The organism is Pontibacter sp. H249 (assembly GCF_037892465.1).
Taxonomy (GTDB): Bacteria; Bacteroidota; Bacteroidia; order Cytophagales; family Hymenobacteraceae; genus Pontibacter.
The window spans coordinates 1-56,339 of the sequence record NZ_JBBKTR010000023.1 but is presented as its reverse complement, the minus strand read 5'-3'; the positions used below and the strand labels follow the sequence as shown (position 1 = coordinate 56,339).

Annotated in this window: 40 protein-coding genes; 23 read left to right on the top strand and 17 right to left on the bottom strand. The window is 46.3% G+C overall.

Going from position 1 to position 56,339, the window contains the following annotated elements:
* Positions 1 to 148: 148 nt before the first annotated feature.
* The 3 genes from WG943_RS20370 (at position 149) to WG943_RS20360 (ending at position 3,993) form a co-directional block, all read left to right on the top strand.
* On the top strand, positions 149 to 1,246 hold the full coding sequence (locus WG943_RS20370; RefSeq protein WP_340411803.1) for a helix-turn-helix domain-containing protein: 1,098 nt from the start codon (positions 149 to 151) through the stop codon (positions 1,244 to 1,246).
* Between the two features lie 113 nt (positions 1,247 to 1,359).
* On the top strand, positions 1,360 to 2,232 hold the full coding sequence (locus tag WG943_RS20365; protein ID WP_340411802.1) for a carboxypeptidase-like regulatory domain-containing protein: 873 nt from the start codon (positions 1,360 to 1,362) through the stop codon (positions 2,230 to 2,232).
* Positions 2,233 to 2,256: 24 nt separating this feature from the next.
* Positions 2,257 to 3,993 (top strand): erythromycin esterase family protein, encoded by a 1,737-nt coding sequence (locus tag WG943_RS20360; protein ID WP_340411801.1) that lies wholly within the window; start codon positions 2,257 to 2,259, stop codon positions 3,991 to 3,993.
* A gap of 19 nt (positions 3,994 to 4,012) precedes the next feature.
* Here WG943_RS20360 and WG943_RS20355 read toward each other — a convergent pair whose 3' ends face one another.
* Positions 4,013 to 4,921: a DUF72 domain-containing protein gene (locus tag WG943_RS20355; protein ID WP_340411800.1), complete on the bottom strand. Its 909-nt coding sequence runs from the start codon at positions 4,919 to 4,921 to the stop codon at positions 4,013 to 4,015.
* Positions 4,922 to 5,297: 376 nt separating this feature from the next.
* Between WG943_RS20355 and WG943_RS20350 the strand changes: the two genes are divergently transcribed.
* On the top strand, positions 5,298 to 5,909 hold the full coding sequence (locus WG943_RS20350) for a septal ring lytic transglycosylase RlpA family protein (protein WP_340411799.1): 612 nt from the start codon (positions 5,298 to 5,300) through the stop codon (positions 5,907 to 5,909).
* Positions 5,910 to 6,058: 149 nt separating this feature from the next.
* On the opposite strand, the gene WG943_RS20345 is transcribed toward WG943_RS20350, so the two are convergent.
* From WG943_RS20345 to WG943_RS20325, 5 genes are all read right to left on the bottom strand, one after another.
* Positions 6,059 to 6,760, bottom strand: a complete 702-nt coding sequence (locus WG943_RS20345) for a hypothetical protein (RefSeq protein WP_340411797.1) — start codon at positions 6,758 to 6,760, stop codon at positions 6,059 to 6,061.
* A 37-nt stretch (positions 6,761 to 6,797) separates the two neighbouring features.
* Entirely contained in the window at positions 6,798 to 7,640 is an 843-nt protein-coding gene (locus WG943_RS20340; protein WP_340411795.1) for a DUF4097 family beta strand repeat-containing protein, read from the bottom strand.
* A 39-nt stretch (positions 7,641 to 7,679) separates the two neighbouring features.
* Positions 7,680 to 8,465 (bottom strand): HEAT repeat domain-containing protein, encoded by a 786-nt coding sequence (locus tag WG943_RS20335; protein WP_340411793.1) that lies wholly within the window; start codon positions 8,463 to 8,465, stop codon positions 7,680 to 7,682.
* Complete coding sequence (locus tag WG943_RS20330; protein ID WP_340411791.1) at positions 8,452 to 8,964, bottom strand: RNA polymerase sigma factor; 513 nt, start codon at positions 8,962 to 8,964, stop codon at positions 8,452 to 8,454. Before WG943_RS20330 ends, WG943_RS20335 begins: the two co-directional genes overlap by 14 nt.
* Before the next feature lie 119 nt (positions 8,965 to 9,083).
* Positions 9,084 to 10,172 carry a redoxin domain-containing protein gene (locus WG943_RS20325; RefSeq protein WP_340411789.1) on the bottom strand — a complete coding sequence of 363 codons (1,089 nt, stop codon included), beginning with the start codon at positions 10,170 to 10,172 and terminating at the stop codon, positions 9,084 to 9,086.
* A 315-nt stretch (positions 10,173 to 10,487) separates the two neighbouring features.
* Here WG943_RS20325 and WG943_RS20320 point away from each other — a divergent pair, with 315 nt between their 5' ends.
* The 10 genes from WG943_RS20320 (at position 10,488) to WG943_RS20275 (ending at position 23,172) form a co-directional block, all read left to right on the top strand.
* Positions 10,488 to 12,134 carry a TldD/PmbA family protein gene (locus tag WG943_RS20320; RefSeq protein WP_340411787.1) on the top strand — a complete coding sequence of 549 codons (1,647 nt, stop codon included), beginning with the start codon at positions 10,488 to 10,490 and terminating at the stop codon, positions 12,132 to 12,134.
* Positions 12,135 to 12,164: 30 nt separating this feature from the next.
* A complete protein-coding gene (locus WG943_RS20315) occupies positions 12,165 to 13,481 on the top strand; it encodes a TldD/PmbA family protein (RefSeq protein WP_340411785.1) in 1,317 nt (438 codons plus the stop codon).
* A 125-nt stretch (positions 13,482 to 13,606) separates the two neighbouring features.
* Complete coding sequence (locus WG943_RS20310) at positions 13,607 to 14,224, top strand: DUF4159 domain-containing protein (protein ID WP_340411784.1); 618 nt, start codon at positions 13,607 to 13,609, stop codon at positions 14,222 to 14,224.
* A gap of 87 nt (positions 14,225 to 14,311) precedes the next feature.
* On the top strand, positions 14,312 to 15,307 hold the full coding sequence (locus WG943_RS20305) for an AAA family ATPase (RefSeq protein WP_340411783.1): 996 nt from the start codon (positions 14,312 to 14,314) through the stop codon (positions 15,305 to 15,307).
* 130 nt (positions 15,308 to 15,437) lie between these two features.
* Entirely contained in the window at positions 15,438 to 15,977 is a 540-nt protein-coding gene (locus WG943_RS20300; protein WP_340411781.1) for a hypothetical protein, read from the top strand.
* Between the two features lie 124 nt (positions 15,978 to 16,101).
* Positions 16,102 to 16,392: a hypothetical protein gene (locus WG943_RS20295; RefSeq protein WP_340411780.1), complete on the top strand. Its 291-nt coding sequence runs from the start codon at positions 16,102 to 16,104 to the stop codon at positions 16,390 to 16,392.
* Positions 16,389 to 17,282: a DUF58 domain-containing protein gene (locus WG943_RS20290; protein ID WP_340411779.1), complete on the top strand. Its 894-nt coding sequence runs from the start codon at positions 16,389 to 16,391 to the stop codon at positions 17,280 to 17,282. The genes WG943_RS20295 and WG943_RS20290 overlap by 4 nt, the downstream gene beginning before the upstream one ends.
* 161 nt (positions 17,283 to 17,443) lie before the next feature.
* On the top strand, positions 17,444 to 18,937 hold the full coding sequence (locus tag WG943_RS20285) for a BatA domain-containing protein (protein WP_340411777.1): 1,494 nt from the start codon (positions 17,444 to 17,446) through the stop codon (positions 18,935 to 18,937).
* Positions 18,938 to 21,094: a DUF4175 family protein gene (locus tag WG943_RS20280; protein ID WP_340411776.1), complete on the top strand. Its 2,157-nt coding sequence runs from the start codon at positions 18,938 to 18,940 to the stop codon at positions 21,092 to 21,094.
* A 293-nt stretch (positions 21,095 to 21,387) separates the two neighbouring features.
* Complete coding sequence (locus tag WG943_RS20275; RefSeq protein WP_340411775.1) at positions 21,388 to 23,172, top strand: hypothetical protein; 1,785 nt, start codon at positions 21,388 to 21,390, stop codon at positions 23,170 to 23,172.
* 71 nt (positions 23,173 to 23,243) lie between these two features.
* On the opposite strand, the gene WG943_RS20270 is transcribed toward WG943_RS20275, so the two are convergent.
* Positions 23,244 to 24,065: an alpha/beta fold hydrolase gene (locus WG943_RS20270; protein ID WP_340411774.1), complete on the bottom strand. Its 822-nt coding sequence runs from the start codon at positions 24,063 to 24,065 to the stop codon at positions 23,244 to 23,246.
* Positions 24,066 to 24,157: 92 nt separating this feature from the next.
* Entirely contained in the window at positions 24,158 to 26,290 is a 2,133-nt protein-coding gene (locus WG943_RS20265) for a sensor histidine kinase (protein WP_340411772.1), read from the bottom strand.
* A gap of 144 nt (positions 26,291 to 26,434) precedes the next feature.
* Here WG943_RS20265 and WG943_RS20260 point away from each other — a divergent pair, with 144 nt between their 5' ends.
* The 6 genes from WG943_RS20260 (at position 26,435) to WG943_RS20235 (ending at position 33,470) form a co-directional block, all read left to right on the top strand.
* Positions 26,435 to 27,202 (top strand): LytR/AlgR family response regulator transcription factor, encoded by a 768-nt coding sequence (locus tag WG943_RS20260; RefSeq protein WP_340411770.1) that lies wholly within the window; start codon positions 26,435 to 26,437, stop codon positions 27,200 to 27,202.
* Between the two features lie 29 nt (positions 27,203 to 27,231).
* On the top strand, positions 27,232 to 27,423 hold the full coding sequence (locus WG943_RS20255) for a hypothetical protein (RefSeq protein WP_340411769.1): 192 nt from the start codon (positions 27,232 to 27,234) through the stop codon (positions 27,421 to 27,423).
* A 126-nt stretch (positions 27,424 to 27,549) separates the two neighbouring features.
* The gene (locus WG943_RS20250; protein WP_340411767.1) at positions 27,550 to 29,097 is read left to right on the top strand and encodes a sodium:solute symporter family transporter; all 1,548 of its coding nucleotides are present in this window, start codon (positions 27,550 to 27,552) and stop codon (positions 29,095 to 29,097) included.
* On the top strand, positions 29,087 to 30,088 hold the full coding sequence (locus WG943_RS20245; RefSeq protein ID WP_340411765.1) for an alpha/beta fold hydrolase: 1,002 nt from the start codon (positions 29,087 to 29,089) through the stop codon (positions 30,086 to 30,088). Before WG943_RS20250 ends, WG943_RS20245 begins: the two co-directional genes overlap by 11 nt.
* 41 nt (positions 30,089 to 30,129) lie before the next feature.
* Positions 30,130 to 32,625, top strand: coding sequence for a TonB-dependent receptor (locus WG943_RS20240; protein ID WP_340411764.1), 2,496 nt, complete (start codon positions 30,130 to 30,132; stop codon positions 32,623 to 32,625).
* A 77-nt stretch (positions 32,626 to 32,702) separates the two neighbouring features.
* On the top strand, positions 32,703 to 33,470 hold the full coding sequence (locus WG943_RS20235; protein WP_340411762.1) for a 3-hydroxybutyrate dehydrogenase: 768 nt from the start codon (positions 32,703 to 32,705) through the stop codon (positions 33,468 to 33,470).
* An 85-nt stretch (positions 33,471 to 33,555) separates the two neighbouring features.
* Here WG943_RS20235 and WG943_RS20230 read toward each other — a convergent pair whose 3' ends face one another.
* The 9 genes from WG943_RS20230 to WG943_RS20190 all read right to left on the bottom strand — a co-directional run bounded on the left by WG943_RS20230 (position 33,556) and on the right by WG943_RS20190 (position 51,700).
* A complete protein-coding gene (locus tag WG943_RS20230) occupies positions 33,556 to 35,550 on the bottom strand; it encodes an OmpA family protein (RefSeq protein WP_340411761.1) in 1,995 nt (664 codons plus the stop codon).
* Between the two features lie 13 nt (positions 35,551 to 35,563).
* Positions 35,564 to 36,526: a PorP/SprF family type IX secretion system membrane protein gene (locus tag WG943_RS20225; protein WP_340411760.1), complete on the bottom strand. Its 963-nt coding sequence runs from the start codon at positions 36,524 to 36,526 to the stop codon at positions 35,564 to 35,566.
* 5 nt (positions 36,527 to 36,531) lie between these two features.
* The gene (locus WG943_RS20220) at positions 36,532 to 41,457 is read right to left on the bottom strand and encodes an ice-binding family protein (RefSeq protein ID WP_340411759.1); all 4,926 of its coding nucleotides are present in this window, start codon (positions 41,455 to 41,457) and stop codon (positions 36,532 to 36,534) included.
* Between the two features lie 572 nt (positions 41,458 to 42,029).
* On the bottom strand, positions 42,030 to 42,992 hold the full coding sequence (locus WG943_RS20215) for a PorP/SprF family type IX secretion system membrane protein (protein ID WP_340411758.1): 963 nt from the start codon (positions 42,990 to 42,992) through the stop codon (positions 42,030 to 42,032).
* A gap of 3 nt (positions 42,993 to 42,995) precedes the next feature.
* Positions 42,996 to 46,676 (bottom strand): Ig-like domain-containing protein, encoded by a 3,681-nt coding sequence (locus WG943_RS20210; protein WP_340411757.1) that lies wholly within the window; start codon positions 46,674 to 46,676, stop codon positions 42,996 to 42,998.
* Between the two features lie 359 nt (positions 46,677 to 47,035).
* A complete protein-coding gene (locus WG943_RS20205) occupies positions 47,036 to 49,882 on the bottom strand; it encodes an endonuclease (RefSeq protein ID WP_340411756.1) in 2,847 nt (948 codons plus the stop codon).
* A gap of 144 nt (positions 49,883 to 50,026) precedes the next feature.
* Positions 50,027 to 50,443, bottom strand: coding sequence for a hypothetical protein (locus WG943_RS20200; RefSeq protein WP_340411755.1), 417 nt, complete (start codon positions 50,441 to 50,443; stop codon positions 50,027 to 50,029).
* 57 nt (positions 50,444 to 50,500) lie between these two features.
* On the bottom strand, positions 50,501 to 50,920 hold the full coding sequence (locus WG943_RS20195) for an STAS/SEC14 domain-containing protein (protein WP_340411754.1): 420 nt from the start codon (positions 50,918 to 50,920) through the stop codon (positions 50,501 to 50,503).
* A 360-nt stretch (positions 50,921 to 51,280) separates the two neighbouring features.
* Positions 51,281 to 51,700, bottom strand: a complete 420-nt coding sequence (locus tag WG943_RS20190) for a hypothetical protein (RefSeq protein ID WP_340411753.1) — start codon at positions 51,698 to 51,700, stop codon at positions 51,281 to 51,283.
* Positions 51,701 to 52,163: 463 nt separating this feature from the next.
* On the opposite strand from WG943_RS20190, the gene WG943_RS20185 reads away from it, so the two are divergent.
* From WG943_RS20185 to WG943_RS20175, 3 genes are all read left to right on the top strand, one after another.
* A complete protein-coding gene (locus tag WG943_RS20185) occupies positions 52,164 to 54,770 on the top strand; it encodes a thiol protease/hemagglutinin PrtT (RefSeq protein WP_340411751.1) in 2,607 nt (868 codons plus the stop codon).
* A 44-nt stretch (positions 54,771 to 54,814) separates the two neighbouring features.
* Complete coding sequence (locus tag WG943_RS20180) at positions 54,815 to 55,282, top strand: hypothetical protein (protein WP_340411750.1); 468 nt, start codon at positions 54,815 to 54,817, stop codon at positions 55,280 to 55,282.
* A gap of 258 nt (positions 55,283 to 55,540) precedes the next feature.
* Positions 55,541 to 56,257, top strand: coding sequence for a hypothetical protein (locus WG943_RS20175; RefSeq protein WP_340411749.1), 717 nt, complete (start codon positions 55,541 to 55,543; stop codon positions 56,255 to 56,257).
* Positions 56,258 to 56,339: the final 82 nt, after the last annotated feature.

Here is a 56,339-nt window from a genome sequence, read left to right as displayed (position 1 = left end):
TTTATACTTTAAATACTGGAAGAGGCTAGCCAATTGGTTAGCCTCTTTTGTTTTAAGAACTAGTATTGGTTGCTTTTCCTGGAGTTAAGCGTAATATCACCTGTTATTTCGTAGCTTTATACTTTTAATACATCTTCGGAAACAAAGCTTGAGCCTGAATTTACTTGCCGTTGCCGACCTGCTTTCCTTCTCACAAGGACTGCTACTCGGAATACTTTTCCTAAGCAACTCTAAAGGGACCCGACATGCCAATATTTTCCTCGGCCTCTTTCTACTTTTATTTAACTTCGGTTCGCTTCATAGCTTTTTCCTTAACTCAGGGCTGATTTATCAACATAAATGGCTACTTGGTTTTCCATCGCTATTTCTATTTTGGTTTGGGCCATTACTTTACTTCTATACCAAGTCTGTTGCCACCAGTAGTTTTACCTGGAAACGCTCCTACAATTGGTGGTTTATTCCGGCAGCGGCAGAGCTGCTTGCTAATTTTACACTCCTGAGTTTAGGAACAGAGCAACTCTTTAAACTAGTTTACAACGAATACTTTATTTGGGGCTCTGCTTTGCATAGCTTCTCAGCCAGCCTTTTCTCTATCTACTTTACATTCTGCTCCCTGCGTATCATAAAGGCCTCTGCAGGTTTATCAGTTTTAAAACAGAAGTGGCTCAAGTATATCCTATACTACTTTATGGGGCGATTTACATTTTGGTCATTATACTTTGCCCTTGTACTTGCCCAGGCTTATCAGGCAATACAGTATACACCTGAGATTATCAGCTTTTTTGCTCTGATGGATTTTATAGCTGTATTCGCTATAAGCATCTTCAGTTTTAAGCACATGCACGAGGTCCATACCACTCAAAAAGAGGCTGCTTATACGTTAAGCCCTGAGCAGGAAACGTTATACTTTAACAACCTGCTGCTCCTGATGAAACAGGAGAGGCTATATCGGAAAAGCGACCTTAAACTTAATGAAGTAGCATCTTTACTCCAGACTAACGTGAAGTATGTTTCGCAACTTATTAAACTCCGCACAGGCAATAGTTTCACCAGCTTTATCAACACCTACAGGGTAGAAGAAGTTAAGAGCCGAATTATTGATGAGCAATTCCGGCACCTGACCATCATTGCCATAGCCGAAGAGTGTGGCTTCAACTCAAAAGCAACTTTTAACAGGGTGTTTAAAGAGCTGGAAGGCATGTCGCCCAAAGCTTACCGTGAGCAGCACATGAAACAGGTATATTAAAGGTCTCAGTTTCAGAAAATGGGCTATATAGGCTATAGAGCCCGCTTTCTTTAAGATCAGCACCTGTTATGTTTGTATTGTCATACTTCATCATCAACTGATAAAAACCAAACATGAAAGGCTTCTGGTTATTAATGGCAGGCTTATTCACTCTCCCTGCTATCGCACTGGCTCAACCCAGTACAATCAAACTACAAGGCATCACTGTTGATGCCTCCAACCATACACCTGTACCTTTTATAAGCTTAGGTTTGAAGGGTACAGACCTTGGCACTGTTAGCAACAACAATGGCGAATTCGAGCTGTTTGTAGCTGAAAAGCATGCCGCTGATACAGTAGTAATTTCAATGGTAGGGTACAGGGAGTTTCGGTACACCGTGAAGGATTTAGCTCAATTGCTCAAAGCCAACTCACATTTAGCCATGGTGGCGGCTACTTATACTTTAAATGAAGTAGAGGTAACAAGCCAGAAACTAAAAATTGTAACACTGGGCAACAAAGCTACTCCAGCCGGTGTCGGCATGACACCCTTTAAGTTCAGCAACCTGGGCAATGAGATTGGCCTACTGTGCAAGGTGAAAGGCAAAACAACTTACCTGGAGGAGTTTAACGTGGACATCTTCCTGAATGACTACGACACACTTTTCTTCAGGCTGAACATTTATACTTTAGAAAATGGCTTACCAAAGGATAATATCTTACATGCACCTGTATACCTCAAGTTTACCGGTAAGAAAGGAAAAGCAAGTATAAACCTGCAGCCTTACAACATCATGGTAAACGAAGATTTTGTTGTTAGCCTGGAATATGTCAAGAAGCTTCATAAAATAGATCTAACCAGAAAAGAGCAATCCGGCTTATACTTTGGAGCCAGGAAAGCGTTCGGTGGAACAGTTTTTACCCGAAGTGCCAGCCAAGCAGATTGGAACGTAAGCAGTAGTGGCTTGTTTGCGCCAAAAATGGAGGTCGCTGTAAAAAGCCTTTAAAGCATCAAACAATACGGACATAGCATGAGCAAAACTAAGAAGGTTATAAAATGGGTGCTGTATACTTTGCTAGTCGCGGTGGTGGCATTCTTTATCGAAAGGATGTGGACGCTACACTTACAGCGGACAATTGCCCCTGAAATAGCTGAGCACCTTGCTCCTTTAGACCTTTCCGGCACCAGCCGGGATACAGTAGCCTTTCACGAGGTGTTACATAAAATCGTAGATGATAAGTCTATTTTAGGTTTTGGAGAAGCAACGCACGGGACAGCAGAATTCGAGAGAGCCTTTGCTCACATCACTAAAAAGCTTATCCGGGAGAAGGGATTTAACGTGGTGGTATTTGCGGAGATGAACTTCGCCGACACGTGGGCACTCAACCACTACGTACTGCAAAACCGAGAAGGAGACGAAGCAGGATATCACACACCACACGCATTCATGCAGGAGGACAGGATACAACTGATAAAATGGCTCCGTACCTACAACAGCAATAAGCAGCCGCACGAGAAGGTGTGGTTACTTGGAGCAGATGTGAATTCACCAAATGAGGCGGCTCGTAACGCGCTGTTGTTTTGTGAAGAAAACAACATTGTTCTCCCCTCCGAAACACGCGAGGCACTAATAGCCGTCAAACAACTCACGCTGTATAGCGCAGCGCAAACTACTCGTGAGAAATTATCTTTGGAAGATCTTTTAAAAGAGATACAACCACTCCACAGACTGATACAGCAGAACAACCGCCAACAGGACAGCCTTAACCTGAGGCAACTATGGCTGTATCAAAGCATTACCAACTTAGATAATGCCCTTAGGTCATACTTCGCTGCCAGCCACTCACAAGATCCATTCAGGGATTCTACTATGTACAACAACATCAAGTGGGTTCTAAAGCAAAGACCAGAGGCGAAAATGCTTGTGTATGCACATAATGTACATATCGCAAAAAAGATTGGGTACAAAGATATTTCTCCTGGTGTTGCTCGTCTGGGATGGCACCTCAATCAACATCATCGGGATAAGTATGCGGTGATTGGCACCGAAGCTTGCAAAGGCAGCTATATCTACTCTGAAAAGGAGGAGACCACCACCATTGCTGAAAAGATGGGTAAAATAGGTACAGCTATAGCCAAGGCAACTGACACTCCTTCTGGCCTGCTGCACTTGAATGCGACGCCAGCGCTAACGGAGTTTTTTAATCGAAGCCACACCATCTCGATGGGTATTGCCTCTCCCGCACCCATGTATTCTAGAACAGAAGCCTTAGCCGAAGCATTTGATGGTATTTTCTACGTCAGAGAATCCACTCCGCTTCAAGTCAGGAAGCTGTACGGATTTGACATGGAGCTGGCGTTAGACAAGGAGAAGCATCGAAACTTGCTGCAGGGGAACTCCATCAGTCTCTCCTGCACAACCTCCTACAGCACTTTAGACACTCACCAGAGCAAGAAAGGAGTAGAACTTTCTATTAACTACCTAAACGAGGACCTGAAGTTGATTAACTACGAGACTACACAGCTATCGCCAGGTGGGAAGCTTGCGAAAGAGTACTCTTTGCCGGATGGCACAGCTTCCATTCGGTTGCGTTTCTCTGGATCCAAAGTAAAAGATTTCACTCTAACCAATTTCACAATAAATGGCATCCCTATACGTGAGCAGGACATCAAACTATATGGGGAACGCTACCAGCAAAAGTTTAAGAAGAAACTGTACCACTCGGCAAGTGCGCTTGGGCCCATACAAGTAAGTCTTGTAAAGTAATGGGCAACTAAGCCATTACCTAAAACAACTCCCCTTGCACCGGCTGCACAAACTTCTTCGGAGGCTTCAGGTCAAAGCCGCATACTTTGTTCAGCTGCTCTACCAGGTATGTCTCAAGCTCCGGGGCCAATGTATTATCAGGTTCGTGCACAAAAAAGTATAACTGGCGCAGGCCGTTCTCGAACCATACTTTCAGGCGCTGCACCCAATCATCGATGCGGGTATAATCAGTCGGATGCAAGCCATTACCAACAAAACGAACCATGGCAGCAGGCGTGGTAAGGCGCATGTGCAGCACATCGCGGCGTCCGGCTACATCGGTTAGCACAGTCCCAACATTATACTTCTGCAACACGTCAAAAAGCTCCAGGCTGGCTACGTTATCTACAAACCAATCGGGGTGGCGCAACTCCACGGTAATAGGTATACTTTCAGGGATAAAAGCCAGGAAAGCTTCCAGGTCAGGCAATTGGTTAGGGGCAAAGTATGGCGGCAACTGTAGAAAAGAACTACCGAGCTTATCCTCAAAGCCGGCAATGGCCTCGCAAAAAGCGGCTGTTACATCCTGGGTGCTGCGCAGGGCAGCCTCGTGGCTGATGAGTTGTGGAAACTTAGGGCAAAACTTAAACCCCTGCGGAACGGCATTTCGCCAGCGATCTACAGTAGTAGGGCTGGGTATATGGTAGTGTGTGCTGTTAAGTTCGATGGTGCTAAACTGCTTGCCATACCAGACCAGCGATTCTTTCTCAGGCATTCCGGCAGGGTAGTATTTTCCTACCCAGGCTTTGTTTACCCAAACTGGTAAGCCAATGTATACTTGAGGCTTCTCATAATTCCCTGACTGTCGCAGCAAAGGCAGTGTATCGGGGTGGTCTGGAGGTAGTGTAAAATCAACGCTACTGATATCTTGAAGCTTTCCAAAATCCATAGGTGTATGCTTATGTACTGGCTATACGATTTTACTACAAGTACAGGCAAAAAGACCAAAGCTGCAACAAGGTAAGTTACGAGCAAGGGTAAAAACCGGTAGCTTTTACTGGAATTTACCCTTGCGTTGAAAATTTTTTTTATTATTTTATATAGCTCCTACCTTATACTTAAAACTACCTGAAATGCAGCTTTAAAGCATAGCAAAAGGCTATTTTTGGTAAATTTGACTTATAGCAATTTTATCACTCCTGCCTGTATCCCCCTACACCCTCCTCACAATAATCGCGTAAAACGCCTCGTTTGAAAAATATTCCGTAATTTTGCGGCTTCACCAACTATTATCGCATATGATAAATAATAGAAAGTGCTTTTTATTGACCATTCTATTTTTCCTTTTTATTGGCATTAGCCAACTTGCTTTCGCACAAACTCAGGACATCCAAACCGGAGAAGCATCATGGTACGGAAGTAAGTATCATGGCAGAAAAACCAGCAGCGGCGAGCGTTACAACAAAAACGACATGACCGCAGCACACAAAACGCTACCTTTCGGCACTAAGGTTAAAGTAACCAACATCGAGAACGATGAGTCAGTGGTTCTTCGCATCAACGACAGAGGTCCTTTTGTAGGCGACCGTATTATTGATGTATCAGAGGTAGCTGCCAGAAAACTTGATTTTCATGCACAAGGCATCGGCAATGTTAAAGTAGAAGTACTGGAACTTCCGGGCGACTACAACCCACAGAACGCAGGTGTTTATACCATTCAGACAGGTGCTTACAGAAGCGCAAAGAATGCAATGGAGCTTAGTCAAAAGCTGAAATCATTCGACAAAAACCTGGATGTTGAGCTAATGGAAGACGAGTCTAAAGGCAAAAAAGTACTTCGCATCAGAGCAGGTCGTTTTACTAGCCGCCAGGAGGCAGAGGCATTTAACGAACTTCTGAAAGAAGAAGGTCTTTCCGGATTGGTAAAGGAAGCATAATCCGTTACTGAAGTATATCAAAGAGCGTAGGATATTTAATATCCTACGCTCTTTGCTTTTACCGGATCTCTATTCCTAGGCACACCCACATAAAAAAGCACAGCCAATATTAGCCGTGCTTTTATAGGAGAGTTAGATAGAGTCCTTTTTTAATTCTGCTTCCGGAGGTACACGTTGTTACTTATACTTTCTAGCTTAATATTAGTGCCGCCGCCGTTCACGTTCCCTTTTAGCTGGTAACCTACCATGGGCGTTACTTCTTTTTTATTCGTGAAAGCGATATCCATATCAGTATACACTTCACCGGTTATTGTTTTCAAAGAAACGTCCGCTCCCTTTTTTGCCGACCAGTTCATGTCTACAAAGCCGCTGATTGATTTTGCCGCCACTGGCCCGGTAACGCCCCTTATCTCAATGTCGCCGTTAATGGTTTCTACTGTCAGGTTGGCATCGCGGGGCACAAATATCTCATAGTTGATGGTGCTGCATGTGTAGCTGCGGGAACCGTCGTTGTAAGTAGAGTAGCTTTTGCTGTCGGGGCAGTCCGCTGCTTTGCCGTTTTTCATCTTTTCTTTGTCGAAGTCTACATTTACGCGGGCACTTGTCTGATCAGAGGCAAAGTCTAGCAGCAGGGCATCGTTTAGCTTACCGCTGTTTATCTCATATGTTATTTTAACGGAGGCTTCTTTTTTATCCCAGGATGTTATTTTGATATTATCTCCGAATTTAAGCTGTAAGTCTATGCGCTTGTTGGCTGGCACCTGCAGCGTTTTCTCTACGGTTTTAGATTGTGCCTGCACCAATACAGTCAAAAGAAGAAGGCAGATGCACAGGTAGAATGTCTTTTTCATGGCTTTATACTTTTAAGATTTAAAAACTGGCTCTGCTTTACTTAGCCTTCCGGATGTAAATGTTGTTGCTGATGGTGTACAGGCTCATCTCTACGCCACCGCCGTTTGTCTTACCATCTACTTTATTATTACCGCCAACCTTAGAAAGGCCATCGCGGTCAGCGTTTGGCAGGTTCATGTCAAAGTCAGTGTATACTTCGCCGTTAATAGTTTTCAGTTTAAAGTCTGCCTTGGTGCTGGCAGGCAAGGTAAGGTCTATAATGCCGCTTACTGTAGAGATGGAGTTTGGCTTGGCTTGGTTTACCTTATCATACTTGATGATAAAATCGCCGGAAGTAGAGCTAGCCACTACTGGCCCGGAAATCTTTTCGAGTGTGGCACCTGCGCTGTTCAGCTTCAGTTCAATCTCCCCATCCAGGTCAGACATAGTAATGCTCTTGCCACCCCACGAGGTCTCCTGATACATAACAGAGGCATTTTTAGGTACTTTGATAATATACCTGTTATCTTGACGGGAGGCTTGCGTAATTTTCAGGGTGTTTCCTTCTTTCTTTACCGAAAGCCCCAGTTCTGTATTGTCTTCGGCGGTGTTATAGAGTGGCTTCAAGCCGGCAGCGCGCGCAGGCGGTGGAGTATACTTTCCTCCGTCAATCACCACTTCATCCGAATTATGGCCCACAATCTGTACGCTTCCGCTCGTCATGGTAATAATCACTTTGTTATCCTTGCTGTTGCCCAACTTGGCTTTATAGGTAGCAGGCTTTGTTTGCCCGGCCTGCTCCAGTACAGGGTCAGTATCTGCTGCCGCAAACTGCTTGGCAGAAAGTGTGGTTGTGCTTAGCATCAGGCATAACGATGCCAGTAACATTGTCTTTTTCATGTTATATGGTATTAGATATTCCTTAAAAATTTTCCTTGGCTATATCAGCACCCCGAGTCCGTGTGCTGCCTTGTCTTTAACTACAGGTAACAGGTCTTTTTGCTCGGTAAGCTCCTGCAGCGGCTGTACTGCGCGCTTCTCCTTCATACTTACCAACATATCAATCAGCGTAATCTGAATCAGCGGGTCCTTCTGGTACCTCAGGCCATGTATAAATGCCTCACGCACCCTTTTATTTTCTTTGAACTCATAGAGGGCTTCACAGGCTGCTAAACGCACATTCACGTTGGCATCGTGGTTCATCGTGCTGATAAGCGCTTCTACTACTTCTTCGTCGGGCTCCTGCTCTGTCTGTTGGCTTACTAGTTGTATGCGCTCACTGGCCGAGTAAGTAGTATTGGCTGTTGCCAAGGCTGTTTTCAGCGCCTGTACATCCTGCTGCAGCGCTGCCACCTCGTTAACCTGAGAGTTTGTCTGCTGTTTGGCCAGGTAAAAGCCGGCCCAGAATACGCCTAACAATAAAAGTATACTTGCCGCCACATGCCATACTTTACCTGCATCAACCCAAGGCATAAACAGTTGCTTCCCGTTTTGCTGCTGCTCCGGCGCCTCAATTTTTGCCAGCAACCAGTCTTCTGTTATACTTTCATCCAGCTGCACTTCCTGCTGTTTGGCTATACTTTTAAACTGTGCGGCGTGTGGGCGCAGGTTCTCCGGCAGGTCCGGCTCCTGAGAGAAATACTCGCGCAGCCATGCTTCCTCGGCAAGCGAGGTGTTGCCCTCATAGTATTTATCCAGTAAGGTGCCTATGCTATCTTGCTTCATAATTCTCCAATTTTAAGTACCCATCTCGTACACTTTTGCGCGCTCTTGAAAGTATAACCCGCATATTGTTTACCGTCAGGTTGGTGATTTGCTCCATCTCCTCAAAAGTATAGCCCTCCACGTCGCGCAGGTGAAGTATAAGCCGTTGCTGCTCGGGTAATAGAGCGAGCAGATCCTGTACTTTGCTCACGCTGTCTGTAAGCTCATAGTGCTGGTAAGGTGTTTCCGCTCCAGAACTCAGCTCTACATCAGCTACATCTACCATCAGCTTGCTCTTTTTTGCCTTTAGCCTGTCCAGGCATAGATTCTTGGTAACACGCATGGCAAAGGCTTCTATACTGTTGCAAGCATTCAGCTTCTCTTTGTTCGTCCAGAGTTTTAGGAACACGTCCTGCAGCACATCCTCTGCTTCCTCCCTGTTCTGAAGCAGGAAAGAAGCCAGCCGGTATAGCTTGTGCTTGGCAGGTAGTACCTTTTGCTTAAACTCTAGTAGATCCATTCAATTACAAAGACGACGAGGAGTGGCAAACATTACAGCTGTTTCTTAAATTTTCTAAAAAATTTTTACACCAGAACTATCATGCTACACAGGAGCAAAACCTCGGTGCACATTATATTTTACTCCTCCATAATAGATTCTAACAACATCACGAGTTCCTCTCCCTTCAGGTCTTTGGCTATGATAACTCCATCTGGGTTAATCAGGAAATTTGCCGGCAACACCTGTATGCCATATTTTATGGCCACCTCATCCTCAAATCCTTTCAAATTCGACACGTTTGTCCAGGTCATGCTGTCTTTTTCGATGGCATTAAGCCACGCCTTTTCGTTTGTATCCAAAGAAACAGAAACAATCTCAAGTCCTTTTTCTTTCAGCTCTTCGTAAGCACGGGCAATGTTTGGATGCTCTGTTCTGCAAGGCCCACACCAACTCGCCCAAAAGTCCAGTAAAACATACTTGCCCTTAAAACGCTCCAGGTTTGTGTTTCCTCCGGTAGATAACTTCTGAGTAAACCCAATAGCTTTACTGCCTAGTTGGGTGGCCTTTGCCCCTTCTATTCTTGATAAAATGCTTTTACCCTCGGGACTGTCTTTGGCCCAATCTGGCAACTGCTTAAAGTATTGTTCTACTGTTGGTGGGTCTGTCAGCGAACTCGTGAGCCGGGAAAAGGCAAGTAAGCTTATAAAGGAGTCTTTATTCTTACTAAAGTAATCAGAGGCTTTCTTAACATCATCGGTTTTCAGACTGTCGAAAAGTATAGCCAGCTTCTTTAAACCTGCTGTGTCGTTCTTAGCTGTAAGTTCGCCATACAATGGAAAGTATTTTGGCCGCACCCTGTCATTCTCTGTCAAAAGCAGAAAATCATTCTGGAGCGGCGTTTTTTCTACTCTGACAGCTGCTGCTGCATCCACAAACACCTGTAAGGTGTTATTTGCCAGAAAAACAGCTGCAGGGCTAATAGCCTTATTATCAGTATAAAGTATGGCTGCAACCGGCTGTGCTAATTTCTTATTGAAGGTAAGTTGCTTTTTATCCGTCGTCAGGCTATCAATATACTTTGCACCTGCAATTTCATAGGCTATAAAGAGTTTGTTTGCCTTCTGGGTTTGATGGGGCGCTATAACCAAAGTATAGTAAAACTTGTGCTGTCCAAAACTTGCGGATGCGGTAAACAGCAAAACCAATATCAAAACAACTTTTCTCATAGTCAGCTAAACTTTTTAAACCTCTACTTAAACCCTTTATAATAACAAGACGATCAAGCAGGTATAACATTACAGCCATAGGCAAATTTTCTTCAGCGCTAACTACTTCTGCTTCCGGCGCTAGTAAACCGATGCCAATGACTGTATTAAAATTCTTTTGTCGCAGCTATTTTGATATAGTCTATTTCGGCATTTATCTAAACAATACCCGATTTAAGCTTTTTTACTACATCTATGTTTTGACGGCATTTTTAATATTAGTATACTTAGTTACCGAAAACTAAACTCATTAAACTTAAACTAACCTACTATACTTTGAAAAGACGTAATTTCCTCGAATTGTCGGCCCTTGGGCTCGGAGGCTTGATGATGCCTTCTATCCCTGTCTTCGGCGACATCGTTTCGCCGGAGCGCCTGCTGGAGACCGTGGACACGGCTCTTAAAAAGAAGCTTGCCGACGTGGCCCTGAACACTGCTAAATCGAAGGGTGCCTCTTACGCCGATGTGCGCATTGGCCGCTACCTGCAGCAGTATGTGTTTACCCGCGAGAAGCAGGTGCAGAACATCGTAAACGCAGAGTCTTATGGTGTGGGTGTGCGGGTGCTGGCAAATGGCACCTGGGGTTTCGCAGCCACCTCGGATGTATCGGATAAAGGCATAGCTAAAGCTGCTGAGCAAGCAGTTGCCATTGCTAAAGCAAACTCTAAGCTGCAGAAAGAACCTGTAAAGCTGGCTCCTGTAAAAGGCTATGGCGAGGTAAGCTGGAGAACACCAATCGAGAAAAATGCTTTTGAAGTACCAGTAGGCGAGAAAGCCGACTTGCTGTTGGCTGCCAACGCCAAAGCGATGGAGAATGGTGCGAACTTCGTTAACTCTGCCCTGTTTCAGGTAAACGAACAGAAATACTTTGCCTCTACCGAAGGCTCTTATATCGATCAGGATGTGCACCGCATCTGGCCAAACTTTACGGTTACAGCCGTTGATAAGGCATCTGGCAAGTTCCGTACGCGCGAGGCACTTAGCGCACCAATGGGAATGGGCTACGAGTACATGATCCCGAAGGCATCTGAAAAGATAAAAGGACCTGAGGGCACTGGCCTGATGGGTTACCGCTACGCCTACGATATGCTGGAGGATGCAGCCCTTGCCGCAAAACAAGCCAAGGAAAAGCTGACAGCCAAATCAGTAGCAGCCGGTAAATACGACCTTATACTTGACCCGAACCACCTGGGCTTAACAATCCATGAATCGGTGGGCCACCCGCTGGAACTGGACCGCGTGTTGGGCTACGAAGCCAACTATGCCGGTACGTCTTTTGCCACGCTGGATAAGTGGAAGGGCAAGAACTTCAAGTATGGCTCTGACAAGGTGCACATCTTTGCTGATAAAACGCAGAAAGGCTCGCTTGGCTATGTAGGCTGGGACGACGAAGGCGTAAAAACAAAGCAGTGGGATCTTATTAAAGACGGTATACTGGTAAATTACCAGGCCATCCGCGATCAGGCGCACATCATCAATGAGCCGGAGTCGCATGGTTGCTGCTATGCCGACAGCTGGAGTTCTGTACAGTTTCAGCGTATGCCAAATGTATCCTTGGCACCAGGCAAGCAAAAAATGAATGTAGACCAGCTAATTAGTGGTGTTGACAAAGGCATTTACATTGCTGGCCGCGGCTCTTACTCTATAGATCAGCAGCGTTATAACTTCCAGTTTGGCGGTACAGCATTCTACGAGATAAGTAAAGGCAAAATTGTAGGCATGCTGGAAGATGTTGCTTACCAGAGCAACACCCAGGAATTCTGGAACTCCTGCGCAGGCTCCTGCGACGAAAGCGATTACCGCCTGTTCGGCTCGTTCTTCGATGGTAAAGGTCAGCCAAGCCAGGTTAGTGCAGTGTCGCACGGTTCTTCCCACACCCGTTTCAACGGTGTGAACGTGATCAACACAGCGCGTAAAATCTAGTCTTTCACCTTCTAATGAGCATTAAGTAAAATGGCTATATTAACTAAAGAAGAAGCTCAGGCGATACTGAAAAAGGCGCTGGCTTTCTCAAAAGCAGATGAGTGTGAGATTACGCTCAGCGGCAACAATGGCGGCAACATCCGCTACGCCCGAAACGAAGTATCTACAAGCGGTGCGGAAGAAAACACCACCATGGCTGTAGAGTCTCGTTTCGGCAAGCGCTCCGGCGTGGCAACTATAAATGAGTTTGATGATAAGTCTTTAGAGAAGGTAATCCGCCGTTCTGAAGATACAGCTCGTTTAGCACCGGAAAGCCCGGAATATATTGAGTTTCTGGGGCCACAGGAATATATCACAACCAAAGCGCATTTCGACGCAACAGCTAAGATAGACCCGGCTTACAGAGCTGAGGCTGCCGCTAATAGTATAAAAGCAGCCGCCGACAAAGGCCTGACAGCTGCCGGCTTCCTGGAGCACTACACCAGCTTCACATCCAAGATGAACAACAAAGGTTTGTTCGCCTATCATCCGTCTACCTTCGTAGATTTCTCTGTAACCATGCGTACCGAAGATGGCACCGGCTCTGGTTATGTAACACAGGATTTTTCGGATGTAAGCAAACTGGATACAGGTAAAGCATCACAAATAGCCGCTGAGAAAGCAGCTAATTCTAAAAATGCCAAAGCCCTGGAGCCAGGTAAGTATACGGTTATTCTGGAGCCTGCCGCCTCTATCGACCTGCTGCAAAACATGTTCTTTAACATGGACCAGCGTAATGCCGAAGAAGGACGCAGTTTTCTGAGCAAGCCGGGAGGCAAAACAAAGGTTGGCGAGAAACTGGTGGATGAACGTATTAATGTTTATTCTGATCCTTCACATCCTGATGTACCGGGTTCTCCGTTTGCCGGCGATGGCCGCCCTCAGAAGAAAATCACCTGGATAGATAAAGGTGTGGTGAAGAACCTGTATAACAGCCGGTATTGGGCATCAAATAAAGGTGCTGTGTCTGTTCCGCCGCCAAGCAACGTGATCATGGAAGGCGGCAACCAGTCGTTGGAAGATATGATCAAGAGCACCAAGCGTGGTATTTTGGTTACACGTCTGTGGTATATCCGCTCCGTAGACCCTCAAACGCTGCTCTATACCGGCCTTACCCGCGATGGTACTTTCTATATCGAAAACGGCAAGATCATGTACCCGGTAAAGAACTTCCGCTTCAACGAAAGCCCGATTATCATGCTTAACAACCTGGAGGCCCTGGGTAAGCCTCAACGTATCAACGGCAGCCTGATTCCGCCAATGAAGATCCGTGACTTTACATTTACGAGTCTTTCAGATGCGGTTTAATTGCTGCTGATTTACTAACTAATTTTCCTGTCATCTCGACGATAGGAGAGATCTGAAATGAATTTGAATAAGATCTCTCACGTTGTTCGAGATGACAGTTAGTTTAATCACTATCCATTTTATAAGTGCAACCTTTCACCTTCGTGCGCCTGCAGTACCGCTCCGGCAACTGGGATACCGATCCCCGTATGCCAAGTAACTTGCTGCATTCGCTTATCCAATACACCACAGTAAAGGTAAACGAGCAGGAGAAGGTGATTTCGTTGGAGAGTTCGGAATTGTTTAACTATCCTTTTAGCTACCTGAGTGGTCATAAGCTGGTGCAGTTTAACCAGAAGGAGCGGCAGAACTTTGAGACGTATGTGAAGAACGGCGGCTTCGTGTTTGTAGACGACTGCAATCACGACATCGACGGGCTTTTTGCAAAATCGTTTGAAGAGCAGATGCGGCAGATATTTGGAGCAGGTGCGCTGAAGAAGATACCAAACAACCATAAACTATATCGCAGCTTCTTCACCTTTGAGGATGGACCTCCTACTACAAGCTTCGAGCTAAACGGTTGGGGCGACGACCTGGTGCACGATTACTTAAAAGCGATAGAGGTAAACGGACGCATAGCTGTCCTTTACAGCAACAAAGACTACGGCTGCGAATGGGACTACGATTTCAGAAACAAACGCTGGCTGGCAGAAGATAACACCAAGTTTGGAGTGAATATAATAATGTATGCGCTGACTAGTTAATGAATAATTATGAATGAGTAATGATTTATTCTCTCAAAGTACATTTCCATTCATCATTATTCATTCGTCATTGATAATTAAAACACCGTGACTGAACAAGACATAAACCACCTGCTTAGCAAGCTGCCACAGCTAAAGCAGGAAATACAAAAAGTAATCGTAGGCCAGGAAGAGGTACTCGACGAAGTGCTGATAACCATGATGGCTGGCGGACACGGTTTGCTGGAAGGCGTACCAGGCCTTGCCAAAACCCTATTGGTACGCACCCTCAGTAACGCGATGGATCTGGGCTTTAGAAGGATACAGTTTACCCCGGACCTGATGCCAACTGACATTCTGGGAACTGAGGTCCTCGAAGAAGACCACGCCACAGGCAAACGCTTTTTCAAGTTTAACGAGGGACCGATCTTTTCTAACATTGTATTGGCTGACGAAATAAACCGTACGCCGCCCAAAACACAGGCAGCGCTGCTGGAGGCCATGCAGGAGCACGAGGTAACTTATGCAGGCACAACGTACTTCCTACCGAAGCCATTCTTTCTGCTAGCTACCCAAAACCCGATAGAGCAAGCCGGCACCTACCCGCTACCCGAGGCACAGCTAGACCGTTTTCTGCTCTACATCAAAATAAAGTACCCGACCGAGCAGGAGGAGCTAAACATACTTTCGAGCACCACCGGCACGCGCCAGGCGCAGGTGCAGCCTATACTTAGCGGCGAAGAGGTAATGCAGCTGCGGCAGCTGGTGCGTGAGGTAAGTATAAGCGAAGAGTTGTTGAGCTTTGTAAACCAACTCGTACGCGCCACCCGCCCCGACAGTACAAGTATAGATTTTATAAAACAGTACTGCCGCTGGGGAGCAGGCCCGAGAGCAGGGCAGGCACTTATACTTACATCAAAAGCCAGGGCGCTACTAAATGGCCGTTTTGCTGTAACTGCAGAGGATATTAAAACAATGGCTTACCCGGTAATGCGCCACCGCGTGTTGGTAAACTTCGCCGCCGAAGCAGAGCGTGTAACGCCGGATAAAGTGGTGGACGAGTTGCTGCAAAGTATAAAGTTGCCGAAAGCGGTGTTGGTGTAGGCCCTGCGGGCAATTATAAATGATGAATTAGGAATTATGAATTGGTAATTACTGGCGCGGGTATCCAACCCGTGACGTGGAGTGGGTGAGAGTCTCCAGACTCGCGTGTAACTTAATAAGAAAGAAACAGATGGAAGAGCTAACAACTATAAAACTGACGGAGACGGGCACACAGCTCCTGAAGAAGATCGTGGGAGAGCGTATCTGTTACTTCTTTACCGATAGAATAAAAGTAGAAGCTGCAGGCAGTAAGGTACTGTACTGGGCCCCTGAATTTGCGCTTGGCCTGAAAACTAACCGCGGCGACCTGACCTTCATTAACATCAGCGCAGATTATAAACTTACGCCTGGTTCGAGTACCACCTACTACGAGTTTGCCATCGAAGAAAGCAAAATGCCGCTCCGCTGCGAAAAGCTGCTGCAGTCAGGGCAGTACTCGGAGATTAAGGTACTATCGTCGCAGGTGCTGATGCTGGAAGTGTACCAGGACTGGAACCAGGAGTTCGACGAAACCATACATTACGACGCCGCCATCGTGCTCTACACCGACACCCGAAAGTATATGCTGAAGGTGCGCGAAGAGTTAGTGGGTGGAGTGGATGTTATATTGGATGAAGCAGCTATTGAGGCGGAGTTGGTGGATTTGAAATTGAGGCAGAGTTTGGTGTAAGTTTTAAGACTAGAAATGCAGAAGTTAGAATTAGATGACTATTGCCCCTGTTATGGCTACAACACATTTGAGGGAGAAGAACGATTGCAATTTGTCATTTGTCCGAACTGGTTAACTTCTATCAATGAAACTGATAATTAAAAGAGTTGCTATATGGCTGGGAATAGTTTTGATAGATTTAGCTGTTTATGCTGCCTTGGGGATAATGATGATGGCCTACGATGACTTTTATGATGAGAGCAAGGGAGAATACTGGAGTTGGGCAAGTATGACTAATTTTGACAGGGCAGTAATTGTAGGTTTATACTTTTGGCATTTAGTCAATTTTGTTGCAGCGAGCATCATAATCTATAATGCAGTTAAATCATTAAATGGAAAACATAAGCCCAACCATCCCATAAACCCTAGTCCTTGAGCACCCACAAATTCATCGACCCGAAGGTACTGGCTACCATAAAAGACCTGCCGCTGTTGGCTAAAACAGTGGTGGAGGGCTTTTTGGCGGGGCAAAACCAGAGTTTGAGGCGTGGTGCAGGGCTGGAGTTTAGCCAGTACCGCAGTTACCAGCCCGGCGATGATCTGCGCCAACTCGACTGGAAAATGTTTGCCCGCTCCGACCGCTACTACATCCGGGAGGCCGAGGTAGACACCAACATTACAGTGCGGTTTATACTGGACGGCAGCGCCTCGATGGCACATGAGGATTTGAACGGAGTCAGCAAGATGGACTATGCACGGTTTATGGTGGCGTCGCTGGCTTACCTTGCTACCACGCAGGGTGATGCCGTGGGGCTGTACGTGCTGCACGAGAACCAACTCATCAACCTGACCCCGCGCTCCGATAACATGCACCTGCAGCGTTTCTGGCACCAGCTGGCTGAAGTAAAGCCACAGGGTAAGTTTCCGGGCATTGAGGTGGCTGCTAACCTGTTCGCCGATAGGCGGCAGAAAGAGCTTACCGTTTTCCTGTCGGATTTGTATGAGCACGAGCACGAGATAAAGGACCTGCTGTATAAGCTGGGAGCACAAGGCCACGAGTTGCTACTGGCCCACCTGATGAGCCGCAACGAATTGGAGTTTTCCTACACCGGCACCCTCACCTTCGAGGACTTGGAAACAGGGCAAACGCTACAGGTAAGCAGCGCCTCACAAAAGCAATCTTACTTAGCCAAGCAACAGGAGTGGCTGCAAGACATAGAAAAAGACATGCGCAACCGCCAGATAGCCTACAATAGGTTTGTAACCGACGAGCCGCTGGATAAGGCGCTGAGAGCATTCCTGCAAAAGCGGCTGCTCTACGGATAATTTTGAATGAACGAATGAGTGATTGAGTGCATAAAAAATATGAAGAACCCACCCCTGACCCCTCCGAGGAGGGGAATATTTTGCACGAGTAGAATTCCCCTCTTGGGAGGGGTTAGGGGTAGGTTAATCGCCCCACAAACTAATAACCAACAACTATAAACTTGTACTTCCTCGCACCATACTTACTTTTTGCAGCATCGGCTATACTTATACCGATTGCCATTCACCTGTGGAACAAGCGGCAGGGGAAGACGGTAAAGGTGGGTAGTTTGCGTTGGCTGGAGGCGTCGGCGAGTAACCGATTGAGCAGTATAAAGCTGAGTAACTTCTGGCTGCTGGTGCTGCGCTGCCTTATACTTATACTTTTGGCTGTGGCGCTGGCACAACCTGTGCTGGAGCATCAGGCGCAAAAACCTAAGGGATCAAAAGCTGTAGTAGTCGGCGAAGAACTACTTTATACTTCCGCCTTAAAACCCATCAAACCAACTATAGATTCTCTGTTGCAGCGCGGTTATACTTTACACAAGTATACACCAGATCTGGAGCAGATACCGCAGGAAGAGTGGCAGCAGATCAGCAGCCGTACACAAGACAGCACAATAGAGAATAACACAAACTACTGGAGCCTTCTGCCTGCCCTTGCCTCAAAGTATAAATTGCCACAAGATAGCGTATTGCTTTTCACCTCAGACCAGCAGCAGTATTTTGCAGGCACCCGCCCCGAAACGTTACCACAGCACATCCGCTGGATACCGGTTGCTACGGATAAAAGTATAACCTGGCTTCAGGCGGCTATCCAAACAGCACCCGACAGTTTGCTGCTCATACTTGGCCACAGTTCCCGCGAAGGCACCAACTATAGCAAGTATAAAACAGCCGCATCTGTACAAAGTATAAACCTGCCAGCTAATCAGCAGTTGCAATTGCAACGCCAGCAGGACACCCTACAGGTCACCATCTCTGGTAACAGCAGCAAAGTAAAAGTGCAGACAGAGCCGCTGCAGGTAGCCATACTTGCTGATGAAGCGCAACAGGCAGAAGTACCATACTTAAGAGCAACTTTGCAAGCCATCAGCAATTATACTGATGTGCCGATTCAAATTAAAGCTGATACCACTAATGCTGACTGGGTTTTCTGGTTACGCAGTAAAGAGCTGCTTGAAAGTATAAACCAACAGGTAAAGCATGGGCTACAGGTATGGATTCAGCAGGGGCAAAAGTCTCAAAGTGTAAAGACCAGCTTAACGGGAGCAGGCGCCACAGCTATAAAAGTGCATCAGCTTAACCAACAAAAGCCACCGCCGCAAAATCAACTTTGGACTACGGCAAACGGAGAAGAGTTGCTGTATTTCCAAAACATTGGTCGGGGTAAGGTTTATACTTTCAGGAGCGGGTTTTCACCAGCCTGGAGTGAAATGGGGCAGAGTGCACAGCTGCCGGAGTTGCTGCTACCATTGCTCCTGCCGCAACCACAGGCAACTTACGACTACCGAGCCATAGATGAACAACAGCTGTTGCCCGTAAACCAAGTAAAGGCAAAGCCAGTCCGTACAGATAAAACTGCTCAAACACCGTTGCTCAGATGGTTTGTTCTGGCAGCCTGTGTTTTATTTTTGATAGAGAGAATTATCGCCAACAGGCGCAGCAAAGTATAAATGGCCACACCAGATAGCATCCATATCTTACACCGCATTCGCAGGCAGTACGTGCAGGCGAAGCTAGGGCTGTATGCGTTGCAGGCTCTGGCTGCTATACTTGTGGCAGTGGCTATACTTTGGCGCTGGAAACTTGAAGTGCCTCTGCTAGCATCTACCGCTTTGGCTATACTTCTAGGAGCAATTTTATACTTTGTACTTCGCTGGAGATCAATTTCTAAAATCAGCCTGCAACACGTAGCGCGCCATCTTAACAGGCAATACCCGCAACTCGAAGATAGCACCGAACTTCTCCTGCATGAGCCTGAGAATCTACTGCAAAAGCTACAGCAGCAACGTGTATCAAGTGAGTTACTACAGCTGCATCCGGAGCAGCAGAAAACTTTTAGTCTGCGTAGCACTGCCACCTATACTTTCCTGGGGTTAGCGTTGCTATTTTCTATCGGAATTCTATACTTGCCGGCAAAACCGCTTGCAACATCCCAGCCCGAAAGTATAAAAGTTGAGTTTCCGAACGCTCCGGTTGCCGCTGCCGATACGGCTGCTAAAATTGAGGAGATAGAAATTTCTATCGCTCCGCCTGCTTACACAGGCAAAAGCACCTACCGCGCTGAAAATCCTAATTTGCGTGTAGAAGAGGGAGCCACCGTAACCTGGCGCATCGGCACAAACAAACCAGCCAAATTGCAGCTGGAGCTAAACGAACAAAAACCGATCAGCTTCAAAAAACAAGGCAAAAACTATACTTTAACGCGCAATTTCAGTACGGCTGGGCTCTACACCATCAACCTGAACGGGCAGAAATCGTCCTTTTATACGTTGGAAATTATCCCGGACGAGGCTCCAACTATCCAGATCCAGAAGCCGGAGCAGTATACGGAGGTACTTTTTGGGGAGCCGCAACGCGTAACCCTACAAGCACAGCTTGCTGATGATTACGGCATCCGCGAAGCCAACATGATTGCCACTGTAGCCAAAGGAACAGGCGAGGCCGTGAAGTTCAGGGAAGAGAAGATTAAACTCAACCTAAGCGGCAATTCCAAAAACTATACAGTAAAACAAACCCTGGACCTGCAAAAACTGGGCATGACCTACGGCGATGAGCTATACTTTTACCTGCAGGCCTGGGACCGCCACCGCGGCTACACCCGTTCCGAAACATACTTTGTGCAGATAGAGGACACCACCATAGTTGATAACTCTTTTGACCTGTCGATGGGCGTGAACCCGGTGCCGGAGTATTTCAGGAGCCAGCGCCAGATCATCATTGATACCGAGAAGCTGCTGAAAGAGCAGAAAAGTATAACCCGTGCCGAGTTTGAGCAGCGCTCCAACACCCTGGGTATAGACCAAAAGCTACTGCGCCTGCGCTACGGCAAGTTTCTGGGTGAGGAGTTTGAAAGCGGCATTGGTCCCGGAGGCGGCATACCCGAAGGCGAGGAGCATTACGAAGGCGACGGTCATGACCACGAAGAGTTTGCAGACAAGAACAGCGCCGAAGCTTTGCTGGACCCATACATGCACAAACACGATCAGGAGGGCGAAGCGACATTTTTTGAACCAGCTGTAAAGGCCAAATTAAAAGGAGCCTTGGCTCAAATGTGGGAAGCCGAATTGCGCCTGCGCACACATAAACCTAAGGAGGCGCTGCCCTACGAGTACAAGGCGCTGCGCATGCTAAAAGATGTACAGCAATCGCAGAGGGCTTATGTTGCCAAAACCGGTTTCGAAGCTCCGCCATTGAAAGAACCGGAACTGCGCCTGACGGGAGAGCTGAATAAAGTTACGCCACTGAGTGATCAGAAAAGTATAGATGCAGAGAAGCCGTTGCCAAATACCAGCGCAGCGCTGCAATGGGTGGCAAAGTATAAGCAGAACGGCAAGTATAAATCGGCTGATGCTACCATTCTGGAAAAAGCTGGTCAGGAACTGGCACAGCGTTCACTCAACAAACCCGGCAGTAATTTAAAAGCTTTGCAAGATCTGAGAACTATAATTTCGGAGGTGCAGCGTGGGGAGGCTTTGTGTAAGTCGTGTTTAGTTTCGATAGAACGTGCATGGGTGAATTTGTTGCCGCCAGCAGAGCAGACGCCACAGCCGCAGCAGGCAGTAAGGAGTAAACTGGGAAGAGTGTATATGAAAAAGTTAGAAAATTAGAGAGTTTGGGGAGTTAGAAAGTTGTTTTTATACCGATCAACATCCTCCTACTCCCTTCAAAGGGCGACTTTTAAGCTTTTACCATTCCTACTGTCATCCTGGAAGGATCTTGTGTGAAGGGAGGTTAAGCCACTACTATAACACTTTTTAAAAAAGGTTATTTGCTGGCGCGAGTTTGTAACTCGTGCTTACAATTAGGTTGAGTTTGTAAACCGATTGGGCTAGAGGCCCAACTATAGCCGGCACGAGCGTGGACGCTCGCGCCATCAGATAAAGTAGAATTAAAACATAAAATGTATACCTGGTTAATCGCAATCCCTGTTACCTTACTCCTGCTATGGCTGGCATGGCGCAGGCCTAACCGGCAGCGGCTGGCACTACGCTTGGTGGCAAGTGTAGTGGCTGGTATCAGCTTGGTGCTACTGGTTTTCCCTCCGGTTACAGAGCAAGCCATTAACCCGAGTGCGGCCATACTTTTAACCGAAGGCTATAACCAAGATACGTTAGAGGCAATCCTGAAAAAGCAGGACGCGAAGCCTATAGTTTATACTTTACATGCTGATGCTGACGAAGCCATTCCTCTAACAAACCTTTATACGTTGCGCCAACAGCAGCCGGGTTTACAAACAGTGCATTTGTTAGGATACGGCTTAGAAGAACAGGAGCTAAAGGCTCTGACAGATGTGCAGCTAGTCCCACATCTATCAGAAATGCCAGCCGGGGTAAATACAGTGCAGTGGCCGGAAGCGGTAAAGTTAGGAGAGGCCGTAACTATAGCAGGAAAATATAAATCCGAAGGTCAAGCCAAATTATACTTACAAGCAGCAGGCCAACTGCGCGATTCTGTAGAGATCAAACCTGATAGCAGCTATACATTTAGCCTGCGTAACACACCAAAGCTAACTGGCCGCTTTGTTTATACGTTGCTGGCTAAAACCGGAGCTAATACAGATACATTGGGGCAAGTACCGGTACAGGTAGCAGAACAGCAGCAATTAAGTATACTTTTACTGGCCTCTGCGCCATCTTTTGAGTTCAAGTTCCTGAAGAACCACCTAGGAGAACAACAGCACAAAATAGCTTACCGCACTACAGTCAGTAAAAACATCAACCAGAGCGAGTGGGTGAACATGATTAAGACCGACCTTAGCCGAATCAGCCCTAAACTGCTGCAGAACTTTGATGTGGTTATAACCGAGCCCCAGGCGCTACAAAGTATGAGTGCCAGTGAAAGAGCAGCCTTACAACGTGCCGTTACCGAAGATGGTTTGGGCGTGCTTACCGTTGCTACAGAACCTGCCAACAACCGCAGTGCCAGCTTCTTTACTAACTTCCAGAGCAAGCGGATCTCGCAACAAGACACCCGCAGCACCCGCGCCAATTGGTCTGGAAGTGAGGTAAGTATAAATGCATCGCCTTATACTTTGGTAAACACAACAGCTGTAAATAGTTTGATATCTGAACAGGGCAACAATTTGTTGGCCGGAGCAAAAAAAGCTGGCTGGGGTAAAGTGGCCATGAGTTACATCCCGCAAACATTTCCGTGGCAACTGGAGGGCAAAGATGATGTGTATGCCAGCTATTGGGCTACCATATTATCGGCTATCGCTAGAGAGCAAGTGAAAGAGAAGTTCTGGCAACTTGAGAAACCGCAGGTGCCGCATCCGGATAAACCAGTTATACTTTCTTACACTGATCATACTTTGTTGGCAGGTGTCGCAGCCCCAACATCAACTGTAACCAGCTTAACAGACTCTGTAAGTATCAGCCTGCCGTTGGAGCAAAATATCCATCAACCCTCAACCTATAACGGCACCTTCTGGCCACGCAACAGCGGCTGGCATAAAGTAGAAACCGCTAACTCGGAGCCATACTTTTTTTACGTGCAGGAGCAATCGGATTGGGAGTTCCAAAGTATAGCCGAACGTAAGGCTGCCACCGAGGCTTTTGCAGCACAGCAAAACACAACTGCCGATGAAGTTACAGTTGCTTACAGAGAAGAACCGGTTTCGCTGATCTGGTTCTTCGTGCTCTTTGTATTAAGCAGCGGATTTTTGTGGCTGGAGGAGAAGCTTTAGCTAAAACACTCACAGGTCAGGAAGACGCTGTGAGGTTTGGCAAGTCTAACCCGATACACAGCACTCTAAACTTATACTGTCTTGGCCTGCCTAACTTTAGCAGCAAAGGTGTCCAGCAATTGAATCAGGTCCGGGATACATTCCAGGTTGAGTGTATGGCCTACGTTTGGCACGATTTCCAGCTCCGCGTTTGGTAGTGCCTGGTACATCGCTTTTCCCATTTCTACAGTACACAGCGGGTCTTCTTCCCCTTGAACCACTAGCACCGGCACCTCTACTTTCTTTAGTTCATTTAGGTAGTTATCGCTTTCTTTTGTGGCCTGTGTTAGTTTCAGAATGTTTTCTGGGGTTGGGCTTTGGTTGGCCTTGGCGTTTTTAAGGTTTTCAATCGTGATAATCGGGTTCAGGAAATAGCTTCGCCCCAGCACTGTTGGCAGCATCACATCCAGCATCAGCGGATAACCTCCGGCTTTTAAGGCAGCTTCCCAGCTATAGCCAATCGCATCAAAATAAGCATCTTTATACGGAAAGGTAGACAGCAGTGCCCCTGCCTGCGCCAACTCAGGGTAGTTAACTAGGAAACGCTGCGCCACAGCTCCGCCATAGGATATTCCCACCAGCATTGTCTCCGGCAGATCAAGGGTCTTTAATAAATCTGCTACATCGGCTGCGTGGCCTTCGAAACTACGGTGATCCGGCGCTGCATCGCTTTGCCCCTGAAACAGCAGGTCTATCAATACTAATCTATACTCTTTACCAAGTGCATGCACCAGACCCGCCCAGGCTGCAGTAGACTGAGAAAGTCCGTTCAGAAAAACAATGGCTTGTGAGGCCTCGCTGTTGCCGTGCAGTTCGTAGTACAATTGCAGTCCGTCTGGTAAGGTGTGTTTCATGAGGTTATGTGTTGGTGAAGTGATGAGCAAATCTAACGGATTATCCTAAAAAGAGAAATTACAAAGTACGGGATTAAAGCTTGCTGGCTTGTTTAGCAGATCTCCTCTTCCAGTTCCCGCTCCTGGTTGCGGCTGGCTTTGGTAAGCGCTAATGGCACAGTAAACCAAAAGCAGGAGCCTTTTCCTTCCTCGCTTTTTACTTTAATGCTTCCGCCGCAACGCTCTACAAACATACGGCAAAGCATTAAGCCTAGGCCAGTGCCCTTCTCGTTTGCTGTCCCTTTGGTGGTAATAGCCGGTTGCTGGGCATGTAAAAGCGACTTAATTACCTCTGCGTTCATACCTACTCCACTGTCCTCTACATAAATTTCTGCATACCTGCCTCGGGCTTTTGCTGTTACTTTTATCTCCCCGCCTGCATTAGAGAACTTAATCGCGTTGTGCAGCAGGTTCCGTACAATAAAGTCGAGCATATTGGCATCGGCGAAAACCGTTACCTCTGTTGGCACCGCCACCTGCCACTGTAGTTGCTTTGTATCGGCAGTATCCTGCAGCAAGGTTACGTTGCGCTGCACCAACTCCTGTAAGTTTAGCTGTTCCGGCTCAAAGCGCATAGAGTGTTCAGAGTCAGTTTGGGAGGCAGCCCATTGCAGCAGGTTCTCTAGCAGCGCCTGCAGGTTGCGCACTGATAGTTGCGTGTGGTTAGCCAGTTTTTGCATTTGCTCCGGCTTCATCCTGTCAGAGAAATTAAGCAGAATGTTCAGGAAAGAGTCCAGGGTAGCCAGTGGTGTGCGCAGGTCGTGGGAGATAATGGAAAAGAAGCGGTCTTTTAATTGGTTGAGGCGGCGCAGCTTGTGCTCGGATGCCCGCAGTTGGCGCACTGTCTGGTTCAGCTCTTGTGTTTTAAGGCGAAGGGCAGCTGTGCGATTTTCCACGGTTACTTCCAGCTCCTGCTTCTGCTGTTCTGCCATTCGCTTGCGTTCTGTTTCCTTCTCCAGCTCCAGCCGTTTTTTCTCCAACACCTCTGCAGCAAGTTCGTTTGTAACGGTGTTTAGCCTGTAAGCCAGGCCAAGCGAGAACAGCACTACCTGTGCCACCATGCCTACCTGCGCCGAGTATACTGTAAGTGTAGTATTGGGCAGCAGGTGCGTTTCTTTAAGTATAAACAGCAGCGCCCCCACCACAAAAAACACGTTGGCAATTAAAAAGTATAAAGCCGGACGATACCCTTGTCGCAACGATGCCACCCCAACAAAGAGCATCACGATCAGCACAACACCTCCTATAATCCCGATCAGGTCTACGCATGGTTGCAGCAGATCCAGCGGTGTAAAGTACGACAGCAGCCCCATTGCCACTGGTAACGCATACAGCATGGCCAACAACCGCAGCAGCTTGTCCCAAAGGGGCAGGTTTTGCTTTGTGCCCAGGTAGCTACGCGTAAACAGCAGCCGGAACAGGCCATTAAAAGTAACAATAAAGGCAAAGCTATGGGCATTCCAGTAAGGTGCGTTGGGCCACAGCAATTCCAGTGCAAAGCCATGGTAAAACATAAAGTATAAACCTGTACCCAGCAGTGCCAGCACGTAGTATAAATAGCTGCGGTCACGCACCGAGATAAACAGCACCAGGTTGTAGAGCGTCATCACCAAGATAATGCCCATAAACAGGCCCTGCACCAGCAAGCGGTTATTGTTCTTTTTTACCACCTGCTCAGGCATGTAGAGTTGCAGGCTCAGGCGCTGTGGCTTGTACAGGTTCAGGTCGCCTTGCAGGCGCAGGTATAGCAGCGTGTGGCTGTGTGGCATTAGCCTTACCCGCAGGTAAGGTTTATTTTGTGGCACGTCGCGTTCCTGCACAGGCAACAACTGCCCAGTTTGCTGTACTTTAAAAACTCCGTCTGGTTGTAAGGTATAAAGCTGTAGTTTACTCCAGTCGCCGGCGTAGAGGTAACGCTCCTGCTCATTGTTGCTGCTGTTGTGCAGTGCCACCCGCACCCAATGCACCGTTTTGCCCGCCTGCAGTGTAGCAATAGTATCCAGTTTTTCGAAGGGTAGTTGCCGCACCTGTTTTACTGAAAGTTTCGCGCCAGTGTCATGGTATACTTGCAGCTGGTGTGCCAGTATTTGTTGCCTGGCCTGCAGTTCTACCGTACTTGGGAGCCGCTCTGCTGCCGATACTGGCAGGTACAGCAGCATCAGCAGGCTTAAAAACCAGTTTCGCAAGCGGTTGAAGTATAACAGGTGGGGCAAAAGCATACATCAATTTACAAAAAATCTATTAATAGCTATACTTGTTATGAACACCAGCTGCAGCCGTTTCTTAGTTAGTGGTAAATTTTCTATCTTGAATGGATTAAACTTACAAGTATGGCCAAAGTAAAACTTTTGATTGCCGAAGACGATGTGGTGATTGCGCAAAACCTTTCATTCTCGCTGGAGGAGATGGGGTACGAGGTATGTGCCATCGTAAGTTCCGGAGAAGAACTGCTGCTGGAGGTGCACAAGTATAACCCCGACCTAACCATACTGGATATTACGCTAGAGGGCAAGCTTGATGGAATAGACACGGCAGCGATGCTTTCAAAGTCGAGTAAAATACCTTTCATTTTCATGACGGCTCTGTCGGATAAAGAAACGATTGACCGTGCCAAGCAAACAAACCCGCACGCTTACCTGGTAAAGCCCTTTGATGTGCGCACACTGCAGAGCAGCATAGAAGTGGCCATACACAATGCAAGCCTACGACAGCAACTAGCAACAGCTGCATCTACAGAACCTGCCCCGGAACCACCTGCCAACGAAGCACCAGCTAACTACCTGCTTCACGATACACTGTTCCTGAAAGTGCGCAACCGTTTAGAAAAAGTGGCTTTGGGTGATATAGTATGGGCTGAAGCGCAGGATATCTACTGCAACATTAAAACACAACAGCACCTGTACCTGGTTAGCCAAAGCCTCAAAAACCTGGAGCAGCACCTGCCTAACAAAGATTTTATGCGGGTACATCGTTCCTATATCGTGCGCCTTACGGCCATAGAGGCCATAGAGGATAACAATATCCTGATTAGTGGCAAAAGTATACCTATCGGCAACACCCATAAAGATTCGCTGCTGAAGCGTTTGCAGATACTATAGCTGAGTTATTTTAGATTGGTTATTCGAGAATGATCGACATCGCCCTGCTCCCTTCAAAGGGGACTTTTCATTTAGTTCTTTTCTGTCATCCTGTAAAGGAGCTTTCTCAAGACTTTTATCAGAATGAGACGGCTCTGCCGTCAAAGGGAGCAGGGGGTATGATTACATTAGCAGATAACCGCTTCATAAATAAAAATGAGTGCCTGCTCACCCACCTATAAAAGGTATCACCTCATCATCCTCCTATTTCACCTTAAAAAAAGCAGAGTTGGCAAGTATAGCAGCGGAGCTATGTGTAATATTTCCTAAATTAATAGAACAAATTATTACTCATAACACCACTCCCTATGAACAGCTTGGCCCCATCTGAACTTGTAACGGCTGGTTGGATACTGGTTATCGCTTACGCTGCGCTTATACTTTTCTTTGTAGTGCGGGGTGCCCTGCGTATTCGTTCTATTTCCGATTATGCCTTGGGTAGTGTGGCTTTCTCGCCTGTGGCAGTTGGTCTTGCGCTGGCCGCCTCCATGACGAGCGCCGCGACCTTTATCATTAACCCCGGCTTTGTAGCGCTGTACGGCGTAAGCGGTTTTATATCGATGGCGATAGCCTTACCGGCTGCTGCTCTTTTATCCTTAGTAGTGCTCACCAAAGGTTTCAGAAGTATGGGCACGGCTGTAAAGGCGCAAACAATGGCCCAATGGATGGGGGCCGTGTACAAGAGTAAAGGCTACACCATGTTCTTCGCTTTCCTGTCGCTGCTGCTGATTACGTTTATTGTTTTGATTTGCGTGGGCCTTACCAAAGTGCTGGCAAGCGTGCTAAACTTAAACGAGCTGCATGTATGCGTGGGCATTGTTGTGTTTGTGTTTGGCTATATGATGTTTGGCGGTGCCAACTCCATGGTATACACCAACATGATCCAGGCCATCTTAATGGTGATTGTAGCTTTTATACTTTTAGGCTCAGGCTACGAGCATTTCAGCAACGGCGTGCATGGCTTTTTAGATAAGCTGGCTGCCATAGACCCACTGCTGGTGGAGCCTACTAACCCGCAGAGTTTCCTGTTCCGCGATAATTTTGAGATCATCTTTTGCCAACTAATTATAGGTGTTGCTATTGTTTGCCAGCCGCACATTATTACCAAATCGCTGCTGCTCAAAAACGAAAAGGACGTTAATTTATACTTGCTGGTAGGGGTGGTAACCGAGGCGCTTTTTTTCCTTGTAGTAATAGCCGGACTTTATGCCCGCATCTCCTTCCCGGATTTAAGTATAAATGGCACCGCTATTCCTGTTGATGGCATCATGTCGGCTTACGTGGTAAGCGAGTTTCCGGTGTATGTGGGGCTGCTGGTGGTAATGGGGCTGATCTCTGCCGGATTGTCTACTTTAGAAGGCCTCATCCAATCGCTTTCCATTACCATCACTTCGGATATACTTACTCCTATATTTGGGCCAAGAGTAGAGACACGCAGCGTATTGGTAAACAGGCTGGTGATTGTAGCACTGGCTGTTGTAACTATCCTGCTAACTTTTGACCAGTTAATTAATCCAAACCTGAGCGTAGGTATCTTTGCACAGAACGGAGTATATGCTTACTTCTCGGCGGCCTTTGTGCCGGTGTTGTTTGGCATGTTCCTGAAACGGGTACCGCTTATTGCGCCTGTTGCGGCTTCGCTTACTTCGGTAGCCGTGCATTTTGCTATATACTATGGCGGCCTTACTTCTTATATGGATGCTCCGGTACGAAACCCGGGTATAGCAGCCGCACTGGCCATACTTGCCTCGGTTATAGTAGGTTTCTCCTTGTACTTCTCCTTCCGAAAGCCTGCGCGTGCAAACGAATCTGTGTCTTCCAATGCTAAAAAACAACCTGTTGCTTATGAGAACTAAGTATAGAATTCCGCTCCTGCTTTCGTTTTTGTGCCTGGTCGGGCTTAACGGCCAGTGCCAGTCGCCGGCCACTCAATCTGCTGGTGCAGCCACAGCTACTCCTGCCGCAGATCCTGTGTTCGAGAGCCTGAAGTATAAATTCCCGACAAAGAAAGTAACACTTTCCAACGGGCAGTCTATGGCTTATGTTGACGAGGGCAAAGGGTCAGAGACCATCATCTTTATACATGGCCTGGGCAGCTATTTACCAGCCTGGGAAAAGAACATAGCAGAGCTGAGTAACAACTACAGAACTATTGCCTTAGACCTTCCCGGTTATGGGAAGTCGTCGAAAGAAAACGTGCAGGTAAGTATGGATGCCTATGCCAAAACGGTACTGGAACTCATGGATAAGCTGAAGCTAAAAAAAGCTACACTGGCAGGCCACTCGATGGGCGGACAGATTGCCATAACTGCAGCTTTGCAGGCACCGGAACGGGTTAGCAAACTTATACTTGTAGCCCCTGCCGGCCTGGAGACATTTACAGACCAACAGAAGCAAATGTTTAAAATGGCGGTAACGCCGGAGAGCGTGCAGAAAACCACTCCAGAGCAAACAGCTGCCAATTATAAAATTAACTTCTACAAGATGCCGGCAGAGGCGCAGCACATGGTAGATGAGCGCCTGCTGATCATGAAGTCGGAGCAGTTTGATGATTATAGCAAAGCAGTGGCAAGCAGTGTGGCTGCTATGGTAGATGAGCCGGTACACGAAAAGCTACCGCTGTTAAAAATGCCGACGCTGATTGTGTTTGGTGAGAACGATGCTTTAATCCCTAACAAATATTTTAACCCAAACCTTACCCCAAAAGCTGTGGCCGAGATGGGCAAAGAGCGCATCCCAAACAGCCAGCTTGTTATGATCCCTGAGGCAGGGCACTTCCTGCAGTATGAGCAACCGGCCGCTTTTAACAAAGCTGTGCAACAGTTTATGAAGAACAGTACGAAATAAAATTATCCCTTAAATCAATAACCTAACTAACCTTACCTCACATGAAAAAGATTTACCTTATCCTGCTTTCGCTGCTGTGCATAGTGCAGGCAGCGTTTGCCCAAGGTGGAGCCATTAAAGGAAGAGTGGTCGGTGCTGACACAGAAGAGGCCCTGATAGGCGCTACTGTGTTGGTAGATGGCACCTCCAGGGGCGCAACCACTAACACAAACGGTGAATTTATGATCACCAATGTGCCTGCGGGCAACCATAGCCTGCGCATAACCTATGTTGGTTATTCTTACCCTAAAATTGCTGTTTCTGTAACTGCAGGAGGTACAGCAGATATAGGCACCATCTCGATGAGGTCGTCTAACGTGATCGGCGAAGAGGTGGTAGTATCAGCTACACGACGTCCGGAGAAGTTAACAGAGGCACCGGCCGCTATCAGCGTTATCTCTTCACGTGATCTGGATGCCTTGCCGTCGTTTAACGTAGGTGAGTTGCTTAACAAAGTGCAGGGCGTAGAGGTGGTTCGTTCTGGTGTGATAGGTGTAGGTATAAATGCACGTGGCTTTAACAGCGCCTTCAACGTGAAGATGTTCCAGATGACAGATGGCCGTAACTCGATGCTGCCAGGCGGTACAGGTTTGCCAGCAGGTTTTTACAACACAGTTATCAAGGAAGACATTGAGCGTGTAGAAGTAATTTTAGGTCCTTCTTCGGCTTTGTATGGCCCTAATGCTCATAACGGTATTATTAACACCATCACCAAAGACCCACGCCGCCACCCTGGCACAACAGTAGCAATAGGTGCCGGTAACCAAAGCGTGTTAAGCGGACGCGTACGCCATGCTGGTATCATCTCTGATAAGTTTGCCTATAAAGTAACCGGTGAGTATACAGAAGGCGAAGACTTTGAGTTTATTGATACAGTGTACAGCGCCCCTGCCCTTGGTAGATTGCCAGAGTATGACGTGGATTTTGGTTTTAAATCGAAGCGTGGTAGTGCCGCATTATACTATAGCCCAACCGACAAGACAGACGTTATACTTGACTACGGCATTGGCCAGGGCGATAACATTGGTGTAACAAACAACGGCCGCAACCAGATTAACGGCTGGACCTTCCAATACCTGCAGGGCCGTGTTGTGTCGCCTCGTGTGTTTGCGCAGTTGTACAGCACCTGGAACGATGCCGGAGATACTTACCAAATCAACGCACGCACAGTAAACTACTATAACTTACGCGCCCGCGGCTACTCAGAAGACGTTGCCGCCAGATACTCCAAGTCAGGTGCCAAGGCAGGCGAAATAGGAGCTAACTCTCCTGCTATTGCTTTCCCTGGATTTATAGACAAGAGCCACCGCGTTAACGGTGAAGTTCAGTATAACAACAACTTTGCAGGCTTTGATATAATTACCGGCATAAACTACCAGCGCGATGTAGCCTATAGCCGCCAAACATACTTAGATGATGCGGATGGTAATATTATTCTGAACCAGTATGGTGCAGTCGCTCAGGTAGAGCGCAACCTCAACAGTAAGCTTCGTGCAGTGGTAGCGGCTCGTGTAGATTACCACGATAACTATGGCACCCAATTCAGCCCGAAAGCTGCCTTAACATACGCAGCGCTTAACGGCTCTTTTAGGGCAACTTACGGCCGTGCTTACTCTGCGCCTTCAATTCAGTTCCAAGAGTTTTACCTAAACAACGGTGCATTGGCCATACTTGGTAACGGAGCCGGTTTAACTATCCAAAACACCGAGACTGGTGCTATCAGAACTATTGATAAGCTTGAGCCAGAAAAAGTGCAGACATTTGAAGTAGGTTATAAAGGCACGCCAACAGAGAAGCTGTTTATTGACCTCAGCAGCTGGTACTCGAAGTCAGAAGACTTTATTTCTCCGCTTACTGCTGTTACTCCTTTAGCTGGTAAAGAGAAGGTAATTAAAAAAGGTGATCAGGATGTGTCAGAAAGATCTTCTAATCTTTTAAACTACTACCTGACTTACCTGAACTACGGCAACGTAAACTCATGGGGTACTGATTTTGGCCTGAACTATTACATCAACGACTTCTTTAGCATCGGCGCCAAGTATTCTTACTTTAATTCAGATATTACCGACACCGACAATTTAGACAACGACGCAAACGGCGACAAAGTGGTATCTGTAGCAGAAAGCAGCCTGAACGCTGCCAACCACCGCTACAACTTCAACTTTACCGCCCGCAACCTGTTCGACAAGAAGTTCTTTGGTTCAGTAAATGTGCGCATCCTGCCAGAGTATGATTTCTATTCAGGGTCACAGATTGCAGCCAAAGAAAATGAAGGCAAGCGTGTAGCACCTTTCAACTATAACTATGGTCCGTTAGGCGGCTTTACTTCTGTTGATCTTAGTGCAGGCTATAAATTTACCAACTGGCTTACATTAGGTGGCAGCGTAACCAACTTGTTCGATACGCCGCAGCGTGAGTACGTAGGTTCGCCAGAGATTGGCCGCCTGTACAATGTAGAGCTGCGTTTCGACTTCGGCGGAAAAAATAAGGTTAATTAGGTTAGACTAGATTTGATTTCCAAAGCGCTCCTAAAGGGCGCTTTGGCTTTTTACAGCAATATCAAAAAGTATAAATCATGAAGAACGCACTTATTACAGGAGGCACCAGCGGCATAGGACTTGGCATAGCAAAGCATTTTGCCGCTAATGGCTACAACCTGCTGGTAAACGGCCTGGAGCAAAACGGTGCAGACATTGCCAGTAAACTAAGCTCCGAGTATGGGGTAAAAGTAATTTTTTCGGCTGCTAACTTAATGCACCCGGATCAGATACGGCACATGGTACAGCAAGCCGAGAAAGAGTTAGGGCAGGTAGATGTGCTGGTGAACAATGCAGGCATACAGTATGTGGCACCCGTAGATGAGTTTCCGGAAGAGAAGTGGGATGCTATACTTTCTGTAAATCTTTCATCGTCATTTCATACTTCCAAGGCCGTCTGGAAAGGTATGAAAGAACGAAAGTATGGCCGCATTATTAACATTGCCTCTGCCCATGCTTTGCGTGCCTCGGAGTTTAAAGCTGCTTATGTTGCAGCCAAACACGGTATAGCCGGCCTTACTAAAGTACTCGCGTTGGAGGGTGCTCCTTTTAATATTACCTGTAACGCCATTTGCCCTGGTTATGTAAGAACGCCATTAGTAGAGGCACAAATAGCAGATCAGGCAAAAGCACATCAGATGTCCGAAACAGACGTGATTGAGAAAGTAATGCTGAAGAAGCAAGCTGTAAAGCAGTTTGTAGATGTTTGTGCTATCGCACAGATGGCGCTGATGCTGGCTTCTCCGGCCTCAGCGCAGTTAACTGGTACTATGTTGCCCATCGACGGAGGTTGGTCAGCTCAGTAGGGTTTTACACCTATAAGTATAAAAAGCCGGGGGCTGCAGTTTATTGCTGCAGCCCCCGGCTTTTTATACTTTAACTTATCTACAGCTATTTTACCAAAGCTGTTTTACCTATAATCTTAAATTCTGTACGTCGGTTCTCTGCATGCATCGACTCTGGGCAACGCACGCCATCTGCACATTTGTTTACCAGCTGGGTTTCGCCATATCCTTTAGCCACCAAACGCTCACGCGGTATGCCTTTCGATACGATATAATCCACAGCACTCTGCGCCCTTAGCTGAGACAGCATTTGGTTATAACCATACGTCTGGCGGCTATCGGTGTGGGAGCTCAGCTCGATTTGAATATGTGGGTTATCTATCAGCGTTTGCACCAGCTTGTCCAACTCTCGGGCAGCCTCAGGTTTAATGTTATACTTATCCAGATCGTAGTAGATGTTTTCCAGCACGATCGGTTTGTTTGGTGTGTCACGGTTAAATACCATCTCTACCTTTACAGAGTCTGTGTTAAAGCGGCAGTCCGGCATCATTGTCAGCGTTTGCGTCAGGTACTTTGGCTTTGTACCCCGAATTGTATAGTTAGTGCTGGCTTTAACCGGAAACGTGAAGTTGCCATTCTTATCAGAGTATATTTCCAGTGGCTTTTCGTTTCCTTCTTCAAAAAGCTGCAGCAATACATTCTCTACAGGTATTTCTTTTTTTCTGGTAGTACCGGCCACGGCAATGCGCTCTATAGTGCGGCCAATCAGAGTACAAGGCACCTTTACTTCTTTAAAGGCAAAAATATCGTCGAAACCGTTGCTGGCCATACGGCCTGAAGATAGAAGCCCTGCTTTGCCATTAGCGTCTATCTGCACGCCAAAATCATCGTGCGATGTGTTGAGCGGGTACTTCAGGTTCTCTACATGGCTCCAGTTCTTATGTGTACCAATGGCTTTAAAAATATCAAGTCCGCCCATACCTATGTGTCCGTCAGAAGAGAAGTATAAATTACCGTCTTCTCCAATACTTGTAAAGCTTTCGCGGCCGGGTGTGTTAATAGTATTTCCTGCGTTCACTGGTTTTCCCCATGTGCCATTATCCTGTAGCTCGCTATAGTAAACATCCGTCTCTCCATAACCACCTGGCATATCTGATACAAAGTATAATATCTTACCATCAGGTGTTACAGTAGGGTGGCCAATAGAATATTCATCTGTGTTGTTGTACTTAAATGCCTTTGCGTTCTCCCATTTCTCGCCTTTGCGCTCTGCTATGTAAATGCCGTGGCGGTTGGTATGGGTGCTGTTCTCACTACCTGAAAACCAGCTGGTAGGATCTGGGTTCGATTTGGAGGCGTTTCGCTTTACTACCTGTGTGCGTGTAAAGTATAACGTCTGCGTTTTTTCTAAGTAAGCTCCGGGAGCGTTGTGATAGGTTGTGTTTATACCTGACGGCAACGGAACCGGTGTAGCCCAGGTGCTGTCGGTTGCTCGCTTAGCAAAGTATACTTGCAGGTATCCGTTGCCGTACCAGTTGTAACGAATAGCTTGCTTGCCTGCCTCCAACCTGTCTGATGCGAAAAATATCCCGTCTTTTGTTCTTACAGGACCGAAATCTGCGCCTTCAGAATTTATAGAGCTGTTTTTTATAACATCATATGGCTTGGGATTAGCCATCCATTTTATGGCTGTATCGCAGGAGGCAGCCATTTTCTGCGCTACAGCTGCCTGTGTCGGTACTTTCTGGCCATACTGGTTAAAAAGGTATTTAGCCTTTGCATAGTTACCATTACGCTTAGCCGACTCTGCATACAAGTAAATAGTGGTAGGGCTTGCATCCGGGAAGTTAACCACCTGTGCGTACCAGAACTCTGCTTCTTTACTGTTGTTGAGGATACGGTAACTGTCGGCAATACGCTGTACTACTGCTATACTTGGCTCGCCGGTATCAAGGATCTTTTTGTAAGCCTCCAGGGCCAAACTAAATTCAAAATTATTGAAGTGCTTGTCTGCCTGCTTCATATCCTGTGCCAGCACTGTTGCTGGCTTCACACACACCAATAGCAACAAGAACAGAGCAAGACGTAAATATAATTTCATGATTGAGTTGGTATTACAAGTTGCGAGGTGTCAGAATGCGGCCTCCATGCTTCTGGAAGAAGGAGTAACCAAGTGATACCTCATGGCTGGAGTAATTATTAAGTGCATTAAGGCTCATATCGTATGAGTAGCCGATACGCATCCTCGGTGTAACATACAGTTGCACCAGAGCTGCCGCCGCGTTACGCGTCGAGAGGTCTTTTGTCTCAACACTTGTAAGCAAAGGCATTGAAGTTCGGTAAGAGCCTCCTACCCAAAAGCGATCGCCAAAAAGCAGGAATGTGTTCAGGTCAATATTTGTAGGGCTTTGGAAGTCTTCTTTAATAAGTATGCTAGGCTTGATGCGCATATTACTGCTCAGGTCGAACATGTAGCCTGTTGATAAGAAATAATGCCTGCGTGGTGTTGTAATCAGCAGATCATCGCTTTTAAAAGGAACCAGGTTGGCAGCAGTTAACCCGGCGTAGTAACGCTCCGTGTTCAGGAACAAACCCACTTTGGCATCCGGCAAAATAACAGACTCACGCCCTTGTGGTATGGCCACATCCGGCACTTGGCTTCCAGGGGTTAGCTTTGTTCCATCAAGTGTATACTGCGCAGCACCAGCTGATAAACCAAAGGCTAATTTAGTGTAACGGCTAAGGTTAACTCTAACCGACACGTTACCATATGCACCGATCGTACTTTGTGCACCCAACCTGTCGTTTACCAGGTAGCCTGCCCAGCCAATATTCTCTTTCTTGGTTGGGCCATCCATACTTAACGTTTGTGTAGTCGGGGCGCCTTCCAGTCCTGTCCATTGGCTACGATGTGTAGCGTTAATGTTCAGAATACCTTTACTGCCCGCGTAAGCAGGATTAATTACCAACTCGTTGAAAATATACTGTGTATACTGCGGAGCCTGCTGTGCAGTAGCTACATGTGCGCTCACGAGTAAGAGCAGCAGCAAAAGTTTGTTTAGTAGAGTTGTTTTCATAAGCATTACCTAACAATCATCACATAACCCTTAAATAGTTGTTCTGTTCCGTCACAAAGCTTAGCACGCACAATGTAATAGTAGGTGCCTTCATTTAGGCCATCGCCGTTCCAGTTGTTTTTATATGATTTGGCTTTGTATACTTCGTTGCCCCAGCGGTTAATAATCGTAAGTTCATTGTCTGGATATTTCTCCAGGTTTTTAACCGCCCAGGTATCGTTGTTGCCGTCGTTGTTCGGAGAGAAGACATTCGGGAAAGCAAGCTCGCTGCTAGCGCGCTCTTTATCTGCCTCAATGCTTATTGGTTCGCTGGTGCAGGTACCGTTATCAACTGTTACAGAGATATTGCCAGTACCTTCTCCGGCTACCACAGCAATTTTATTAGTGCCTTGTCCGCTTATGATTCTCCAACTTGTCGGCACCGTCCAGGTATAAGTTTTGGCACCTGCTACTGTTGCTACCTCGTATACCAGACCTACACATGGTGCACTTAAATCCAGGATCGCTGTCGGCGCCTCAAGCACTTCTATACCTACATTAAGTGGGGCGCTTTGCGTGGATGCACCGCAGCTATTCTTAGCAACTACTGTAATGGCGCCCGGTTTTGTGCCTGCTTTTACAGTTACCTGCGTAGTACCCTGACCTGAAACGATCGTCCAGCCTTCTGGTAAGCTCCACTCATAAGATGATGCATCTGCCACGCCATTAACTGTATATGTTGTTGTGCGGCCTGCACACACAGTGGTGGTGCCGTTTATAATACCTGGAGCAAGCGGAACAGCGCTAACTGGCTTTACCTGTAGCTGCGCTGCGGCGCCGGCGCCGCAGCCATTTGTTGCCACCACTGCCACTGTGCCTGCGTTGTTGGTTGGTCTTACTTTTATGGTACTTGTACCTTGCCCACTTACAATGGCCCAGCCTGTTGGCAACGACCAAGTATAGCCTAAGGCTGCTACTCCTGTTACACTGTATTCTAAAACAGAGCCGTTGCAAGGAGCCGCTGTACCAGTAATGGCTGCAGGTTGTTCTGGCACTGTGTCAGGCTTAACTGTTAAGCTTTGTGCTGACCCTGTACCGCATGGGTTACCGGCTGTTACTGTTACTTCACCGCTTGCTGCACCTGCCGTTACAGTTATCTCTATAGTTCCTTGTCCTGCTGTTATTGTCCATCCTGCTGGCACCGTCCAGGTATAAGTGCTGGCACCGGCAATAGGATCTATACTATACTTTATGTTGGTTTGGTTCTGGCAGAAACTTGCAGCAGGGCCTTTTATACTTAATGGCTTAGCTAAGTTGGTTTGCAGTGGCGTTACGTTTATAGTGCTTGCGCTGCTGCTATTACCACAAGCATTCACAGCGTATACTTTTACTGTGCCAGGGTTATTATTTGTCTGTATCTGTATTGTGTTTGTGCCTTGCCCTGCTACTACAGACCATCCTTCCGGAACTTCCCAAGTATAAAAAGTTGCCCCGGCTACCGGTGCTATGGTAAAGCTTGCAGTTGCGCCTGCACAAACAGCACCTGTACTAGAAATTATGCCAGGAGCCTGTGGCTTTGCAATAGAAATGCTTACCAGTTTGCTTACTGTTGTGCTGCCGCAGTCGTTGTTAGCTGTAAGGCTTACAGTACCGGCGGTTGAACTTGCTTTTACCGTGATTTCCGTAGTGCCTTGCCCAGACAGAATCTGCCAGCCAGCTGGCACAGCCCAATTATATGAGTTAGCGTTTACACCTGGATCAACCTTAAAAGTTGCCGTAATGCCTAAGCAAACATCTGTACCACCCTGAATAATGGTAAGGCCGCTCGGACCTTCTGAGGTAGGCTTAACAGGTAATGTTTGTGCTTCGCCGGTGCCGCAGTTATTTATAGCTGCTACTGTTATATTACCTGCAGTTGTACCTGCAATTACTTTGATAGACGTACCATCCTGCGATACGATTTGCCAGCCGCTTGGCACAGACCATGTGTAGCTGAGCGCTGTTGCAACTTGACCAATGGTGAAAGTATATTCTTTACCCACACATGGTATAGTAGTGCCGCTTATCGGGCCTGGCTTTGCAGGTGGAGCCGTCGTCATAACAGTTGCCAGTTGGGTTTCGCTGGTAACGCCGCACACATTAACAGCCTGCACCGAAATGGTAGCAGCTACAGAGTTGGCATTTACTACTATACTTGTGCTACCCTGGCCAGATACAATCGTCCATCCATTGTTTACTTTCCAAATGTATGATGAAGCTGTTGGTACTGGTTCTATAGAGTATACTATGTTCTTCTGGTTGCTACATACCGAAACGAATCCAAAGATTTCTGCTGGCCTGTCTGGCGGCGAAGGCACCACCTTTACATCCATACTTGCCTCGGCGCTGGCACCGCAGTCGTTTACAGCTACAATTGTTACTTTCCCTTCTGTTGCACTTGGCGTAATGCTGATCTTGTTCGAGCCCTGACCGGAGTTAATTACCCAGCCGCTTGGTACAGACCACGTGTAGTTCGTAACACCAGCAATGGGTGCTACACTAAATTCAAAACCTGGCTCATCCTGGCAAACTACGCTAGGGCCGTCAATTGTCGTTATTGGTCCTGGCACATCTGTTTGTGGCGTTACATCAAGCTCCCTTGCAAGTCCTACTCCACACACATTGCTACCAGTTACTGTTACCTTACCTTTTTCTGTACCTACTGTAACTGTAATAGAGGTAGTGCCCTGTCCACTTATAATTGCCCACCCCGCTGGAACCGTCCAGGTGTAAGAAGTGGCTCCATGCAGATCTGCAACAGAATATGTACCTGTGCTATTGGCACAGCCATACTGCTTTCCTGTTATCGGACCTGGCATAGCTGGCTCTCCCTCTGTTGGCGCTACTGTTTTAAAGCTTGCAGCACTTGCACCGCATTGGTTCATTGCAACAACCTTAATTTCTCCGCCACTTGTGCTGGCATTTACTGTTATACTTGTAGTGCCTTGCCCCGAAGTAATCTCCCATCCCTGAGGTAGTGTCCAAGTGTAACTAGATGCACCTAAAACCGGATCAATAGAGTATACAAGGCCTTTTTCGTTGGCGCAGGAGTTTAATTCTCCGGTTATAGGCCCTGGCGCTTCTGTGGGAGAGAGTGTCGGCGTTACCAGCATAGTACGCGCTTCGCCCAAGCCACAGGCATTGGAAGCCATTACAGACACGCTTCCTGCAATACTTCCTACAGTTACTATAATGCTGTTGGTGTTTTGTCCTGATTTGATTGTCCAGTCGGCAGGCACCGACCATACATAGCCAGTTGCTCCTGCAGTAGCATCTATCTCGAATGTCACGTTGCTGCCCACGCAGCTATCGTTTACACCGCGTATGGCCACATTAATTTGAGGCACATCGGTAGCTACATTTACATTGAAGGATTGCGGGCTGCTATCGCCACACCTGTTTGATGCTACTACAGTTACTGCACCGCTTACCGCACCTGCTTTTACTATAATTTCTGTAGTGCCCTGACCTTGTGTGATACTCCAGCCTTCCGGCAATGACCAAGTATAGCTCAAAGCATTCTGCACCGGATCTATTTTGTAAACTAAGCCTTCTGTGCCCACGCATACATCATCAATACCAGTTATAGGCCCTGGTTTAAGAGGCGGGTCAGGCAGCGGAGTTACGTCCAGTACCTGTGCCGGTCCCTCTCCGCATATATTGCTTGCCTTTACAGTTATCTGCCCTGGCTGCGAACCTGGCCTTACGCTTATACTTGTAGGGCCTAACTGTGTAAACTGCCATCCAGCGGGCACACTCCATACAAACTTGGTTGCTCCTGCCACTGGTGCTATACTATATACATAAGTGGAGTTACGGCATACTTCTTTAGGGCCGGCAATATTACTTGTTTCTGGTAGCAGTACGCAGTAGTTTACGATTGTAGAGTTGTTAATCAGATCTTCATCTATATTATCGCCTTCTACTACAGCTCTTACAAAGCCAAATCCAGATCTGTCGAGTTTTACTTTAAGCGTTAGGGTAAGCGACTCGTTATAAGCAATTTTGCCTATTTTCCACTCGCCGGTTTCTTCATTAAATATGGTGCCGGCTCTGCTGCTGCTATAGCTCAGCAACTCACCCACAAAGGCAATAGTCCTTACATAGGCCTCTGCTTCGTCTGCGGGGCCATTGTTTGTTATCGTAAAATAAAAAGTCACCTCTTCGTTTTGCTGGTAAGACGCAGCTCCAGTAGAACTGGCACTTAAGGAGATATCTATTTTAAGATCGGAAGGCGCACTAAGTATAGACTGATTCAAATGCAGCTCGTCCTGCAAGGAAATAACTCTCCCCTGCAGGCGCACACCTTCACTTAAGGTTATTTTACCTTTTGAGATAAATGTACCTTCTATAAGGGCATTCTTACCAACGGTGATATCGCCATCTACTACCCAAAGTATGTTACTGGTAGCAGCTTTATTCGTGTAGTCTAAGATGGTGTTACTTGAGATATCGAGGTTACCTGTGATCTGAAAAATATAGACTGGCTTTGCCTGGCCTGCATCAGAGAGTACCACATTTCCGGAAAAGGAGGCATTACCGTTAACTTTGTATACGCCTGGCTCATAAACCATGCTGCCCAAGTTACTGCTGGGTTCTAGAGTAGTAGAGGAAAGCGTAAAAGCAGAAGCAAAAGCTGAGTTCGCATCTTGCAGTGCCTGCTTTGCGGCGTTACTATTCACTTCTGGAGTACGGGCAGAAATACCTGGCGGAAAACCCGTTATATCACCGTTGGCTACACCAAGATTTGCATTTACAATTGTACTGCCTGTGCTTACAACCTTCTTATAAGCAAGGGCATTGTAGTTGTAAGCCGACCCAAGGGCAGGGATCTGCTGAGCAGAAGCAAGAAAAGACGGAGTGCAAAGGTATACTACAAAAAGTAATATAACTTTTCCTAATAAGCTTCTCATTAAGTTGTTTTGTAAAAGTTTTGCTATAAAGATCTTATTTAAATAAACTCAATAAAGCTAATGTAGCACCCCCCTTTGCACTAAATTAGCCACCTGATTTCTGAGCTAAACTACGCCACATAAAAAATGGTGCAATTCCTCAAGTCAAAATTTTATTAAAGCGCTTTCTCAGCGCTAATCCCCTATTGGTATCTCGATGTTCCTTCTAAATTTTAGTTTTTTTTGATACAATCCAAATAATATCTAAAAAATAAAATTTAATTATTCATTGAATCACCTTTTAAAGTATACCAAAAACTGCATATTTACCTAATACAATTTCACTCCTCCTTTAAATAAGCAGGTTTAACTTAGGTAAAAATTGAATTTTACTTATATTTAAAACTGAAAGGCGCACAAAGGTAACACACTATAAATGAGTTCCAAATTGTTTACAGCAAATTAATGATTTGAAAATAATGCGGTAAAGTGCGGCATGCATACAATAAGATAGGAATATTATGTATCTATAAATAAGATACACTTGCGGCAGAGAAAGAACAAATACAAATAAAAATTATACTATATACACATTACCATATCCACTGCGGGCAGATGATCTTGCGATTGTTAAGTAGTTTAAAGCCAACAACCACTTCATGAGTACCTGCACTTACACGATTTAAGTTTGACAATGTAGCGTCGTAAGAATAGGAGATATCTAACAGAGGGCTTATGTAAACGCCTACCATACCTACAAGGGCGTCCTCATGACGGTAAGAAGCCCCTACCCAGAACTGCCTGTTGTACATCACCCTTACGTTTGCATCTATTGCCGCAGGGCTTGGGGCTGCCATTTTAACCATAACAGATGGAATTATATCCAGGCTTTCGGTAGGAGAGAAGCGGTAAGCACCTGTAATGAAGTAGTGCCGTTGCAAATCTAAAGTGGGGTTTCGGCTACCTTCCGCCTGAAAGCTGCCTACATCCTCCAGCAACTGGGCACCTGCCACACCAACAGAAAAAGACTCAGAGTACAGCCACAGGCCCAGGTTAAGGTCCAGCACATTGTTGTTAAAGTCGCCTCCGCCCACTAAAGGGTCGTTTGGGTTTGTAAACTCTAGATCACTGGTATTTACACTGTTACGAATTATACCCACGGCTGCACCCGCCGAAACATTAATACTACGAGTAAGTGGAAGGTGATAGGCATAAGAGCCTGTTATACCTGTTCTGCGCAATGGGCCGGTTTTATCTGTATGAAAGGCCACCCCCACACCATGATGCGCCAAGGCTCTGTGGTACTTGGTACTGGCTGCACCTTTGTTTAGCGGCGTGTGTGCCGTTACATAAGAAGTAACAGGAGCACCATCTAACCCTACCCACTGCCTACGGTGGCTCACCCGTATGTCAGCGTAATCCTCTATTCCGGTTATGGCGGGGTTTAGCAGGTAATTGTTAACCATGTATTGGCTATACTGCGGCCGTTGCTGTGCCTTAGCCTGTAATGTGCAAGCTAAAAGTATAAAAAGTATGGGAAGCAGGTATCTGTTCATCTCTTAACGGATAATGGTAACGTTCCCCGATATCGGTTTCTCTGACCTATCGAGGTAAATCATGTAATAGTAGGTAGCTACAGGCAGATCTTCGCCATTATAGGTGCCGTCCCAAGGCGTGCCATAGCCGTTAGAGGTAAAAATAAGATTACCCCAGCGGTTAAATACCTCTACCCTGGCATTCGGGTAGTTCTCGATATTGCCGATCTCCCATACTTCATTCACCCCGTCGCGGTTAGGTGTAAAGGCGTTTGGTACAGAGATGGCCGGAATCACTTCCACGGTTACTTCATCAGTAGCAACGCAGCCTTCGGCAGTCGTAACGGTTACAGTATAAGTTGTCGTTTCATCAGGGCTAGCTACCGGATTGCTTACATTCGGGTTGCTCAACCCCTCGGCTGGCTCCCACAGGTATGTTGCGCCACCAGATGCACGTAGCTCTGTAGTTCTACCCTGAATAATAGTAACATCTTCGCCGGCATTGGCCTGTGGTGTTACTACCGTAACTGTAGCCGTAGTGCGGGTAGTGCTGGCGCAACCACTTGCACTTACTGCCTGCACAAAGTATACTACCGATTGTGTAAGGTTTGGTGTCTGGAATGTTGGGCCGATGAAGATCGGAGAACCTCCTGTTGCCACATCAAACCACTCGTAAGTTTGCCCGTTCGGATTTACTACTGTTAGGGTGGCAGAGCCACCTACGCAGGCAGTTGCATCCCTTACTTCAAGTGTAGGTGCCGCGGGCACAGGTATAATATTGATAGCTACCACATCAGACGTATCTGTACATCCAGCTGATGAGGCAAGCCTTCTGAACCACGTATTCTGATTCAGGCTAGCCGGTGTATAGTTTTGTCCGGCATTGTCACCGGCTGCGTTTACAAAGCCTTCTGCAGGACTTATGGTGCTGCTCTGCCACAGGTAAGTATAACCGCCAGAGCCGCCAGAAGGCTGGCTGCCTGTTAGCTGCTGCGGCTGCGTACCGGCACATACTGTTTGGTTGGCAGAAATACTGTTATTTGTAACACCTGGGTTAACTGTTATCTGAATGGCTGGACTTGTGTCGCTGCCGCAGGCCGCTGAACTTACCACTCTTCGGAACCACGTGGTGCGGATAATGTTACCAGGCGTGTAACTCTGACTAGTGTTATTGCCTGCTGCCGGTGTAAAGCCTGCCGTTGCACTTGTAGTGCTGCTCTCCCATAGGTAAGTATAAGTACCTGAGCCACCGGTTGGGGCTGTACCTGTTAGCGGAGCAGGCGCAGTGCCACGGCACACCTCCTGGTTTGCTGATATAGTATTGTTATCCAACTCCGGATACACTGTTATTTTCACGGCCTCAGATACTGAAGTACAACCTCCTGAGGTGATAGTGCGTCGGAACCAGGTATCTTCGGTTAAAGCACCTGGCGTATAATTTTCACCGTTGTTAGCTCCTGTAGCCGGCGCAAAGCCTGTTGTAGCACTTTGGGTACTAACTTCCCACAAGAAAGTATAAGGTGCCCCCGCCCCACCTGTCGGTCTTGAGCCTATCAAAGGAGCAGGTGTCTCGCCAGCGCATATCTCCTGCGGCGCACTTACAGTATTTGCACTGGCAGGGATAGGATCAACAGCCACTACCTCTACCACATTGCTGATGCTCTGAGAACAACTCCCGGAGAATACCAACCTCCTAAACCAGGTGGTGGTGGTAATAGGTTGCGTAGGCGTATAGTTTGGCGTGTTGTTTATACCCGGTGCATCTGCAAATCCTGTAGTGGCGTTGGCGGTGCTAATCTGCCAGGTGTAAGTATAGGGTGTGCTGGTATCACCTCCGGTTGGTGTGCTGCCTGTTAATACAGGCGGTGTTTCTCCTCTACAGGTACTCAGTACCGGATCGCCTTCTATGGTATTGTTCGCTACAGCCGGCACAACCCTAATGGCTACAGGTGTACGAGGCCCGATACAGATAACAGAGTTTGCCGTGTCTAGGGCTGCTACATAATAGGTAATATCAGCTGTTAGCGTTGGCGTTGTAAAGGTAAGACCAGTTGTTATTGGTGCCGCATTCGGGTCATCAGAATCAAACCAAGCGTAGGTTGGCCCCGGGCTTGTTGGTGTAAGTGTGATAATATCGCCCTCACAGGCAGCTGCTGGTGGCCTGATGGATGGCGCTGCTGGTTGTTGAAGTATAATTACTTCCTGCACAGGCGCACTCTGCCCACCCATACTTGCATAGATGTCATCGGAGCTGCCGCACTCATTTACGGCCTCTACGGCCACAGTATACCTGCCGGGTTGGGTAAAAGTATACTCAAAGTCGAAGGTATCAGAATTGAAAGTACGGGTAACGCTTGTAGGCCCGGTAATCGTAATTGTTACTGTTATGTTCTCGCCAAGGTTCTTATCAATAAATAACCCTCCGGAGCCTCCGCCTCCGCCACCTGCCCCCCGACTGCTATAGTCTATGGTGGTAGGGCCGCACTCGGTAACGCTAGCGGGTATCTGCACCTGTGGCCAGCCTACTACTACCGATTGTGATGTGGTATCGCTACCGCATCCGTTCTCCACAACCAGTTCAATATTATACACTCCAGATACATTAAATCTGAATACCGGATCCGGAGAGGTTAACGTACCAGACTCCAGCTCGAAACCCTGATTTGGTTGTATAGCCCATTTATAGGATAAGTTTCCTCCTGAGGAGCTGTCTGTTGGAGTAACCAGCACAGGTACACAGGGGGGTATTTGATCCTGCTCTACCCGTTCCTTTTGATCTATTGTGAATTTAGCTTTGGGCTCTTTGCTTACTACAAACTCACGCTCAAAAATTACTTCGCAACCATTGCCGGCCACTGCCCTTATGGTAATCGGATAATTTCCTATCTCATTATAAGCTGTTGGGTTAGAAATCGGAAAGTTACCTGGGGTATATTGTTGCTCGTCTCCATTGCCCCAGTTCACAAAGTATGTCCTGATATCGCTTAGGTATGGCTCAATGGTTGCATTGTTAATTTTGGCAAAAACTTCAATGTCTTCATCCGCTATTGTATCTGGCAAGCATACTTGAAAGTCTTCTTCTTCCGTGAAGTCTACCTCCGGCTCATTTCTTACAGTTATGGTTTGTCTTACAGTGTCGGACTCACAGCCTGTTGGGTTAGTAGCTATAACCCTTGCGATAAAGTTTTTAGTGCCTACTCCTTTAGACTCGTACGTATGAGGCACCTCAGGGCCGCGAGCCGTTGCTCCATCTCCAAAGATCCAAGTATAAATAACGTCAGGTTGTGGTGCATTGATAGAGAAAGTTAACGGTGTGCCAGCACACTGCTGCCCTGTTGGACTAACCAGAAAGTTTGGCGGCGGCGGCAACTCGTTTACGGCTATTACTGTTGCCGATGATGTGTTGGTTTGGCAATCGCCTCCTGATACACGAACCTGATAGCTGCCTGCTTCGCCTACTTCTATAAAATCTCCCACCTGCCCAGGCAACACATTACCATCCTGTAGCCACTCGTAGGTAAGGCCGGCTCTGGTGTTAGCCCTGAGGATGGTGGTTTCTCCGCGGCATAAAACGGTTCTGCCCTCTACTGTAATAGTTGCGCTACAAAGTGGGCCGCCTCCCTGTGCATTAACGTTTACACGCTGGAGCAGAATCAGGCACAGGAACAGAAATATAGTGTATAGATGCTTCAGATGAAGATGCATTAAAGTGTTATTAAGGGTGAACCCAAGCTTCAGCAGCTCAGTCTCTACATTACGATAACTCTATATATTCAGATTCAAGATTAATCATGTATTGGGCAGAATGCCCGGACACAACTAATAACAGGTGTTGCGGGGAGGGTGCACCCACTGGAAGAGAAACAGAGGCAGGTACACAATCACCCATTACCTCTATTGTTAAATCCTTTAAAAGGTTACACTGTGGCTTGATTTTTTACCAGCCGTATACATAAAACGGATTAGCAGCTACCAAATTGTATACGTGCATACATACAGGGCCTTACAAAAAGCAAAGGCCCTGCAACCGAAGCTGCAGGGCCTTTACAACATACATAGTTAATCTATTTTGTGATAATTAGTCTTTGTACGGCTAGTACCCCATTTGCTTTAATGTACACGAAGTATACACCTGCCGGCAAGTGGGATATGTTTATCTCTTGCAAGCCAGTAAAGTCGCCTACTTGTTTGCTAAGTACTGTTTTACCTATCGTGTTTACAAAGACTACCTGAGCCTGCAGAACCGGTTGCTGCGCTTGAACCACCACTTGATCTGATGCCGGGTTTGGGAAAAGTATAAATCCAGCCTTTGCAGTAGCATCTGCCAAAGCCGTTGGCTGAATAGCCACCTGGTGTGCTTCTGAAAGCTCTGAGAAACAGCCTTGCTCATTCTTTACACGCACCTTGTACAATCCTGATTCAGTTACATTAACTTGCTGGCCATTCTCCTGGTTAATAAGTTGGTCGCCTTTATACCACTCGTAGCTGCTGCCTGTTATACTTGCAGTAAGCAATGTGCCGTCCTGCGCTATAACTGGTTTAGCTGGCAAATCACTTATTGTAACGGTCACTTCGTCTTCGTAAGAGCAGGTGCCGTTAGTTGCTGCAACCTTATAAGTATAAACTCCAGGAATAGTTAACGTAACTGTAGGGTTAGAAGCTGCTGCATCAGAAAGACCTGTGGCAGGAGACCAAGTATAAGTGTAATCTGTTGCCGCACTTGCGCCTAGCATGGTTACAGAACCGGAACAAATAGCTTTGTCCTCACCGGCTATACTTTCCAGCGGGTTTTCATCGCAATCAGTAGACTGTACAGCTGCATAAAGCGCTACATCTTCAACGTTCCAGTATTCTTTGGTACCACTTGTTTTGATAACTAATTTGGCTTTCACACTTTCTGTACCGTCAGGAATGGTTACCTGAAGCTTAGAAGGCGCCTTGTCAATTGGCAGTGTTCCTGTCTCTGTGAAGATTCTTTCTAAAGGGGCAGAAGCAGAAGTTGAGATAGTGGCAGTACCGTCCATACCATAACGCACATTGTCATGATCTGTGGTACCTGTAATCCGAATTACCGGCACAGTTGCATATTCTGCTCCATTCAGAGCCAGATATACTTCAAAAAAGTCGCCAGCCTCTATTCCGTTTCCAGTCGTGGTTGAGATAACTGAATTGTAAAGCTCAAAATACACATCCTTTTTGCCTTTCACGTTTACCTCTGCAAACTCTACTGTTCCACTTCCTCCAACCTGCAAACTTGCACCATTTTTAATGCGCTGCCCATCTGGCAAACCTGTATTTACAATAGAACTGCTAAAACCTGAAGTCACCACCCAACCATCGTTAGCGGTCCCATTAAAGTTTTGCATAACAAGCACATTACCGTTACCAGGCTGAGGTGTAGTAGTGGCCGCCGTTGATGTTATTGCATAGGCAGGAGCACCTGCTACAGCGTACATCTGGCCATTAGAGCAACTCTCAAAAACCTGAGCATAGTATGTAGTGCCAGCCTCTAAACCTGTTATTGCAACCTCACTGGCAGTACCATTGTAAACCAGCTTGCTACCATCTGCCAAAGCGCCAGCCAAAGTATAGTCAGGGTTGGAGCTTGTGTAGCTGTTACCATTAACAGGTTCAAAAGTTACTGGTGAGCCTTTACGCAACACCACTATTCTGCCATCTCCTGAGCCGTTCGTCCAGTTTAACGTGAAGCCTGTTTGCGTAATATCTCCAGCTGATAAAGACGAGGCTACGGCAGGCGTGCCATGGCAAGTATAGTCAGGAGTAGTGGCTGCAATGGCTGGTGCGTTTGCTTGGTTATATTCTTCCGAAGAAGCACAATATTCGAACACTTGCACATAGTATGTTTTGTTAGCCTCCAGGCCTGTTACTGTTACACCAGCACCTCCTGCACTGTGCACCAGCCGGTGCCCTTGCCCTTGATCTGCTGCTAAAGTATAGTTAGCATTAACTCCGGTATAAGTTCCGGCAGGAGTAAAAGCTACAGCTGCGCCTTCTCTGATAACTACCAGCCTGCTGTTGCCGTTACCGCTTGCCCAGCCAAGTGTTAGCGTAGTAGGAGCAAGGTTAGAGACACTCAAGTTTGAGGCCTGAACTGTTGCTTCGCAAGGTGCTGGAGTAAGACCCCAAGCTGTAGCCACAAGCTCCGGGTAGTCAATGTAGGGGTTTCGGTTACCTTGTACAGCTTCTGCACGGCGGTTACGCTCCCGCTCACGTTCATCAACAGGGTCTTGCTGGTGCCATTGGTAAAGAGTTTTAATATCTCCAACTCTGGTTATGCTTCCTGCCTGCGTAGGATACATCGTGTAAAAGTAGAAGATTGCCCTGGCAGTGTTTCCCTTATGGTCCTCGCGAGGTTCGAAAGTATTGGAGTAAGACTCGCTGTAGGCATCAATATTTGACTTCGGAATGGTTGCGGAAGTATAGTAGCCTTTGCTATCGCCAACATGCCAGGTAGAGGTACGTGTATCGTCTATATCTGAAAATGGGTAATTGCTACGAACCCCGTTTGGTGTTTCATGTGTCGGGAAAAGGTGGTGGATATCGGACACCATTGGGCTGGCTTTGCCAAAGAAAGATTGTGGTACTGTATGTTCACAGTTAATCTTATTCATTGTGGTACTGCCTCCCGTAGGATTGTAAGGCTTTTGTACCTGGTAGCCTGTATAAATGCAGGTTACAGTTCCATTGTCATTGTCTACATATGAGTACATATAGCCTCTAACTCCCTGGTCGCCGCTGTAACTTAAGGCTTTGTGCTTGCCATCGTACCAGTTAACTCTGAGCCATGCCTTTAGCTCTTCTCCAGACAAGCCAGAGGGTGGCGCTGTTTGAGCACCGGCATACTGCACAAACAGGAGCAGTACTAGCGCAATGCGTAAAAATTTATTCATGAAAAGGTTGGATTGGTTGATTTTGCGGCAAAGCTAATCAATCAATCTAACCTTTTTGAATATATGGCTTGTTATATTATTGTTACTGAAGTGGCTGCTGCTTACGTGAGCATATCATCACTGCTGTTATAGTTTTGAATTAGCTTAAGCTTCCATGCCTTTAAGCCAATTCATCGCATCGGCTCTAATTGTAAAGTTCCCAAACTTAATAGGTAGGTTAAGTTCTTGTTTTACCTCTTCAGATACATTGGCCGCTCTTTTTTCCTGAACAGGCCTAGTACTGCCTACTCTGGCCAGCCTTTGTAGCCTTGTGCGCATCAAGTCTGTGCCAAATTGCAAAATCACAGCTTTATACTCCTCATCCTCCACTTCTACTATGGCTTTACTTGAGTCTAGAAGCAGGTTCTTAATGTCATAGTTAATGATATTCTCAATAACTATCTGAAAAGAACGGCGCACCTCGGGCAGTGTCATCTCCTGCATGTCTGGCAGCTCAACACTTAAAATATCATCAGCAGGATTGTAATCCAGCAAGATTAATCCATTACTAAAAAGTATCATTTACGCAGAGCAGCTACAACGCTTTCGAATATTTACTATCAATCGGAGGGTTTGTTCTTAAACCAAGGTCTGCAGAACACAGTGTCTTAACCATTTTTCAGCCTCAGCTTTATTATCAAAAACTCTTGCTTCAAAGGCCCTAAGGTCTTTATGAAATTTTGCTGCAGATGAGTCTCCAAAGGTTTCTGGAGTAGTAATCATTGCGAAGTGTTTCAGACCGGCTGCAGCGGCTTTGGGAGCCCATTCATTAACAACCCAATCCAGAGAATGGTCCCAGGTGCCTAATATTAGCCTAGTGTCGTTTAGCACGCAGTTTAGTTTGGCTTCCTGCATGGCCTTTACATATGCCACTGCACCTGCTTTTATATTATCAGCAGTTAAATGCCCCATCCAGTTTACGTGCACCCATTTATTTTGAGTGTCTACATCAATGGTCAAAAACACTCTTCCAAAAGCGTTCTTAAGCTCTTGTCTCATAGTAATTCAGTAAGTCGATTCGGCTTGATAAATTAAATACGTCAACAGCAGTAAACTTTGTTTGGTTTTTTAAATTAGCCACTTTTAATGGCTATTTATTGAAGTTACTGCAACAAATATATAATTATACATTCAAATTTATAACCGACTCCATTTTTTTTGCTTTTGCTTATTAAACAGACCAGAGGATCATTATAAAACAACAAGGCCTTGCAAGTATAAACTTACAAGGCCTTGTTTATCTGAGGTAGACCAAAACCTCCAAATATCGAACATCTATGATGATTTAGCGGCCATCGCCGATTTTTATCACTCTCAATAAATAACGAATTATTGTCAAAAAAAGAGCAACAGCAAGATTCAAAGATTTAGTTCATCTACAAATTCATCAAAATTCTCTCTTATCAATTTGTAATTCTCAAGAACGTAAATGAAAAACTCGTTCTGAGTCCGTTTAGATTGAGATCGATTTAAAGTGAAATACCCGTAAAAATTCCCGTCTTCATCTACGATTACTGGCGGGGCCGAAGCGTATTCATTCCAAGGGCAATACTTGCTATACTCATTTCCATATGTCCCATAGTCGTTCCAAATAGATTTACTGTTGTATTCATTTCCATAGCTGCTGTATTCGTTCCAAACAGATTCAGAACTATATTCCGAGCAGTTTAAACAGCCTAAATATTCTTTGTGGTTATCACCGCCAAACAGCATTAGTTTTTGTCCATAGGAGGCACCCGAAATAATCAATAGAAGCAAAATCAGTTGAATCTTCTTCATTCTGTTCTTAATGTAAGGAAGAAATATAAATTTTATTATTGTCTTTGATTGATAGCCGCAACTGGAAATATGATAGCAAATATAGTATATATGAAGCTGGTAATGCCAAACGGAATTTTAATTTTAAAAGGCAACATAAGTAATGCCTTTATAGCTAAGAACTAACAAGAAGCGAAAAAGCAGACAATCCTTTTAGTAAATATCTGATCATAGATAATCCAAAAACCAGCGTGGCATAATAACCAAGCTTTTGATAAACACAACGCGTTACCAGCTCATTATCAGCAGGTACAAAGAATAAAAAAGCGTTACAACATAGATCACAGAGATAATCAATCATCGAAATACAACAAAGAGCACAGACAATACTATAGCAGATTTACTTGGATGAATATGCTTTTGGCAATATATATAACTTTATATATATTATATTGCAGCTTTATTCACTCCTAAAGTTTATCTGATGAAACAAACTTTACTCGTACTACTCACATTTTTAATCTCATTTAGCTCCTGGGCAGAACCGATCGACGAACAGACTGCGAAGGCGGTGGGCCAACAGTTCTTTAGCTCCATCAAAGGCGGAGATAACCTTCGAACTGGCTTAAATCTTAAACTGGCGTACAAGGCCACTTCAAAAGCCAGCAATCCTAATGGCCGTATCCAGCAAAACGTATTCTACTACGCCTTCAATGTTAATGAGGCAGACGGCTTTATTCTAATATCCGGTGACGACAAGGTAGCACCCGTTTTGGGTTACTCTGACCAAAATGGATTTGATCCTAAAGGCCTGCCACAAAACGTCCGCAAATGGCTAGAGGGATACAAGAAAGAAATTCAGTACCTCATAGAAAATAATATTCAGGCTACAGACGAGGTAAAGAACGAGTGGGCTCGGCTAAGTGGTCAGGCTAGTGTAAACTCCACCGCAAGAGTTGCAAGCGTGAACCCCTTAATGACAACGAAATGGAATCAAAACCCCTTCTACAACGATTTAGCTCCTTATGATGCTGATTCCCAACAAAAGACAGTTACCGGCTGTGTCGCTACCGCCATGGCACAGATCATGAAGTACTGGAACTACCCGGCAACTGGCTCCGGGTTTCACTCTTACAAGCATCCCAAATACGGCACTTTGGCTGCTAACTTCAGTAGCACAGCATATGACTGGGCCAGTATGCCAGATCAGGTCAACAGTTCAAATCTTGCGGTAGCAACACTCATGTACCAGATCGGCGTCAGCGTAGACATGAACTATGATATTGCAGCCAACGGAGGAAGTGGAGCTTATGTAGTTTCAGCAGCGAGCCCTGTTGATCATAATTCAGAACATGCGCTAAAGACCTATTTTGGCTACAAATCGACACTGAGAGGCGTACAGCGAAAGCACTACACCAACACTACATGGGTTAATCTGTTAAAATCAGAGCTTGATGCTCGTAGACCTATCCTTTTCGCAGGCTTTGGCAATGGAGGAGGCCATGCGTTTGTTTGCGACGGATATGATGCTAATCAGCTCTTTCACTTCAACTGGGGATGGGGCGGCGCCTATGACGGCTACTACAGAATTGATGCGCTAAACCCTGATGGGGTTGGAACGGGCGGCGGAAGCGGTGGATACAATAGTGGCCAACAGGCAGTTATTGGTATCGAACCGCCTACTGCGGCACAAAGCTACGGACTCAAGTTAAACAATACCTTAACGGCATCCGCAAACAGTATTGCGTATGGTCAGCCTTTTTCCGTTACTACGAACATCCTAAACAGCGGCACCAGTGCATTTACCGGAGACTATGCTGCAGCCATTTTCGATGAATCCAGCAATTTCGTTGATTTTGTTGAGGTAAAAACCGGGGCTTCGCTCTCAGCCGGTTACACCTACTCCAACAACCTGACCTTTTCCTACGCTGGATCGCTAGGGCTATTGCCAGGAGACTACAAGGTGCACTTATTTTACAGACCAACTGGAGGCCAGTGGAAGTTGGTCGCTAACAACGCGTCCTATACCAATAATCTTCAACTAAGAATTGTTAACGCTAACAACATTGAGTTGTATGCAGATCTTAGGCTCATAAATAACTCTAACTTGACTCAAGGACAGGGTATAACGGTCTCTTTCGACATAGCCAATAGAGGAAGCTCTTCCTTTACCGGAACAGTAAGTCTAGATCTGTACAATCTTGATGGGTCACATGCGTTCACCATACAAGAGGCGGCGAATCTGAGTATTTGCTCAAACTGTCATTTCCAGAACGGTCTTACCTTTACAAATCCTAACTTAACTGTTACCCCTGGCACTTATTTGCTGGCCGCCACACATATGCCAAACGGTGGATCGTGGCAGCTCATAGGCTCAACCAGCTACCAAAATCCTATCAAGGTGACAGTAATGGCAGCGCCTCTACAGGCTGATATGTATGAGTCTAACGATGCGGTAGGCCAAGCTTATAAATTACCGCTAAGTTTCTCTGGTGCTGCTGCGCAGGTTAGCACCCAAAGTTCAAACAGCCACATTGGCACTGATTTGGACTACTACAAATTAGAGCTACCCGCAGGTTATACATACACAATAAACCCTAGCCTGCAGGACGCCTATAGCTCGACTGGAACCGCTTACTCTTTGGATGCCCTCTTCTCTTATTCCTTGGATGGCGTCTCTTGGTCCGATGCTTATGATGATGCACTACCAAACAGCATCAGCGTGGAAGGCGGAAGAACTATTTATCTAGGCGTTGCCCCTTATTTCTCAGGAGAGACCGGAACATACTTACTGAATGTAGAAGTGACACGGTCAAGCGCCTTAGCACTTGGAGAATCATCTGCCGGTGAAGCAATAGTTGTTTATCCAAACCCTGTAAAGGACCGCATCATTGTGGATCTGTCTACTTTTGAAGGTCAACTTGAGAAGGCAAAGCTAGTAAGCATGCAGGGCAAAGTGGTGCTTATTAAAAATATGCTCGACTCTGGGCGTAGCGAACTAAGCGTTGGCTCTGTGCCAGAGGGGCTTTACATCTTGCAACTCTACACTAACAAGGGTATCATCACAAGAAAAATAATCATAGCCAGATGAAAGTAAGCTTAATTTTTTCACTCTTGTTTTTAGTAGGCTGCAAAATGAGCAACTCAGGAAACAGTACAGACACAGGCGGCAACACAATGTTCACACCTAGTTTTACACCGGGCCCTCCAGCGCTGGTGTACAAGACAAAGGCTGACTACCAGAATCTAGTGCCGGTTGTGCTTTCTGACGATAAGACCAGTATCGTATCATACCCGCACCCTAGCGATATTAGAGCCATGGGAGTGAAGCAGGCCAAGCCAGCTATTTTGAACAGCGGCTATTTACTAGACAATAAGGGTATTCAAAAGAATGTAGCCTTCCTGAACATAACGTATGAAGAGTACGCCAAGCTAGACACAGCACCTTCATTGGAGAACATGTATGACATGATCGTAGACAAGGACCCTTTGACTGAGTTATGCGATTGCGGGAATAAGCAGGCACTTTCAGACCCGCGCTCACAGCTTAACCACCTAATTGATGAAGGCACTTTAAGAGACAAATGTAGAGTGATCAAGTGATTTAATAACTGCTTCCTTTTCTATTAAAAATAGCGCGGGTTTAAGGAGTTGTAACTTTAAACCCGCGCTATTCTTGATTTAACTAGTGCAACTCCTAACCACACTCCATACTGCAGCCTAGCAAGACAAAATTATCGAACCAAAAAAGCCACTCCAATTAATATGAAGTGGCTTTTTTACTGAGGTAGACCAAAAGGGTCAAATATCGAATTGTATCTTTGATGATTTAGTGGCCATTGCTGACTTCTTATCAATAAAATGATTGAAAAAGCCTTTTCATATTCAAGACATTTATTTTCAAAATATTATTATATTCAAATCTTTAAATGTTCATGTATTAATGCAATCAAAATGAGTAATGTATATAGTTATTTGATAAGGAATAAGTCATTTATTATAATATCTCTTTTAGCTTTATGGCTCGTTATTTCTTCTATTATTATTCTAAATCAAAATCAAAAAATTGAGAAGAGTAATGAAGAAATTTATACTTATGCTAATCAGGTGCAAATGTTAGAAGGGAAAGTGTATGATTTAGAAAACTTTACAATGAAGTTAGAAACTGAAAAAAGTAGACTAACCAATCAGTTGACCGAGTATGAAAAAATCTTACGGCGCGGTATAACTACTTATTCATATAGTTCTTCCACAAACTCGAAGAGGCAACAGGGAATGAATGGAGGAGTGAGTATAAGTGATGCTGATGTTTACACTTCAAAAGGCAGCGCAACTGTTGTATATAGAAGAAGTGGATGTGATTATATGATACTTGAGAATACGAGTGGCTTTATTGTAGCAGAATGGATGGGAGGCAACCACCCTAACCAAGGGGATAGAATTGGTGGTAGTCTTAACACATATGGCACAAAAGAATTTTACAACACCTCACGTGGTTCAAAAACAAGGCTTTGGATCGATGACTATATGTTGTCAAGGGATAGAGCTTTGGAAAAAATAAATGATAAGTGCAATTAGAGCCTTACAAAAAAGCTAGAGGGAGTGTAATTTAAACTGTGTCATTTCTTGTTTCAATTTACTGGCCCTTTCGCTGTCCTGG

Excerpts from the sequence above, each read along its gene's own strand:
- WG943_RS20360 (WP_340411801.1), top strand. The coding sequence starts at position 2,257 with ATGAGCAAAACTAAGAAGGTTATAAAATGGGTGCTGTATACTTTGCTA.
- WG943_RS20185 (WP_340411751.1), top strand. The coding sequence starts at position 52,164 with ATGAAACAAACTTTACTCGTACTACTCACATTTTTAATCTCATTTAGC.
- WG943_RS20275 (WP_340411775.1), top strand. The coding sequence starts at position 21,388 with ATGTATACCTGGTTAATCGCAATCCCTGTTACCTTACTCCTGCTATGG.
- WG943_RS20230 (WP_340411761.1), bottom strand. The coding sequence starts at position 35,550 with ATGAAATTATATTTACGTCTTGCTCTGTTCTTGTTGCTATTGGTGTGT.
- WG943_RS20340 (WP_340411795.1), bottom strand. The coding sequence starts at position 7,640 with ATGAAAAAGACAATGTTACTGGCATCGTTATGCCTGATGCTAAGCACA.
- WG943_RS20255 (WP_340411769.1), top strand. The coding sequence starts at position 27,232 with ATGATCGACATCGCCCTGCTCCCTTCAAAGGGGACTTTTCATTTAGTT.
- WG943_RS20195 (WP_340411754.1), bottom strand. The coding sequence starts at position 50,920 with ATGAGACAAGAGCTTAAGAACGCTTTTGGAAGAGTGTTTTTGACCATT.
- WG943_RS20205 (WP_340411756.1), bottom strand. The coding sequence starts at position 49,882 with ATGAATAAATTTTTACGCATTGCGCTAGTACTGCTCCTGTTTGTGCAG.
- WG943_RS20210 (WP_340411757.1), bottom strand. The coding sequence starts at position 46,676 with ATGCATCTTCATCTGAAGCATCTATACACTATATTTCTGTTCCTGTGC.
- WG943_RS20335 (WP_340411793.1), bottom strand. The coding sequence starts at position 8,465 with ATGAAGCAAGATAGCATAGGCACCTTACTGGATAAATACTATGAGGGC.
- WG943_RS20260 (WP_340411770.1), top strand. The coding sequence starts at position 26,435 with ATGGCCAAAGTAAAACTTTTGATTGCCGAAGACGATGTGGTGATTGCG.
- WG943_RS20175 (WP_340411749.1), top strand. The coding sequence starts at position 55,541 with ATGATTGAAAAAGCCTTTTCATATTCAAGACATTTATTTTCAAAATAT.
- WG943_RS20330 (WP_340411791.1), bottom strand. The coding sequence starts at position 8,964 with ATGGATCTACTAGAGTTTAAGCAAAAGGTACTACCTGCCAAGCACAAG.
- WG943_RS20235 (WP_340411762.1), top strand. The coding sequence starts at position 32,703 with ATGAAGAACGCACTTATTACAGGAGGCACCAGCGGCATAGGACTTGGC.
- WG943_RS20220 (WP_340411759.1), bottom strand. The coding sequence starts at position 41,457 with ATGAGAAGCTTATTAGGAAAAGTTATATTACTTTTTGTAGTATACCTT.
- WG943_RS20325 (WP_340411789.1), bottom strand. The coding sequence starts at position 10,172 with ATGAGAAAAGTTGTTTTGATATTGGTTTTGCTGTTTACCGCATCCGCA.
- WG943_RS20315 (WP_340411785.1), top strand. The coding sequence starts at position 12,165 with ATGGCTATATTAACTAAAGAAGAAGCTCAGGCGATACTGAAAAAGGCG.
- WG943_RS20215 (WP_340411758.1), bottom strand. The coding sequence starts at position 42,992 with ATGAACAGATACCTGCTTCCCATACTTTTTATACTTTTAGCTTGCACA.
- WG943_RS20190 (WP_340411753.1), bottom strand. The coding sequence starts at position 51,700 with ATGAAGAAGATTCAACTGATTTTGCTTCTATTGATTATTTCGGGTGCC.
- WG943_RS20280 (WP_340411776.1), top strand. The coding sequence starts at position 18,938 with ATGGCCACACCAGATAGCATCCATATCTTACACCGCATTCGCAGGCAG.
- WG943_RS20180 (WP_340411750.1), top strand. The coding sequence starts at position 54,815 with ATGAGCAACTCAGGAAACAGTACAGACACAGGCGGCAACACAATGTTC.
- WG943_RS20200 (WP_340411755.1), bottom strand. The coding sequence starts at position 50,443 with ATGATACTTTTTAGTAATGGATTAATCTTGCTGGATTACAATCCTGCT.
- WG943_RS20345 (WP_340411797.1), bottom strand. The coding sequence starts at position 6,760 with ATGAAAAAGACATTCTACCTGTGCATCTGCCTTCTTCTTTTGACTGTA.
- WG943_RS20300 (WP_340411781.1), top strand. The coding sequence starts at position 15,438 with ATGGAAGAGCTAACAACTATAAAACTGACGGAGACGGGCACACAGCTC.
- WG943_RS20270 (WP_340411774.1), bottom strand. The coding sequence starts at position 24,065 with ATGAAACACACCTTACCAGACGGACTGCAATTGTACTACGAACTGCAC.
- WG943_RS20365 (WP_340411802.1), top strand. The coding sequence starts at position 1,360 with ATGAAAGGCTTCTGGTTATTAATGGCAGGCTTATTCACTCTCCCTGCT.
- WG943_RS20240 (WP_340411764.1), top strand. The coding sequence starts at position 30,130 with ATGAAAAAGATTTACCTTATCCTGCTTTCGCTGCTGTGCATAGTGCAG.
- WG943_RS20225 (WP_340411760.1), bottom strand. The coding sequence starts at position 36,526 with ATGAAAACAACTCTACTAAACAAACTTTTGCTGCTGCTCTTACTCGTG.
- WG943_RS20250 (WP_340411767.1), top strand. The coding sequence starts at position 27,550 with ATGAACAGCTTGGCCCCATCTGAACTTGTAACGGCTGGTTGGATACTG.
- WG943_RS20355 (WP_340411800.1), bottom strand. The coding sequence starts at position 4,921 with ATGGATTTTGGAAAGCTTCAAGATATCAGTAGCGTTGATTTTACACTA.
- WG943_RS20295 (WP_340411780.1), top strand. The coding sequence starts at position 16,102 with ATGAAACTGATAATTAAAAGAGTTGCTATATGGCTGGGAATAGTTTTG.
- WG943_RS20245 (WP_340411765.1), top strand. The coding sequence starts at position 29,087 with ATGAGAACTAAGTATAGAATTCCGCTCCTGCTTTCGTTTTTGTGCCTG.